The organism is Bradyrhizobium ferriligni, assembly GCF_056837965.1.
Map to the genome: position 1 here is coordinate 1 of NZ_JBXEJO010000028.1, position 57,412 is coordinate 57,412.

The window sequence follows — 57,412 nt, forward strand, 5'->3', positions numbered from 1 at the left end:
AGATGTGTATAAGGGACAGCCCCCGATCGGCGAAGATGCGCCCCCGCGAGAGCGTACGCTGCCTGCCGATGGCAAGGGCCCGTACGATCGCATGCTTCACTTCCGCATCCTCAACGTCGCGGCGTCTGGCGCACCTGTCACGATCGTCGCCTCCGCTCCGAGAGACGCGGTGCGCGGGCCATTGTGGGAAGCTATGCGTACGTTGGCGCTGTCGCTGGCGGTGCTCGGCATCGCATTGATCTTAGCGATGCTGATCCAGGTTCGACTGGGGTTGCGTCCTCTCGAACGACTTCGTCAGGCGGTCGCCGATGTCAGAGCTGGACTTCGCGACAACGTGCCCGACGCGCAGCCGGGCGAGGTGCAGCCATTGGCCACCGAACTGAATGCGCTGCTGGTTCAGAACGCCACCAACCTGGAGCGGGCGCGCAAACACGTTTCGAATCTGGCGCACGGACTGAAGACGCCGCTTGCGACGCTGGCGGTCGCGCTGCAGAACCAATCGTCAGGCTCAGAAGATCTGCACGGTCTCGTCGTCCTAATGGACCGCCGCATCCGGCATCATCTGGGCCGCGCCCGATCGGCCGCACTTGGCGGTCCAGTTCGGACGAGAACGGTGATCGCGCCACGCGTCGCGGATCTTGGTCTCGTCCTCGGCAAAGTGAACGCCGACAAGGCGATCGATTTTGTCAGTCACATACCGGTCGGCCTGGCGGTCGCCTGCGAACAGCAAGACGTCGACGAGATGCTGGGAAACGTGCTGGAAAACGCCTTCGCCTGGTGCCACAGCAAGGTTGTCGTCGAATCTCGCGAGGAGACGCGCAGTGTCATCCTTGTCATCGAGGACGACGGGCCCGGGCTCTCACCGGAGCAAATGTCACAGGCGATGCAGGCCGGCCAACGGCTCGACGAAAGCTCTCCCGGATTCGGCTTTGGCTTGTCGATCACGCGTGAACTCGCCGAGCTTTACGCCGGATCTCTCAGCTTGGACCGGTCTCCACTTGGAGGACTTCGAGTGGCGATACTTCTGCCGTCAGTGGGGCTGGAGTGAGGAAAATCCCGGATAGACCGCGGTCAATGTTCCCAATCGGCTTTTTCCAGCGAGCCGGACAGTTGGTTCAGGAGTTCGCGCAATCTCTCCTTGTCCGATGGGGTGAACTCCTTGAAAAGGCGCGCGTCGCGTTCGCGTGATACTTCCGTCAACTTGACCGCGAATTTTCGACCTTCGGCCGTCAGCTTGGCGATCGCCGCTCTGCCACGCGACCGCGTTTGTTCGACCGATACGAGCCCACGCTCTTCCAGGATCGCTAGGCTTCGGCTTGCGGCAGCCTTGTCGATATCAGCGGCGTCCGACAACTCGCTGACATTGAGCGAACTGATGCTCTTGAGCGTCATGATCAGGCGCCACTCGACCGCGCCGATGTTCCAGACCGAGCGATAATAAGCAGTCGCGCCCCTATTGAGGCGCATGCCGATGGTCGAGACCAGCACGGCCAAATGTTCGCGCGCCAGGGTTCCGGCAGTGCGCGAGCGTTCGTTCGACGGTTGCTCAACCTCGAGCTTCTTGGCCCTAGGCATTCCAGGAATCTCCCCCAGCAGATCTTCGCTCAAAGTCTCACTTTTCCTGCGCATTGATCCAGATCAAATTTATTGACAAAACATTTATTGATATATCAACATAGGGTGCAATCTCCCAACTCCAAGAAAAAAGTGGCGAGAGCAACATGGAAGGAAACGGCTTGGTCGGCGGTTTTGATCAGGCGAGGACGTACGCCGGGGCTATCGATTGCGACCTTCACCCGGCGGTGCCGGGGATGGGCGTCCTCCTGCCATATCTGAACGACTACTGGCGCGAGATGGTCTCCGTCCGTGCGCTCGATCGTCTCAATCTGAGCCTGACGAGCTATCCGCAGAACTCGCCGCTATCGTGTCGCCCCGACTGGGCTCTCGATGGCGGCGCGAAGGCGGGCTCCTCGCTCGAGGCGATGCAAGACCATGTGCTCGATCGGTTTCGACCGCGCTATGGAATTCTGAACTGCCTCTACGGTGCGCAGGTCTTTCACAGCGAGGACATGGCGGCCGCATTTTGCCGGGCGACCAACGACTGGATCACGGACCGCTGGCTCGACCGCGATGCGCGGCTCCGCGCCTCGATCGTGATTCCGTCGCACAGCGCGGAACTCGCCGTGGCGGAAATCGACCGCAGGGCCCAGGATTCCCGCTTCGTGCAGGTGCTGATGCTGGTGTCCGGTGAAATCACGCTCGGCCGGCGGCATCTCTGGCCGATCTACGAGCGAGCCGAGCGCCTGGGCCTGGTGATCGGAATTCACGGAGGCAGCGCCTATCGCTATGCGCCAACCGCCATCGGCTGGCCGTCGCACTATGTCGAGGACTATGTGGCGCAATCCGCCGCATTCGAGAGCCAGCTGCAAAGCCTGATATCGGAAGGCGTGTTCGCGAAATTTCCCCGGCTCAAGGTGGTCGCCATCGAATCCGGGCTGACCTGGCTGAGCGGGTTCATTTGGCGCGCCGACAAGACCTGGAAGGGCGTGCGGGCCGAGGTGCCCTGGGTCACGCGCACGCCGTCGGAGATCATCCGCAACAATGTGCGCTTCACCGTCCAGCCGGTCGATGCGGCGGACGACGGCGAGGCCATCATGCGGCTCGTCGATCACATCAAGTCGGATGAACTGTTCCTGTTCTCGACGGACTATCCGCACTGGCATTTCGACGGGGATGCGGTTCTCTCCGGCCGGCTCCCTGACGGGCTGTTTCGCAAGATCGCCAGTGAAAACGCGCTTGCCACTTACTCGCGATTGGCCAAGGCCGATCAGGTCATGGAGGTTGTGCCATGAGCACCGTCGAACTCGAGCGGCCGAAGGCCGCGAGCTACAAGCTGAAAGTCATCGATTGCGACATTCATCCGGCGATGACGTCGTGGACCGAGGTGCATCCCTATCTGGAAAGACGGTGGATCGAGCATTTGACGGTCTACGGCAGCCACCTGCGCCACGCCTTCTCCGAGGCGCTGTCGCATCCGCGGATGTCGCCCGACGCAGCACGGATCGATGCCTATCCGGAGGAGGGCGGGCCGCCGGGATCGAGCCTTGAACTGATGCGGAAGCAGCACCTCGATCCGAATGGGATCGAGGTCGGCATGTTGATTCCCCTGCGCTGGAATCCCGGGAGCCAGCGCAATCTCGACCTCGGCGTCGCATTGACCCGCGCGATGAACACCTGGCAGGTCGAGCGTTGGGTGAAGCAGGAGACGCGGCTCCGGGCTTCCGTGCTGGTCGCCCAAGAGGACACGGTCGCCTCCGTCGCCGAGATCGACGCCAGGGGCGGCGATCCTAACTTTACCCAAATCCTGATCCTGCCCAAGACGGATGAGCCACTGGGACGTCGGCGGTACTGGCCGATCTACGAGGCGGCGGTGCGCAACAATTTGCCGATCACGATCCACGTCGGCGGCACCAATGGCCATCCGTCGACCGGCGGTGGATGGACTTCCTACTACATGGAGGAACATCACTCGGTCGCCCAGACCATGCAGGCGGTGGTCGCCAGTCTGGTGTTCGAAGGCGTGCTGGAGCGCTTTCCCGAGCTGCGCGTCGTCATCATGGAGGGCGGCCTCGGCTGGGTGCCGTCGCTCAATGCGCGCATGGACAAGCACTGGGCGCGTCTGCGCAGCGAGGTTCCCCATGTGAAGAAGCCGCCGTCGGAATATGTGCGCGAGCAAGTCTGGTTCAGCACGCAGCCGATGGAAGAGCCAGCGACGTCGGCCGAATTGATCGACCTGTTCGACCGGATCGGCTGGGACCGGCTGCTGTTCTCGACCGACTACCCGCATTGGGATTTCGACGATCCGCGTTACGCGTTTCGTGCCAACCTCACGCAAGCTCAGCGCGAGCAGCTTCTCTATGAGAACGCCCGCAAGTTCTACAGGTTGGACTGATGGCGCGGCATGTGGTTGCGACCGTGGACCAGATCCCGCCGGGTCAGCGCCTGCTGGTCGAGGTCAATGGACGCGAGATCGGCATCTTCAATGTGGAGGGCGAGTATTTCGCCGTCGGCAATCGTTGTCCGCACGAAGGAGCGTCGCTGTGCAAGGGGCGTATCGTCGGGCTGGTCGAGGCCGCAGGTCCGGGCGACTATCGATTGAGCCGGCGTGGCGAGCTGTTGCGCTGTCCGTGGCATGGCTGGGAATTCGATCTGCGCACCGGACGGTCGTGGTGCGAGCCTGATCGCACCAAGGTGCGGAGTTACGAGTTGAAGGTCGAACCCGGCGGGGCGCTGACCGAAGGCGAGCTGTGCGCCGAAACGTTCCAGGTCACCATCGACAAGCAATATCTGGTCCTGGAGATCTGAGCACCGGCGAAGCAAATAGCGAATAAAAGATTTTGGGAGGAGTAACGTGTTGTTCAAGCGAGTGATGCCGGCGGTTGTCGCCTGTCTTGTCGGTCTGTTGAGCCCCGCGCAGGCCGAGGACGGTTCCTGGGACAAGGTCGTCGAGGCCGCCAAGAAGGAAGGCAAGGTCGTCGTCTACAACATGGCTTTGGGCGCTCCCTACTTCAAGGACGTGCTGAAGTCGTTTGAAGCAAAGTACGGAATTGCGGTCGAGAGCCTCGACCTCCGCGCCAGCGAGCTCGCCGAGCGTATCCGTACCGAGCAGGCGGCCGGCCGCTTCCTGGGTGACGCGGAAATGGTCACGACGACCATGATCGAGGAGCAGCTCAAGAACGGCGATTTCGTGCAGAAACTGCCGCCGATTCCGAACGCCGCCCATCTGCGCCCGCCGTTCAAGGCCAATGACTACAACGTCCCGGCCTTCATGCAGCCGATGGGTATTCTCATCAACACCCGGCTGGTCAAGGAGCAGGACATTCCGACGAGCTGGAACGATCTCAACGATCCCAAATGGAAGGGCAAGATCCTCTCGGACGACATGCGGCCGCTCGGCAGCGGAAACACCATGTTCGCCATCCTGGAAAAAACCATGGGCGGCGACTTCAACCAGAAACTCGCCGAGCAAAAGCCGGTGTTCAGCCGCGACATGCGAAACGACGCGCGCCGCGTCGCGCGCGGCGAGTACGCCATCTACATCCCGCAGATCTTTGCCTTCACCTCCGACCTGAAGGGTTTGCCGGTAAAGGTCGTGATTCCGAAGGAGGGCGCCCCTTACGCGGAGATGGATCTTGCGGTGCTCAAGAGCGCGCCGCATCCCAATGCCGCGCGTTTGTTCATCGACCACTTCCTCGGTGTCGAGGCGCAATTGCTCTACGCCAATGCCTGGATGCTTCCGGTGAACGCCGAGGCTGCCCAGCGCGCCAATCCGGACGCGCAGCAGTTCGTGAACGCCAAGATCATCGGTCCCGCGAAACTGGCTGAGCGTCCCTCGATGATGGACCTCGCCAAGAAGCTCTATCCCTGAGAGGGCCATGAGCATTTCAGCCGGAGAGGAAGCGAACAACCTGATCCAGCGGCGCCCGGCCACCCTGGGCGGGCTCGGGCGGTGGCTGCAGGCGACTGCGGCGGGCCGCGTCACGGCGCTCGCTGTGCTCGTCGCCATTCTCGCCTTCCTGTCCGTCTATCCGCTGTCGATGCTGCTCTACGGCAGCCTGCATTCGACGCCGCCGGGGATGGCCGGGACGTTCAATCTGGATGGCTATCACGACGTCATCACGCTGCAGAGTGCGGTGACGCTCCTCAACACCGTCGGCATTTCGCTGGCCAAGACCATTCCTTCCGTGGTCCTGGCCGTGCTGCTCGCCTGGATTCTGGCGCGTACCGACACCCCGTGCCGCGGCGCGCTGGAAGTCCTGATCACGCTTCCATTCTTCATCCCCCCGATCCTGACCGCGATGGCGTGGGGCATGCTCGGCAACCCGCAGGTCGGGTTGCTCAACCAGCTCTATCAATGGATCACGGGATCGGAGACCGCGCCGATCAACGTCTATTCATATGGCGGCGTGGTCTGGCACATGATGCAATATTCGGTGCCGTTCCTGTTTCTTCTCATCGTCGACGCGTTCCGCGCGATGGATCCGAGCCTCGAAGAGGCGGCGACGATGTGCGGCGCGTCGCGCCTGAGGACCTTTCGTACGGTCACCTTGCAGCTCATGCTGCCGGCGCTGACCGGCGCGGCCATTCTGAGTTTCATTCGCGGCATCGAGAATTTTGAGTCTCCGCTGTTCTTCGGCTCGCCGGCCGGAATCCGGGTCATCACCACCGACATCTATGACTCGATCAACCAGCGCTCGCCGCCGCAATATCAGTATGCCACCGCGGTCAGCTTCGTCATCATGGCGCTGCTGTTCCTGATCGTGCTGGTGCAGCGGCGGATGCTGCGCGGCCGCAGCTTTCAGACCATCACCGGCAAGGGCTATTCGCCTTCGGTGATGAAGCTCGGCGCATGGCGATGGGCAACCTTTGCGTTCTGCGTCCTGTTCTTCGTGGTGACGGTGGTTCTCCCGGTCGGCCAACTCATCATCGGCTCGTTCTTCAAGTTCTTCGGGTTCTATCAGTGGGACATGCTGACGCTCGAGCACTACCGGGAGGTATTCAGCAGCAGCGAATTCTGGCGCGGGTTCAGCAACACGATGTTGCTGGGTCTCGTCGGGGCCACCCTGACCATGTTGCTCGGCGCAACCGTCGCCTATGTCTCGGTCCGCACGAAATGGCGCGGCCGGCTGCTGATCGACTCGATGGCCTGGCTGCCCTGGATGATGCCCGGCATCGTCCTTGGTGTCGGCTTTCTCTGGGGATTTGCGCTCCTGCCGCACAGTATCCCGATCTACGGCACGATCTGGGCGCTGTTGCTGGCCTACATCTCGCTCGGGACGCCGCTTTCGGTGCGCGCCATGTCGAGCGCATATGCGCAGCTTTCGTTCGACCTCGAGGAATGCTCCCGGGTGCACGGCGCAAGCTGGCTGCAGACCATGCGGCGCATCGTGCTTGCGCTGGCGTGGCCGTCCTTCGCGGTCGGCTGGGTCCTCGTGTTCTTCGGCATCATGCGCGAACTGAGCGCATCCGTTCTGCTCTATTCAGTCGGCTCCGAGGTGTTGTCGGTCGTCTTGCTGAAGCTGTGGGCGAACGGCAATGCAGAGCAGGTCAGTGTCATCGGGCTCATCATGATGGTTCTCGTGATCATCTTCCGATGGGTGCAACTCAAGTTCATCAACAGCCGCATCGGTGGAATGTGACCGGGCCTGGATCATGCCATGTCGAATGTCGTTCTTGAGAAGGTGAGCCGCGTCTTCGGTGATTTCGTCGCGGTCGACGGCGTCGACCTGCGCGTCAGCGAAGGTGAATTCGTGACCCTGCTGGGGCCGTCGGGGTGCGGCAAGACCACGACATTGCGGATGGTTGCGGGCCTCGAGCAAAATACCGGCGGCCGCATCAGCATCGGCAACGAGGTGGTCAGCGATGCGGGGCGCGGCCTCTTCGTTCCCTCGGAGCGCCGCAGGCTCGGCATGGTGTTCCAATCCTACGCGATTTGGCCGCATATGACGGTTTTTGAGAATGTTGCGTACCCGCTGCGCGTGAGGCGCAAATCCGCGGCCGAGATTCGCGATCTTGTCGGCAAGGCGCTGCGCCTGGTCGAGATGGAGAGTTTTGCCGAGCGGCCGGCGCCGGCGCTGTCCGGCGGCCAGCAGCAGCGGGTGGCGATCGCGCGGGCCCTCGTCTTCGAGCCCAAGGTGCTGCTGCTCGACGAGCCGCTCAGCAATCTGGATGCAAAACTTCGCCTGCAGATGGGCGATGAGTTCCGTTCGATCCAGAAACGGCTCGGGATGACGAGCCTGTACGTGACACATGACCAGGCCGAAGCGATGGCCTTGTCCGACCGCGTGGTCGTGATGGATCGCGGCCGGATCCAGCAGATCGGAGCGCCCGAGGAGATCTACCGCTATCCCGCAAACCGGGTCGTGGCGGCCTTCTTTGGAACACCGAACCTGCTCGAGGCCAGCGTCGAGGCCTGCGCGCGGATCGACGACCGCCGTGTGCGGCTCGACGTCATCGGAAAAGGCTGGCGTGGCGCGTGCGAGTCGGCAAGCGAGATCAGGCCGGGGCAGGCCGTGACCGTCATGGTCCGTCCCGAAGACGCTCGTATCGCCGCACCCGACGCGGCCCGCAGAGACCATGAACTTCGCTGGTCCGGGCAGATCGCACACACGATCTTCCGTGGACCGACCCGGTCGGTCGTCGTGCAGACCGGCGACGGCCGTCTCAATGTCGATGCACCATCGTTCGGCGACTTCTCCGTCGGCGATAACGTGACCGTCTTCGTTCCGCAGAAATCGGCCTGGGCTGTGCCGGAGCAGGCCGCCACAGCCTCATGACCGGTCGCGCCCGGATGTCTCAGCGATAGATCTGCTGAGCCAGGGACAGCATCTCGTTCATGCGTTCGGGATCCGTGGTGCCGAGAAGCTTGGTGGTCTCGATCTGCGCCACCGCTGGATCGACGCCTGTCAGCGCGTCGGTCGTGGTCGGCAGCAGGCCGAGCTTGGCAAGGCTCTGCTGCATCGTCTTGCCGAGGTAATGCTCCATCAGCAGGCGGGCTGCGTTGGGGTGAGGCGCATTTTTCAGCAATGCGAGATCGTAGCCGACATAGGGCAGTCCCTCTCTGGGCGCGATGAACTTCACCGGCAGGCCCTTGAGTTCGAGCAGCGATGTCAGGCTGTCAGGGATGTAGAGCGGAAGCTCGCCGCGGGCCACCCGCCGCTCGTTGGCGGGTATCTCCCTGCTGAACTTCAGTTCCTGCTGGGCGAGCTTTTCGTGGAAGCCGCGGCCGTAAAGGTCCTGCAGGACGGAGAAGAGCACGCCGCCGCCGCCCAGCGTCCGCAGATCGTCGCTGAGAATCTTGCGCTTCCAGCGCGGGTCCGTCAGGTCGAGCCAGCTTTTCGGTTCGTCCGCCGGCTTGACCAGCATGGTGTTCGCCAGGATGCCGTAGACGATTGCAAAAATCGGCAGCCGCATGCCGTCGCTTGGGAAATCGGCCTTGAGACGGCCGAGGCTGGGGAGCGGGCCGTGCGGCTCGAAAACGCGCTCCTCCTTGATCTGCAGCGTGGTCGTGGTCCGCCCGTTCTCGGAGACGTCGGCTGCGTTGCGACCTGCGGCCTGCTCGATGCGGATGCGTTCCCGGACCTCGCTTGCCCGGGCTTCGAGGATGTCCACGGTGATGCCGTAAGTGGACTCGAAGTCCTTCTTGAGCTCCTTGTGCGCAGCGAGGCCGACGAAGGCGCTATAGAGCACCACCCGTCCTTCCTTCTTGGCCGCGGCGACGAGTGCGGACCATTGCTCGTCCGCTCTCGCCGGGGTCATCGTCGATGGCAGGATCGAAGAGGCCGTCAGTCCAAACACCGCAGCGCGGCGCGTGATACGAGCGCGCTCCTTCCAATCCGGCGCGGACATCGGCGCTACTCCGCCGCCTGCTGGCTCGGTGCACGCCAGCGAATGGCGGTCTTCAACTTGTCCTGATAGGCCTCGAGCCAGTCGATCTTCGCGTCCGCGTAGTACGATCCTGCGCGCGCGTTGAAGAACACCTCGGCATCATCAACGCCGGACGGCACGGTGCCGTTGTTGGCGAACGCCCGTGCCGCGTTGAGCAGGCGGCGCCTCGTCCGCGAAATCATCACGTCACTCGGCGCGAGATGTTCCTTGGTGTGGTCGACGATCGGTCCCATGCTTTCGGTGACGGCCTGGTCCTGCATCACGATGTTGCGGATGCCGGTGTAGATCTTGTTGCTACGCTGGGCCTCGCGATCGATCTCCCAGTCGTTGCCGATGTTCTGGACCGCACGCCAGCGTCCAAACCAGTCCGTGGTGTTCGGCAGATAATCGAGGCCGTCGGCTCCCGGGATGCCGCCGCCGGACTTCAGCTTGGAGGTGGAGTAAGTTGCGCCCTTGGCGCTACCGCCATAGATCGAGATCAGCATTGTGTGGGTGTCGTCCATGGGCACCCAGGCCTTGGCGACCACGTGGTCGGCAAAGTCGGCGTTCGGGGTCTGGGTCCAGAACGGCAGTGAAAAATGCGCCATGCGCCAGTGCATTTGATCGTCCGGTTCCGGCCGGAAGGCACCGTACATCGTACCCCAATCGGTGTCGGTGACCTTGTACTCCGGCGCCCGGTTGGAAACCGTGTGGCGGGCCGGGTGGCCTTCCTCGAAATCATCAGGGTTGATGTGTCCGGCGTGCAGGAAACCGAAATGCGACGTGTCGATATCGCCTTCAAGGCCCTGGAGCCAGTTGGCTTCGCGCTGGAGGATGGTGACGGTCAGATCCTGCTCCGGAACGAACAGCGCCTCGTGCATTGGCATCGGCGGCGCCTCGGCGCGCGCACCCATGTAGACCCATATCAGGCCTGCGCATTCGCGCACTCGGTAGCTTTTTGCACGGACCTTCTCCTTGAAGTCCTGGGGAGGGGGGACGTTCGGCATCTCGAGGCAACGGCCGTCAACGTCGAATTTCCAGCCGTGATAGACGCAACGAATGCCGTCGTGTTCATTGCGGCCAAGGAACAGCGAGGCGCAGCGATGAGGACATTGATGGTCCAGCACGCCAACCCGGCCGGAACTGTCACGGAAGGCGATCAGCTTTTCGCCGAGTAGCATCAAGCGCATTGGATCGCCGTCGACCGATAGCTCCGAAGAGAGCGCGGCCGGAATCCAGTATTGCCGCATCATCTCGCCCATGATCGTGCCCGGGCCAACAAGCGTCAGATCCTGCCCGTCAGTCGACTTCGACATGTTGAATCTCCCTGTCTGCTTTTTGCGTGCCAGCCCGCGCCAGCGGCCCGAGGATCACGTCATTTATTTGCATTCTGCAACTAAGTTTCCGGCGCGTCAATCGCGTTGTTGGATGGCCGCGAGCCTGGGTTGAGTACTGACTGTGCGATCGCTATTGTCGGACGCTTCAGATCACCAGAAATGCTTCGATGACGGAAAGCAAAGCCAACATTTCCCTTGAACATTGGACGGGCTATCGGTTTGGGCTGATTGCTTCGCGGTTAGGAAGTTTCATTGCTCCCATGTACGAGGACCGGCACAAGCTGACGGTACCGGCCTGGCGTAGCCTTGCGGTCATAGCCCGGTATCAGCCGCTGACCGCCGCCCAGCTCGCGACGCTAACCTCATCGGATGCTTTCAAGGTCGCGCGGGCGATTGATCTGCTGGTGCGCCGCGGGCTGATCCACCGCGACCTCGACAAGGCCGATCGGCGTCGCGCCAGCCTCAAGCTGTCCGCCGACGGCCGCAAGGTCTACAAGGATATCGAGAAGTTTGTCGTCCGCGTTGAGCGGGAGCTCATGGCGGCGCTGGATGCGCATGAAATTGAAGTGTTGCGGCGGAGCCTCGATAAGCTCGATCAACAGTTGGACGTTAGGATTAGAGCGCAAGGCCGAGAGAAATTCTTGTAGAATCCGACGTCCCTCGCGCCTCACCGCCAATGCACTGCTCGATTCAAGGAAAGCCGATCGCTCAGGTTACGAACCTGCGATGCTGCGAGAAAAACGCACACGCAGCCCCTTCGTGGCGGGATCCAAGTTCAGTGCTAACGGCCCTACATTGCAATCGCTGTGGTCGAGCCGAGCGCAATATCTCTCCAGAAGCAGTCCACCGAACAAAAGGTGCACGCGGTGCTACGGTTGGCGCGTTCGATCGGATCTGATCCGCTGGGCCATCCAATCAATCAGCCAGTCGGCGACTTCCAAATTGTTCTTGTCCTGCATAAGCATGTGAGAATTGCCGTGCAAACCGACATCCGGAAGCGATACGACTTCAGCCTGAACTCCTGCCGTCTTGGCTGCAGCGACAAAGCTCTGACAGCCCTGCAGCCTCTTCGACCACGCTTCCGACTTCTCGACGAAATCTCCAAATAGAACGAGGATTGGAATCTTTTTCAAATTGGTCATGTCGAACTCGGGAGTAGGACACGCCCCTGGCTCAAGCAAGATGATTCCAGCGATACCTTTTGGACTCATCGCAGCAGCCTGGAACGGGTAGATTCCGGATTGGGAATGACTGACCAGGACTGTGTTCTGGATGCGCTGCGACAACTCGACGAGCGCCTGGACCGAGGGTACCGGCGCAGTCATCGAATAGTTCCAGTCGGGCACCATTTGCTTCCAGAACTCCTCCTGGGCCTCGATCGGGAACTGCAGGCCGGGATAGGCGGTCGGATATTGTGGACCAAAGCGGAATAGAGACCAAGCCCCCTCACGTCCGGCGGAAATGAACGCCGGCAAATTATCGGCAGGCAGCTTACCGGCCTTGGCGGAGTTCACGGCGACAGGACTTGCAGCCGAACGGCCACGCCAGGATTGATCGACATTGTAAACCGGGAAGCCGCGGCGAACGAAGTACTCGTCCCAGCCCATCCGACCATCAGGCGTCGTTTCCCAGCTCTTGCCAGTTAAACAACAACCATGGACCAGAGTGATGGCGTATGGCTTGGGATTGAGGGGTATCTGATAGTGGACATACATCTGGTCCACGAGGATCGTGCCCTGCGCCGAGAACTGCGGGATGGTAGATAAAGCGTCACTCCTTATCTCCCGCCCGCCAACAAAAAAGCTTCCTTGCCGCGCTATGGTGAGCGGCTCACGGTCGAGTTTGTTCTCGGCTCGTACGGGAGTCGCCGCGGGCAATATAGTCATCGATTGAGAGATCATTGCTGCAAGCAGCAAGCGCCTTGACATCTGTCACCCCAGAAATTCGACCATAAAGTTAGAAGCTGAGTCGAGGTGCTTTGCTTCCGTCAGAAAAGCGGCCTCGATTCAGCGCTTCGGTACCCGGTACTCCGCGCGGGTCACAAGCCACTCCTGGATTCGCATGAGATCGGGTTCAACGCCCAATCCCGGGCGGTCGGGAAGCGGGAAAGCTCCGTTCTTTACGCGCGGGAATGGTTGGCCAAGCGCCTCGCGTAACGGATTTTCCATAACGTCGTGTTCGAGCATCCCCGAACCTCCGACGGCAGCGAGCACTTGTGCCGCCGCAAGCAACCCCACGCCGCTGCCTAGCCAGTGTGGGCAGTACGAGCGGCCCGCCAGCACCGCACGCCGTCCGACCGCGTAGGCACCGGTCACTCCGCCCCATTTCAACATGTCTGGCTGAACAATGCCGTGATAGCCGTCGCGGATCAGGCCTGCAAAACCTTCGTAACCCATTACGTTCTCACCGCCGGCCAGTGGGACAGGCGATAACACGGCCAGTTCAGCCCATTCCGATACGGGCCTGTCGGCGGCGATCGGTTCTTCGATCCAGCCAAGGCCAAAAGCGCCCAAGCGTGGCACCATGCGGCGCGCGTCGACGAGATCCCATCCCTGGTTCGCATCGACTATAAGACGTTCGCCCGTTCGAAGGTCTTTCGTCAGACCGGAAACAACTTGGGTGTCGATATCCGCGCCAAAGGCAACCTTCACCTTAAACGCCCGGAAACCGGCGTCGCGACATCGCGCAACCGTTTCTGGCGCCGTTTCAGGATTAAGACCACTTGCATAAGCAGGAACAGCATTCAGCGGCTGCTCCCTGTTCAGCAGCGCGCGGAGTGTCCTGTTCTCGCGCCGTGCCGTTAGATCCCAGAGTGCGAGATCGAGCCCGGCGATACAGGCGGCAAACGGGCCAGGCTCTGCTCCTTGCAGTGCCCAACGATGCGTCCGTGCAGTTAGGGTATGCCAGGCATCTGCCGGATCGAGGTATGTGCCCGACAGGGCTGCCGGGCAAATGACCGTCTCCAGCAAGCGCATTTTATTATCGGCGCTGAACGGTGGGAAATTACACCAAACCTCGCCCCATCCGTGCGCTCCTTCAGCATCTTCCACACGAAGCAGCAGAACACTACGACGCGGGATACTGCCAAACGATGTCTTTACGGGCTCCTTCACTTCCGCGCGAAAGAGGAAAGCCTCGATGCGAGCCAGATTGATGCTCATAAGTCGTGTTCCTTTCGGGTAGATTGGCTCAGGCTCTTTTCAATTCCGGGCTTGATTTCTGGCTCCTCGTGAAGCGAGCATTGACAACAATGGGCGTTAGCGCAGCCGCGAGGAGTGTGATGCCGGCGAGAAAATAGAGACCAGCCTCAAAACTTTGCGTTGATTCCTTGATCCAACCTATTGCGTAAGGACCTACGAAGCCGCCCAGGTTTCCGATTGAGTTGATCAGTGCGATCCCTGCTGCGGCCGCGCTGCCTGTCAGGAACGTCGTGGGAAGCGGCCAAAACGGCGGCTTTGCACCATAGATTCCTATCGCGGCGACAGCCATGACCGCAACCGCAAGGAACGAGCCGGTCAAGAGCCCGGCTGCGAGCAATCCAATTGCCGTAAGGCCGAGCGCGGCGCAGAGCGTCCATCGACGTTCGTTGTACCTGTCCGAGACGTAGCCGAATGCGAGGATGCCAAGCGTGCCAAAGACGTACGGAATGGACGTCGTGATCCCGGTCTGTATGTCAGTTAGACCGAGACCTTTCAGGATCTGCGGCAGGAAGAACGCCAAGCCCAGGTTGGCTGTCGTATTCGCAAACCATATGAATGAGAGTGCCAGGACTCGGGTATCCTTCAACGCATCTCGGATGCTGGTTCCGTGCGCAACGGCTACAGCGCGTTCTTCATCGTCAATTGCGCGTTGGAGGGCCTCGCGCTCGTCGGCGCGTAGCCATGTTGCGTCGCGCGGCCTATCCGGCATCACGAAGAGGAATACCAGGCCGAACAAGGCCGTCGGTAGCCCCTCGAGGATGAACAGCCATTGCCAACCCTTAAGGCCTGCAATTCCGTCCATGTGAAGAATAGCTGTCGAGATCGGGCCGCCTAGGGCAAGCGAGACTGGCACCGCGACAATGAATGCGGCAATGATCCGAGCCCGGTATTGCTGAGGAAACCAGAACGTCAGGTAAAGGATCACGCCGGGGAAGAAGCCGGCCTCTGCCGCTCCCAGTAAGAAGCGTACGATGATGAAACTCGTGGGCCCCTGCACGAACGCCATTGCTGCCGAAATGATGCCCCACGAAACCATGATGCGAGATATCCATTTTCGGGCGCCGAATTTCGCCAGCGCAAGATTGCTCGGGATCTCAAAAATGAAATAGCTCAGAAAGAATACGCCGGCCCCAAATCCAAAGATGTACGGCGATATGCCCAGGTCGGCATTCATTCTGAGGGCTGCAAACCCGATGTTGATACGATCGATATAGGCCAAGACGTATGAGATGAACAAAACCGGCGTTAGCCGCAGTGACACCGTCTTGATCGTCTTCTCGGACACCGTCCCGGACATACTAACTCCCTCCCAGCATCTTGGTTTGCAAGACGTTATGTCGACCGCCGACATGAGCGCCCGCTCAACTGCAGCCGCCCGCTCATTGCAGATGGACTTGCCAAGCTCGGCTCGACGTCCATTCTTCGTTTTGCCTCCACCTCGCGGGCTTCCCATTTGGCCGCCGGCGTGTAGCTACCTGACTAGAAGAAGGTAACTCCCCTGCGCGAGGTACCAGGCTGCGACCGCGGTAATCAGCCGGCTCGCCCATAGCCTGAACTGGCTGTCACTGATCGACTCCAGAACGCGTCGAGCCAACGTGGTGCCAAGCATTGATGCGGCTACGGCTGCAAGCAGCAGCTTCGTATCCAACCCAACGGCCCCTGTAGCCAAGCCGCCGAAATAGACGAGCTTGAAACCGTGCCCCAACACCTGCGCAGTAGCCTTGGTTGCGATGATGCCACGACGGTCGTTCGTCGAAGCCCCAAGGAAGAACGCGTCCAACAACGGCCCGGTTACACCCGTGAGCAACATGAGGGACATGCAGATCATGCCGTAGACTAATCCGTGCGCGCGACACTCTGGATCGGCTCGAAGATTGGCGGGCATGGCGCGAGCAAGAAATGGCGTTATTCCGAGACTAAGCAACGCTACAGGTTTGTCCGGGACGAAGAACACAAAAGACCAGATGGCCAGCGCGACGATGCAGCCTATGGAATAGAAACCCAGCTGATGCCAAACGATATGGCGTCGCCAAAGCAATGCTCGCCACCCATTGGATGCCATCTGCGTTACGGCGTGCAGCGCCATGGCCGCGGGGACCGGCATGGTGACTAGCAGCACTCCGATCAGGATTAGCCCACCCGCCATGCCGAATATGCCGGAAAGGAAAGCTGTTGCCGTCATCAAGGCGGCGAGACATAGGATTGTTAGGGCAGACATAAGAGCACGTGTTGCGCCCACGTCGGCACGAGTGCAAACAGAGAAAGTTGGGCGTCAGACCCAACTTTTTTAGGTCGGATTGAGGTCGACGGTTGCGCGGGCCGCGCTCCTGTCAAGCTGCTGCTATTTCACAACAGCGAGGATGAGCTTGCTCACTTCCGCGCCATATCTGTTGGGTGACGTCTTGCCGTCCCACGGCTCGCGTGCGATCAGCGGCGTCTTCAAAAAGTGAAGCCCGATCACGAAAGAACGATCCATGATGATCCTCCGTATCTCTGCGACTTCACCCTATGCACGAAAGGTTCGGATCGCTGTCTCTGTCTTGGGGCTTGAAGATCAAGTGCGGGTAAATCTTGCCGATACCTACGACCCAGCGGACGACATTCGAACACAGAATCCGCTGGGCAAAGTCCCTACGCTGTTGCTTGAAGACGGCAGGTCTATCTATGATTCCCTGGTCATTCTTGAATTTCTCAACGACCTGGCCGGCGCCGACGCTGTGATTCCAAGCGGCAGCAATCGAATAGACGTCCTGCTCGCGCACGCATTGGCTTCGGGGATGACAGATGCTGCGCTGCTTCAGGCCTACGAAAAGCGCTGGCGATCTGCTGAGACACAGAGTGACAAGTGGCTTGAACACCAGGCTGGTAAGGTCGATCGAGCTCTCGACACATTGGAAAGCGCGCCATTCGCATGGAATGATAGACCGCATATCGGTGCAATAGCGAAAGCCTGTGGTCTTGGCTTTCTTGATCTTCGCTTCGGTGGCCGCTGGCGCGGCGTCCACCCAAAGCTGGCCGCGTGGCTGGACGACTTTTCCCGTCGAGTGCCGGCATATGAAGCGACTGCTTTTAAAGGATAGCCGGGCACGCTGCACCGTGCAGCGGCTCAATTGACGTTGTTGATGTCTGCGGGCTCGCCAATCTCGGCTTCCAGCCAATCAGTGAAGGCCTTTAAACCAGGATCTTGCTCCTTGCCCGGGCGATGAATCAGGTAAAATGCGTCGATCTTCGGCACCGTTAGAGAGAATGGGGATGTCAGCCGTCCGATCGCGATGTCCTCCTCTACATAGGCGCGCATCGCCAGCACGGCTCCGAGACCATCTGCGGCGGCCTGAAGAGCGAGGCCATAGTAATCGAATACAGGGCCCGGCGTAAGTCGAGCCAGTGTCTCCATCGGCAGGCCGGCAGCAGCCCACCAGCGCGACCAATCATTTGGCGCATGGCGAACGCGAAGAAGGGAAATGTTGGCGAGATCAGCCGGGCGACGAAGTTGCTTAGCTCGCTCTGGTGCGCAGACCAGAACCAGATCCATCGTAAAAAGCCGCCGAGCGACGAACCCTGACCAAGGGTCTTGTCCCAGTCGTATGGCGCAGGTCCATTCCTCGTTGAAGGGGGCCACTGCGCCGCCCGTTGCAATGCGAATCTCGATATCCGGGTGAGCCGAGGCAAAGCGACCTAGCCGCGGAATCAGCCATCTCGTCGCCAAGGTCGGGCCAATACCTACGGTCAACACTTTAGTTACACGGCCGCGCACCTGTGTTTCTCGCATCAGCTGATCGACGCGCTCAAAGACACTGCGCAGTTCGGGAGCTAGCAGCGAGCCAGCCTCCGTTAAGTCCAAGCCGTTTTGTCGTCGTACGAACAGCCTCGTTCCCAAGCTGTCCTCTAGTATCCGCACGAAACGACTTATGGCTGCTTGCGAGACGCCGAGTTCATTGGCCGCCAACGTGAAACTGACATGCCTGGCCGAAGCCTCGAAGGCGCGCAGCGCGTTCATAGAAGGTAGAAAGCGCGACATGATGCACCTGCCTTGGTAGGGGCTAAAGTGCCAGTGCATAACGACTACGCGAAAAAATCCAGCGTAAATAGTGCCTCGTCGCTCTAGCCGCTATCAGAGTCTAAGATGGACGCGATCGGAAATCAGGATCGCGCGGCGGCCGTTTTGTTCAGGGCTTCGTCCGTCTGCTGAGTTTCGGTCTGGTGCCGGAGGTCATCCCGATAGGGGGCAAGGTCAATATGGATGCGCAGTAGCTTCGTTGCGGAAGGCGGAATGTTCGCTCCTCGCGCCGACCCAGGTGATCGGCACCGCTCTGCGGGAGAGGTTCTCTGATGCGCCGGGGGGCGCCCGGTTGATCAACAGTGGCGGCGAGGCAACGCACACTTTTGGCTCTGATGGTCAGGACGTTGCGGAACCGCTCGATCCGGATGCAGAAGGCCTCTTGATCGCGCAGATTGACCTGTCGAAGGTCCCTCGGCCGTCCGACCCGGATCCACACGCTCCTCTTCCCTAGTGGTGACGGCGCGATCGTCGTCTTGGCTAAGCGACAGGATCGAGGTGGAGAGCGGAGCGCGCCTCCTGTGGCGTGGCGGGGCGGGCGCCGTGACGGCCGATGGCGTCGACGGCGAGCTTGACCAGCTCTGCGTTGCTGCTTGCGAGCTTGTCCTTGGAAATCCGGATATTGTCTTCGAGCCCGGTGCGCACTCCGTCACCGCCGCGGGCCAGAACCCATTCCATGACGCGCGCCTGGTTCGCTCCGATCCCCGCTGCGGTCCAAGTGGCTTGCGGCAGGATACGGCGGGTTTCATTCAGCAGAATGTCAAGGAGCTGCTCGTCTGCTGGCATTGCGTTCAATACGCCCATCACGAATTGGACATGCGGGCGCGCGTCCATCAGTCCCTTGTCGATCAAGCGTCGTGCGCCATGGATGTGGTCAAGTCGAAGATCTCGATCTCGGGCCGGATGCCGTTGTCGCGCATTTTGGAGGCGAGGTCCTCGACCAGCATCGTGTGGTTCTCATAGATGATGGTGGGGAAGTTGACCGAGCCCGTGGACAGCGAGGCCATATCGGGTTTCAGATAAAGTGCCGAGCCGCGCGCAGCCGGGTCGCGGCCCCGTCCGCCGGTTGAGAATTGCACGATCATGCCGGGGCAATGTTTCTCAACGCCTTCCTTCACGACGGCGAACCGCGCGGCGTCGGAGGACGGGCTTTCGTCGTCGTTGCGGACGTGGATATGGACGAGCGACGCGCCCGCTTCGAACGCCTCGTGCGTCGATTCGATCTGTTCGGCGGGTGTCACCGGCAAGGCGGGATTATCGCGCTTGCGCGGCACTGAGCCGGTGATGGCGACCGCGACGACGACGGGTTTGGTTGGCATGGCTCTCGATCCTCAAGCGTCAAAGAAAACTGTCTCACGCTCGCCCTGGAGGTGAATATCGAATAAATAGACCGTCTTACCATCGCGGTGGTCGCGACGCGCCAGCAAGGTATCGCGGCGCAACGCGGGCTCGATCATGCGCAACACTGGATCTTCCGCGTTGGCAATCGGCTCGTCGGCAAAGTACATGCGCGTTGACAATCCGATATTCACGCCGCGCGCCGCCAGCCAGAAATTGACATGCGGCGCCATCAGCCCGTGCCCGCGGCGGCCGATGACGCGCCCCGGCTTGATGGTCTCGAAGGCGTAAACGCCCGTCTCGAAGTCCGTCCCGGCGCGGCCCCAGCCGCGGAACGACGGGTCGACCGGCTGATCGTCCTGTCTGTCCGCCGGATGGCTGTACCGGCCCGCCGCGTTGGCCTGCCAAATCTCCACCAGCATATCGCGCACCGGCGAGCCTGTCCCATCCAGAATGCGTCCTTCGATGCGGATGCGCTCGCCGGGCGTCTGGGGGACGAAGAGCACGTTGCCGAAATTGCTCTGGAATATGTCGAAGCCGGCCTGCTGGGGAATCAAGCCGATATGGACATAGGGACCAGCTGTCTGCGACGGCGTTTCGGGCGTATACGGCAGAACGGTCATCGCTCAGGTTCCCTCCCTCTTGTTCTCGAACAGGGTTTGACGACTTCCCCGCAGCACGATGTCAAAGCGATAGGCGAGTGTATCGAGCGGCACCGAGGCGTTGAGGTCGAGCTGTGCGATCAGGCGATCGCGCGCCTTTAGGTCGGGGATCGTCTGCAAGATGGAGTCGTGAGGGATGAGCGGATCGCCTTCGAAATACATTTGCGTGATCAGGCGCTGCGCGAATCCGGATCCGAAGATCGAGAAATGGATGTGCGCGGGCCGCCAGGAATTCACCTGGTTCCGGAATGGATACGCACCGGGCTTCACGGTGCGAAAGGCGTAGTGACCTTCCGCGTTCGTGAGCGTGCGGCCGCAGCCTCCAAAGTTGGGATCGACGGGAGCGACATAGGTGTCGTTCTTGTGCCGATACCGCCCGCTGGCGTTTGCCTGCCAGATCTCGATCAAGGTGTTGCGAACGGGCTGGCCGGCTTCGTCGCGGACGTGCCCATGAATGATGGTCCGCTCTCCGATCGGCTCGCCGGTTTGCGCATAATTGAGCAGGAGATCATTGTCGAGCGGCCCCAATTCTTCGGGCTTGAACAAAGGACCGGTTACCTCGGACAGCGAGGTTTGCAAGGACCAGAGAGCCATGCGCGGCGAACGCAACACGCTCGTCTTGTATTGCGGGGTAAACGCAGGCGGATGCAGGCGACGGTCGCGTTGAAAGAACTCTCTCTCGATCATCATGGCCGCCGCCCCTGCTTTTCACATGTATGCTTCAATGCTCGGAGCTCCACCGCATGCGAGCAGTCCATTTGTACATCCCGCCGAGCGAGCCCGGTGATCGCGGCATCGCGTCGTGGACTTCGCCGCTTCATGCCAACGGCAGCCCTACATAGTTCTCAGCAAGAGTTGTCGCGGCGGCCCGCGACGATGCCACGAACTCGAGCTCTGCGAGTTGACGCTTCAGGTCGAATTCGGTGCCTTCATGGAATCGGTGCAGCATCGACGTCATCCACCAGGAGAAGTGTTGGGCGCGCCATACCCGCCGAAGCGCAGTGGGCGAATAGGCGTCTAGAAGCTCGGTTGATCGACTGGAGTAGTACGAGGTCAGCGCTCGGGCGAGGACGTGCACATCCGCCGCCGCCAGATTCAAGCCCTTGGCGCCGGTCGGAGGGACGGAGTGCGCTGCGTCGCCCGCAAGGAACAGCCGGCCATGCTGCATCGGCTCGCAGACGAAGGAGCGGAGCGGGATGATCCCTTTCTGAAAGATCGCTCCGGTCTTGAGCTCGAACCCGTCGCCGCCCACCCGCGTCTGCAACTCGTTCCAGATCCGGTCATCGGACCAGTTGTCGATGTTGTCGGCGGGATCGCACTGGAAATACATGCGCTGCACGTCGGGGGACCGCGTCGAGATCAGCGCGAACCCGCGTTCATGATGGGCATAGATCAGCTCCTCGGACGACGGGGGTGCCTTGGCGAGGATGCCGAACCAGCCGAACGGGTAGACGCGGAAATAGTCGCGGCGGACCAAATGTTCCGGAATGGCTGCGCGACTGGTGCCGTACCCGCCGTCGCATCCGGCGACGAAGTCGCAGGATAGCTCCCGTGTCTCGCCGTCCCTGGTGGTGAAGCGGATGACGGGTTGCTCGGAAGTGAGGCCGTCGATACTGGTTGCCTTGGCCTCAAAGTGGATCTCGCCCCCCGTACGCAAGCGAAGCGCGATCAGGTCTTTCAGAACTTCATGCTGCGGGTAGACAGTGATCTTGCGACCATTTGTCAGGTCTTGAAGATCGATGCGATACCCGCGACCGGCGAAACGCAACTCAAAGCCGTCATGCACGAAGCCCTCGCGCTTCATGCGCTCTCCGGCGCCGATCTCGGTCATCAGGTCTACGGTCGACTGCTCCAGCACGCCGGCCCGGATCGTCTTCTCGATTTCTTCCCGCGACCGGCTTTCAATGATGACCGATTCGATGCCGTTCAGATGCAGTATATGAGAAAGCAGCAGCCCCGCCGGACCGGCTCCGACAATACCTACTTGTGTTCGCATTGAGTGTTCCTCTCGGGATGTCCGCGTCAGATTTCGCGTGCGGGGATGTGGCGTCGGACGACGGCGAGCGAGAGAGCGAGACCGGTCATCGCGCCGCCCAGCATCAGGAGATAGCCATCCTTGCCGCCGGCCGTGATCACGGTTGCACCGGCGAAAGCACTGAGGATCGCCCCAAGCCGACCGAAGGCGAGGGCGGAGGCGGTGCCGGTGGCCCGAACCGTGGTCGGGTAGACGTGGGCGCAGACGGCATACATGGTCGACTGCACCGCATTGGCGAAGAAGCCCTGCACACCGAACCCGATGATCAGAATGCTCGTCTGCAGCGCGATGTTCACCCTGGTCAGGTAAAACGCGGTGGCGGCACCGAGGAGGCTGCACAGCAAGAGCGGCCAGCGGGAGCCAAACCGGGTGATGGTCATGGCGCAGATCAATGCGCCGAGGACCCCGCCGAAGTTGTAGGCCGTCAGACCTGCCCCAGCGATTGCAACGTCCAGTCCTTCTGATGCAAGCATCGTCGGCAGCCACGTGAAGGCGCTGTAGACGGCCAGCAGGTTGAGAAAGAAGGCGCACCAGAGCGCGATCGTGTCGCGCGTCCTGCCCTGCTCAAACAACGCAAAGAAGCCCTCGCGTTTCTCGATCCGCTGCTCGCCTAGATCGGTAAAGACAGTGTCGGCCGCGACCGGTCGCGACATGCGTCCGACCAGCCGGCTCAACTCGGCCCAACGCGCCGGCCGGCGCACGAGAAAACGGGGCGTTTCGGGGAGAATGAAGAGCAGGATGAAGCTCAGGAGCACGGCCAGAGCGCCGCCAAGAAAGAACAGGGCCCTCCAACCGAGGCTCGGCAGGACGAGGCCGGCGAACAGGCCGGCCAGCATGCCTCCAAGCGGAACACAGACGATGGTCGCGGTAATGGCGAGCGTCCGCCGCCGTGCGGGCGTGAATTCCGCTGCAACGGTGGTGGAGCTCGGCAAGGCTCCGCCAATGCCGAGGCCGGCGATGAATCGTAGTGTACCGATCTGCCAGAGGTTGGCCGCAAAGCCGATGCAGAAGGTTGCCAGCCCGAAAACCATTACGCTGACGATCACGGCCCCGCGTCGTCCGAACCTGTCGGCGAGGAGGCCGGCGAAGGCGCTCCCTATTCCCATTCCGATCAGCCCGGCCGCAAGTGCGGGAGCAAAGTCGCCGCGGGTAACACCCCACTCCTTGATCAGAACCGGGACGGCGAAGCCGATCAGCTGTCCATCGAACCCGTCCATGATGATCGACAGGGCGGCGATGAAGACGACCATCTTCTGCATGGCGCCCCAGGGGCTGTTATCGAGCAACTCGCCGATGTCGAGGGAAGGATGCGCGCTTTCGCGGCCGCCGCTCATCCCAGCGGAAAGGCGAGTTGGATCTGGGCCGGTTGCTGCGATGTGCAGAGCGTGGCCCATGGGAGACGGCTCGTTCACGACGGATTTCCTCTCTGTTGTTTTGCGTCGTGTTGGTCGAAGTGCCGACACGATCCTTCGCTTGCCTGCATCACCGGCGCAGGATGTCCGCTATTCAGGAATTGCTGGCGATCTTCGAATCGATGTGTCGGATCAATGCCAATGCGGTTTCGGTAATTGGCGTGGAAATGCCGCGTTGCCTTGCGTGCCCCACAACGGTGCCGCAGATCGCTTCGATCTCCGTCGGCTTTCCGGCAAGCACGTCCTGCAGCATCGAAGGCTTGTGATCCGTGTGGTGATGCATCGCGGACGCCAAGGTCTGCTCGACGTGCGAATGGTTCACCGCAAAGCCGCAGGCGATAGCCGTCTTGCAGACTTCCGCAGCGATCGCGATCGCCAGCCCCCGAGCGATCGGGTCGCGACCGATCTCGCCGACCGTTGAGCGCGTCAACGCGCAAAGCGTATTCAGCGCGGCGTTGAATGCCACCTTCTCCCAGATGGCCGTTTCGACCTGCGGATCGACGGTGGCGTTTAGTCCTCCGCGCGCGAGCAGATCAGGGAGCTGTGCCAGGATCGGTGCGGCAGGCTCGGCGATCGCCGCGAGGCGAGCGACACCCGTTCCGTGCGACCCGACATGACCCGGCGCGACCAGATCGGCAGGATAGGTCGTCATGCCGATCAGGACGTTCTCGGGACGGACGAAGGCGGTCAGTGCGAGCTTGTTGTCGAGGCCATTCTGAAGGCTCAACAACACCGTCTCGGGGCCGATGCAGGTGCGGACCGCTGAGAGTGCAGCCGTCGTATGCATGGCCTTGGTGAAGACGATGATGAGGTCGAATGTCGCCGTCACTTCGTGCGGAAAGAGAGCCGGTACGCGAATGAATCGTCTGCCCGAGTCGGTGCTCAATTCGAGGCCGTGCATGCGGATCGCCTCCACATGCGGAATATTCAGATCAATCAGAGTGACGTCCGATCCGCCTTCGAAAAGGCAACCGCCGAACAATGATCCCATGGCGCCGGAGCCGAGAATGGCGATCCGATGCTGCTGTAGCTGCTGATCTGACATTCTGTGCTCCATCTGGACGAGCTTCCTCGCGCCTCCCCTGAGGGGGAGGCGACATCACTTCATTGGAGGTTGAGATCGGGTTCGCGCCTGATCAGAACGGATAGTGTCGTTCGCTGGTCTGAATCGTCATCCAACGGACGTCCGTGAACTCGGCAATTCCGGACTTGCCGCCAAATCGGCCGTATCCGCTGTCCTTCACGCCTCCGAACGGCATCTGGGCCTCGTCATGCACGGTCGGGCCGTTGATGTGGCAGATGCCGGACTGGATGCGCGCCGCGACGCGCATGCCTCGCGCCGTATCCCTGGTGAACACGGCGGACGACAGGCCGTAGGCGTTGTCGTTCGCACAGGCGATCGCGGCGTCCTCGTCCTTGACCCGAACGATCGGCTTGATCGGTCCGAACGACTCTTCGCTGTAGATTCGCATGTCCGACGTGACGCCGTCGATCAGGGTGGCGGGCATCAGCGTGGAATCGGCCTTGCCGCCGCACAGCAATTTCGCGCCTTTCGCGAGTGCGTCGTCGATCAGTTCGTTGCAGCGCTTGACGGTCGTCATGTCCACGACGGAGCCGAGAACGACGGGGCCCTTCCTCGGATCGCCGAGCGGCAGCTTGGAAGCCTTGTCGGCGAGGCGGCGTACAAGCTCGTCTGCGATGGTCTCATCGACAATGATGCGCTCGGTCGACATGCAAATCTGCCCCGAATTCGCGAAGGCACCGAACGCCGCTGCGTTCACGGCGGCGCCGATGTCGGCATCGTCCAGGATGACGAGCGGTGCCTTGCCGCCGAGTTCGAGGACGGCCGGCTTGAGGTACTTCGCGCATGTCGCGGCTATGATCTTCCCGACGCGGGTCGATCCGGTGAAGTTGACGCGGCGGACGGCGGGATGCGCGATCATCGATTCGACGACGGCGCCAGCATCCGACGGCGCGTTGGTCACGTAATTGACGACCCCCTTGGGGAAGCCGGCTTGCTTGAAAACCTCGACGATCAGCCCATGCGTCGCGGGGCACAGCTCGGAGCCCTTCAGGACGACGGTGTTGCCGCAGGCCAGCGGCAGCGCGATGGCGCGCACGCCGAGGATGACAGGTGCATTCCAGGACGCCATGCCCAGAACCACGCCGGCGGGCTGTCGCACCGCCATCGCAAAGCTGCCGGGCACGTCGGAGGGAATGATCTCGCCGCTGATCTGCGTCGTCATCGCCGCGGCTTCGAGCAGCATGCCGGCCGCGAGATGGACGTTGAAGCCTGCCCAGATCCCCGAGCCGCCGGTTTCAGCAGCGATGGACGTGGCAAATGCCGGGCCCATGGCTTCCAGCGCGTGCGCGGCCCGGGTCAGCAGGGCGCGACGTTCCGAGGGGCCCGTCGCAGACCAGCTCGGGAAGGCTGTGGCGGCTGCTTCCACGGCAGCGACCGCATCACGCGTCGTGGCGGCCGGCGCGCGCGTCGCAACCTGGCCATCGAGCGGATTGAGGCGCTCGAATGTGGCGTTACCGGTGGCCGCTTGTGGTTCGCCGCCGATCAGCATTGAAATCGAATTCATGTCTACTCCCTCGGTTCTGTTCTATTTGTGCAGGTCTCTGTCCTCGACCTCGATTTCGATCAGGGTCGGTCGCTCGGATTTGAATGCGGTGGCCAAGGCGTCGTGGAGGCCTTCGGCCTTCTCGACATGCGCTGCGGGGCAGCCGAAACCCCTTGCAATCGAGACGAAATCGAGCCCCGGAAGGTCGGTGCCCTGAACATGCTCCTGCGAGCCGAAGCCGAACACGGGCGCGAAATCCTGTAGCGCGGCGTAGCGCCGGTTCTTGAGAATGACGAAGGTAACGGGCACGCCGAGTTGCGCCGCGCTCCAGATTGCCTGGATCGAGTAGAGGCTAGAGCCATCGCCCATGAGGGCGATCACGCGGCGGCCGGGCTTGCCGAGAGCCACGCCGACAGCCGCCGGCATGCCGTAGCCGAGGCCGCCGCTATCCATCGTGTAGAACGATTCACTCTGTGTAATCGGCAGGTGCGCCTGCATCACAGCCCTGGCGCCCGGCGCTTCCTCGACGATGATGCCGTCAGCGGGCTTCGTATCAGCGATGGCCTGCATCACGTAGGCGGTCGAGAGCGGTGCCGTCGGACGCACCCGCGGCGTATCGGGGCGCGCCGGTGGGGCATCGCGTCTCGCTGGCGCCGCACGTGCGAGAAGATCCAGGAGGCCCAGCCGCACGCTGCCGATCGCGGCCATTCCCTCCGGCGTCCATGCGGCGGTCTGCGGATCGTCGGTCAGCTGGCAGAGCTCGGCCCCGGCCGGCAGATGCGGACCGAACCCCTCGACATGATAGGAGAACGCCGGCGCGCCGATCGCGAAGACGAGATCGTGTCCCTGAAGCAAATGGACGATCTTCTCGCGGATGGCCGGCAGAAACCCGGCGAACAGTCGGTGGTCTTCTGGGAAGCTGCAGCGGCCGGACATCGGCGCAGCGAAGACACGCGCATTGTGCGTTTCGGCGAGCTGCCGGACCTCGTCAAATGCGCCGTCGCGATCGACGGCCGCGCCGACCACGAACGCCGGTCGCTTCGCGCGGTCGAGGGCGTATCCGATCTGCTCGAGAATGGCGGGAGCGGGGCGGACCTGCTGGCTGACCATCCGCGCCGGCAGGTATTCGGCAGGACGATCCCAATCGTCCACCGGCACCGAGACCAGGACGGGACCGCAGGGCTGGGTCATGGCGATGTAGTAGGCCCGCGCGATGGCATGCGGCACATCCTCGGCACGCGCGGGTTCGATGCTCCATTTCACATAGGGCTTCGGAAGCTCGGTGGCTTCCCGGGAGGCGAGAAACGGATCGAACGGGAGGATGGAGCGGGCCTGCTGACCGGCCGTAATCACGAGGGGTGTCCGGTTCTTGAACGCGGTGAAGATGTTCCCCATCGCATTGCCGACGCCTGCCGCCGAATGCAGGTTGACGAAGGACGCATTGCGCGTCGCCTGCGCAAAGCCGTCAGCCATGCCGACGACGACGGCCTCCTGAAGTCCGAGAATGTAGCGGAAATCGTCGGGGAAGTTGCGGAACAACGGCAGTTCCGTCGATCCCGGGTTGGCGAAGACGGACGTCATGTCGAGACGGCGCAGCAGGTCGATGACCGCATCGCGCACGGTCGGCGCTTTCACGCGTCGTTGTTCGAACGTATCTGTCCCTGTGGCCATGTTCGCTTCTTCCCGGTTTCCGTTGTTGTCCGGACACTAGGGACGGAGCCTGTTGCAGAGAATTGAAAAAAATGGGAAAAGCCATTACACTCGGTTATGGCATTGAGCATCGAGCAACTGTCGACCTTCACGACGATCGCCAAGGCGGGAAGCCTCGGCCGGGCCGCCGCCCTGCTGAACATGACGCAGCCCGCGCTCAGCCGCGCGATCAAACGGCTGGAGCAGCAGCTCGGCGCCGAACTTTTCGAACGCCACTCCAAGGGAATGCAGCTCACCGATATCGGCAGGGCTTTCCTGCCGCACGCGACGTCGCTGCACGCCGAAGCCTCGCAGGCATTGGAAGAGATTCAGGCGTTGCGCGGCGGCGCGAAGGGAACCGTTCGGGTCGGGGCGGTGGCGAGCATCGCGAGCTCGATCCTGCCGCCCGCGATCGAGCGAACCTTGACCAGGTGGCCTGGTCTCCATTTCGAAGTATTTGAGGGCGTCTGGGATCTGTTGGCGGCGAGTTTGTCGAAACACGAGATCGATCTCGCCCTGGGCGCGGAGGCGCCGGACACGGATGAGATCGTTGCGGTTCGCGATTGCTACTGGGAGGACACGAGCTACGTGGTGGTTTCGTCAAACCATCCGCTCAGGCGTCGCCGAAAGTTGACGCTCGCCGATACGCTTCACGAGAAGTGGACGATCCCGCCGCCTGGCACCGGTCCGCATCAGCATGTCGAACGGGTGTTCGCCGAACAGGGCCTCGGCATGCCCGATGTGATCGTCAGAACGCGCTCGATCACGGTGCTCAAGAGTCTGGTTGTTGATTCTGGGTTTCTGAGTTGGATGGCGGAGCCGATGTTCGAGCCGGAGCGGCGCGCTGGCCTGATTGCTCCGCTTTCGATCGCCGGCGTCGATGGGAGCCGAAGATTGGTGGCATTTCGCCGCCGGCGGGGCCTCCTCGCCGTGCCGGCGCTCAAGCTGCTGGACGAGTTGAGGCGGCTGACCTCGGCGGGAAGCCGCAAACGCTGATCGCAAGTTCGGCCATGGCGACTGGACCGCGTCCTCTAGGAATGCATCGCCTCGCCGTTTCTATAGTCGCGCGGCGCCAATCCGAACTTGATCCGGAAGGCCTTGCTGAAGTGGCTGAGATCGTTGAACCCGTTGTCCATCGCGATCTGGGACACGCCGCGCGCGCGCAAGGCCGGATCCTTCAGTTGTTCGGCGCATCGATCGAGCCGCCTCGACCATATGTAGCGAGACAGGGATGTCCCCTCAGCTTCGAGCAACTGGTTGATATATCGCGTCGACAGCTTGAGCTCGGCCGCAATCGTGGCCGGTGTCAGTTCGGCGTCGTGAACGTTCCGCTCGACCGTCTCCTTCACCCTCATCAGGGCCAGGCTCCGATATTCGGTAAGGGAGGGTGAGCGAGAGTCGGCCAATTCCGCCAACAGGGCGAGCAGAAGGTCCTTGAAGTTCTGCGATACCTTGAGGCCAGCCGCACGGCTCGTGAGATGGGGCGCACGATCGATGAGATGCGACACGTAGCCGAAGACCATCGGCGCGAGCTCTGATCGTTCGCTCAAGTTGCAAGCCGAAAGACGATTCAGCTGCGGAATCCGGCCGACGCACTGCTCGCGGGGGACCCGAATGCACGCGATTTCAAACGGCTCGTGCGAGGAAAGCTTGTAGGGTCTCGTTGCGTCACACAGCGCGCCGTCGCCGATCTTGAGCTGCGCCGAACGCCCGTCCTGCTCGGCGACCAGCGAGCCCGACAGCACGAAATTGAAGACCAGCACAGAGCTGTCCGCGCGGGAGATCCCTGCCGTGCTTCGCTGAGCCACATGGGGTGAAGCCTTGATGCGGCCCAGGTCGAGACCATTGATCGGAGTACAGTGGAAGGACGCATCAAACTGACCTTCGCCGAGCAGCCGGTAGTCAAGGTCGACGAGATTGCGGCACACCACGTCGTGCCAAAAGTCGAAGCGCTCTCGCGGCGGAAGGCTCGCCGTCGACGCGAAGCACGGCTGCATCGAAGCAGCCTTTGTGGCTTCCAGAAGCATCTCTTGATTCCCCTCGATCCGTTACGATGGGGGTTCTTGGGTGCCCCTTCGGCGGTCGATCGCTGACCGTCATCCGCCAGCGCGAAGTTTATTGCTCAATTTTGAGCGATCAAGCACGAAATATGCCAATTTTGCGAATTTGGTCGAGGCATTCCCTGGGGGAAGGAAATTGCGTCCCGCCGTCTCAAACAAGTTTCTGTTCCGTCCGAACCAAGCCGCCTCCGGCCGAAGCTGACAAAAGTGCGCCCGCCAATTCGGTCAGCATTTTTGCATCGGAGAGAATTATGGCTTCAAAGATTAACTCCAGACTTGTCCCCGAGACCGGTATCGCCGACCCCGCGCGACGCGATTTCCTGAAGGCCGCCGCGGCATTGACGGCGGGGGCGACTCTCGGCTCGACCGGCCGCGCCTGGGCCGCCGCCGACAAGAAGATCCGCATTGGATACATCAGTCCGAAGACCGGGCCGTTCGCGCCGTTTGCCGAGGCCGACGATTTCATTCTCGATCAGGTCAGGAAATCGCTCGCCGGCGGATGGTCGGTGGGAGGCTCAAAATACGAGGTCGAGATCATCGCGCGCGACGATCAGAGCAGCCCGGATCGGCAGTCCAATCTCGCAGCAGAGCTGATCAACAAGGAGAATGTCGATCTGATGCTCGCGCAGGTCTCGATCGGTCCGGCGGTGTCGCAGCAATGCGAGCTCAACGGCGTGCCCTGCATTTCGACGATGGGCCCCTGGCAGGCCTGGATGTTCCCGATGAAGGGCGATCCGGCCAAGGGCTTCAAGAACGTGTTTCATTTCTTCTGGGGGATCGAGGACATCGCCTCCGTCTATCTCGACATCTGGAAGGACGCGGACACCAACAAGGTGGTGGGCTCCGTATTTTCGAATGACGTTCCAGGCAACGCGATGGGCGACCTGAAGCTCGGAATGCCGGGCGCCTTCGCCAAAGCCGGTTACAAGATCATCGATATCGGGCGCTTTCCGGTCGGCGCGGATGATTTCTCGACCCACATCCAGGCCTTCAAGAAGGAGGGCGTCGAGATCGTCACTGGCCTGTTCAATCCCCCTGAATGGGCGACGTTCCTCAATCAATCGGCCCAGATGGGATTCAAGCCGAAGGTGTGCACCATCGCGAAAGCGCTGCTCTTCCCGGGCGGCGTGGCGGCTCTTGGACCGCGCGCGGAGGGCATGTCGACCGAGATCTGGTGGTTGCCCAGCTACCCGTTCCGCTCCAGCCTGACCGGGCAAACCGCGGCCGAGCTCGCGGCCTCGTACCAGGAAACCACGAAGCGGGAGTGGACGCAGCCGATCGGCGTCGCGCATGCTCTGTTCGAGGCTGGCGTCCAGGCCCTGAAGGCGAGCGGCGATCCGAAATCCCCGGGCAAGGTTGTCGAAAGCCTCCGCAAGCTCAAGACCGACACGGTCATCGGAAATCTCGATTTCGGTGCAAGCGGCATCGCGAATGTCTCGAAGATCCGGGTGGTCGGCGGGCAGTGGCATGTCGAGGCTGCCGGAAAGCCGCACCTTTCCATCACGAGCAACAGCACGGCGCCGGAAATCAAGACAGAGCGCAAGCTCGAACTGCTCAAGAGCTGACGGCGATGACGGCGTTGCTCGAGCTGCGGGACGTCAGCAAGTATTATCGCGACATGGTCGTGATCCCGGGCCTGACGCTTACGGTTCGGGCTGGCGAGTTCGTCGGCGTGATCGGGCCGAATGGAGCGGGCAAGACCACTCTGTTCGGCCTGATCTCCGGCAATCTCACTTGTAATTCCGGGGCCGTTTATTTCGGAGGGGAAGACGTCACCGCGCTCGGCGCTGATGCGCGTTGCCGCGCGGGCATTGGCCGGACGTTTCAAATTCCCCAACCGTTCCAGGGCATGACCGTGTTCGAGAACGCGCTCGTTGCAGCGACCTTCGGAGCTTCGCTGCACGGCAAGAAGGCGCAGCACAAGGCGAGGGAAGCGCTCTGTAGCTGCGGCATTGAGCATCTCGGCGATACCCCCGCCGGGCGCCTTACGTTGCTCCAGCGCAAGAGGCTCGAACTGTCTCGAGCGCTTGCGACCGAGCCACGGTTGCTGCTGCTCGACGAAGTCGCGGGCGGGCTGACCGACGCCGAGGTCGGCGAACTGCTGGAACTCGTCACCTCGATCCACAAGGCCGGCGTGACCGTGATCTGGATCGAGCATCTCGTCCACGCGCTGGTCTCGTCAGCCGATCGTCTGCTCGTGCTGTCGGAGGGAAGGTTGCTCGGCGACGGTGCGCCTGGCGCGGTCATGAGCAGCCGCGAAGTTCGCGACGTGTATCTTGGATCCGATCTTGACGAGCAGGCGCATCATGCTGTGCACTGAAGCTCTCAACGCAAACTACGGCATGTTTCAGGCCTTGTTCGGCATCAACTTCTCGGTCGGGCGTGGCGAGGTGGTGTCGCTGATCGGGGCGAATGGCGTCGGGAAGTCGACGCTCCTTCGCGCCATCGTGGGGTCGGTCCAGGTCGCCGCCACGAGCGTGCTGCTTGACGGAAAACCGGTCGGCGGCTCCGTCGAGATCGACCAACTGAACCGTGGAATTGCGCTGGTGCCCGAAGGTCGCCGGCTGTTTCCCAGCCTGACCGTCGAGGAGAATCTGCTGCTCGCCGCGCGAAATGGCCGTCGTGGTCCATGGACGCCCGACCGTCTCTATCGTGAATTGCCGGTTCTCCAGAAGCTGCGGTCTCGTCCCGCCACGGCGCTTTCCGGCGGTCAGCAGCAGCTCGTGGCGGTCGGCCGGGCACTGGTCACGAATCCCGACTTCCTGCTCTGCGACGAGATATCGCTCGGGCTTTCGCCGGTCGCGGTCGAGGCGGTCTACGAGTTGCTCGCCACCGTCATCGACGAAGGCATGGCAATCGTCCTTGTCGAGCAGAATGTACGTCGCGCGCTCGCCAGGTCGTCGAGGTACTACTGCATGTTGAAGGGAAATGTCGTGCTCGAGGGAAACTCAAAGACCGCCGACTATGCGCGCGTGTCGGCCGCGTATTTTGGAGACTGATCGTGCAGATCGCCGCGGAAACGTTGCTGAACGGGTTGATGCTGGGTGCGCTCTATGCGCTGTTCGGGCTTGGCCTGAGCCTGAGCGTCGGGGTCATGCGCATGATCAACATCGCCCATGGCGATCTGATCGTCGTGGGGGCCTATCTGACCAGTGCGGTGATGAGCGGCGCGGGCGCTGGTGCTTTCACCGCGTTGCTCGTGGTGATTCCGATGATGTTCGCGCTCGGTTGGCTGCTTCAGGTTACCTTGCTCAATCGCGTCGTCGGACGCGATCCTCTCGCTCCGCTGCTTCTGACATTCGGCCTCTCGATCGTGTTGCAGAATGTCCTCCAGGAAATGTTTTCGGCCGACACCCGCAGTTTGCAGGCTGGCGATCTGGCTGGTCTCGGCTTCAGCGTTGCCGGTGTTTCCGTCGGCGTTCTTCCGCTGCTCTCCGCGCTCGCGAGCGTCGCGTTGCTTGGGGCGACGCACTGGTTGGTCGGGCACACGCATTTCGGACGCCAGGCGCGCGCAGTGTCAGACGATCCGGGCACCGCAAGGCTGGTCGGCGTGAACGATCGCCGCTTCTTTGCGATTGTAACCGGGGTCATCTTTTCGACCATCGGCGTCGCGGCCGTGCTGTACGCGCTCAGAACGCCGTTTTCGCCGACGGCCGGGCCCGAGCGGCTGCTGTATTCGTTCGAAGCGGTGGTGCTCGGCGGACTGGGCAATATCTGGGGTACGTTTTTCGGCGGGCTCGTGATCGGCGTCGCTCAACTCTTCGGCGCGAAGATCGCCTCGGGCCTCGGTCCGTTCTTCGGTCATTTCGTATTCCTCGTCGCTTTGCTCGCTCGTCCTCAAGGTCTGTTCGGAAAGGCGGCATCATGACCGCGGTCACCCTTTCGAGTACGAATTCCAAGACGACATTGGCGCGGATTTCCTTGGGGGCTGGGCTCCTTGTTGTCACCACGCTCGCAGTCTTGGTTCCCTGGTTGTCGACGTTCGCCGTGCAGCGGCTGCTCGTCGAAGTCTTCACGCTGTTTGCCGTCGCCCTCGCCTGGAATCTGCTCGCCGGCTACGGTGGTTTGGTTGCCATCGGCTTGCACGTGTTTGTCGGCGTAGGTGCCTATTCGCTGTTCACGCTATCGAACCAGCTGCAACTCAATCCGTTTCTGCTGCTGCCTGCCGCAGCCGTCTTTGCCGCCGCCTTCGCGCTCGTTTCGGCCTGGCCGATGTTTCGCCTGAGCGGCGCCTACTTTGCGGTCGGCACATGGGTTCTCGCCGAAATGATGAGGATACTGACGTTGAATTCGCCATGGCTGGGAGCCGGAGGCGGCATGCCGCTGGAGGCGATGGGCGATATCGATCGGTGGACGCGCAACGCGGGGGTGTACTGGGCAGCGTTGTTAGTCGGCGTCGGATCGCTTGTCGCGAGCCGACAGGTGCTACGCGGCGCGCTGGGGCTTGCGTTGATGAGTGTGCGTGACTCCGAACCTGCCGCGTTGGCCAGCGGCGTTCCGGTCGCCCGTGCGAAGATCGCGCTTTGGGTCCTGTGCGCCGTCATGGCGGGGCTAGCCGGCGCGGTCTCGTACATGAATACGCTTCAGGTCACGCCGGATGCCTCGTTCTCGCTGAACTGGACCGCCGCGGCGATCTTCATTGCCGTTCTCGGCGGCATCGGAACGCTGGAAGGCCCGATCGTGGGGACCCTTGTTTATTTCCTGCTGCGCGAGACCTTTGCGGGCTATGGCGCCTGGTACTTCATTGGGGTCGGGCTGCTTGCGATCTTGACCATGGTGGCAGCCCCAGGCGGCGCCGTTTCTCTCATTCCGGAAAAGTGGCGCCTTGATCCGTTCCGGATACGCCGGCGCATGGCCGAGTCCGATCCGGACCGATCCGCGTCATTCCCCACAACCTGAAACCTGGTTCGGAGATCTCGCCATGCAGGACACGAAATTCAAAGTCGCGGTCGTTCAGGCCGCACCGGTATTCATGGATGCGCCAGCTTCCGTGGCCAAGGCGATTCGTTTCATCGAGGAGGCGGGTGCAGCAGGGGCGAAGCTGCTGGCGTTCCCGGAGGTCTGGATTCCAGGCTATCCTTGGTGGCTTTGGCTCGGGACGCCGGCTTGGGGAATGCAGTTTGTACCCCGCTATCACGCCAATTCGCTGCGTGCTGATGGGCCCGAAATCCTCGATCTTTGTGCGGCAGCCGCCGAAGCGAAAATCAATGTTGTGATGGGCTTCTCCGAAATCGAGGGAGGAACGCTCTACCTCAGTCAAGTTTTCATTAGCGATGCGGGAAAGATCATCTTCAACCGCCGAAAGCTCAAGCCGACCCACGTCGAACGTACGCTATTTGGTGAAGGAGATGGGTCCGATTTCCGCGTCGTCGACAGCAGCGTCGGACGCCTCGGAGCCTTGTGCTGTGCCGAGCACATTCAGCCGTTGTCGAAATACGCCATGTACTCGATGCACGAGCAAGTTCACGTGGCGTCGTGGCCATCCTTTACGCTGTATCGCGGCAAAGCCTACGCTTTGGGCCATGAGGTCAATCTCGCCGCCAGCCAGATCTACGCGCTAGAGGGAGGTTGCTTCGTCCTGCATGCCTCGGCAATTACTGGTCAAGATATGTTCGACATGCTTTGCGATACTCCGGAAAAGGCCGATTTGCTGAACGCGGAGGGAGCGAAGCCGGGTGGAGGCTATTCGATGATCTTCGGCCCCGATGGTCAGCCGATGTGCGAGCATCTGCCGCAGGACCAGGAAGGCATGCTTTATGCTGACGCAGACTTGTCAATGATTGCAATCGCCAAAGCGGCCTACGACCCTTCGGGGCACTACGCCCGCGGTGACGTCGTCCGGCTCATGGTCAACCGCAGCCCGCGTCGCACGAGCGTCAGCTTCAGCGAAGACGAAACGGCCGCGGTCACTTTCACCGAGACTTGAACGGTCTACCCGAGCTGGTCGACGTGCGGAGTACCGTGTGGGGTTGCCTTTTATGATAGGAACGGTGTGGCTTGAGGTCTTACAGTGACTCCGATTAGCATTGACGACTATCGAAGCCTCGCTAGGCGTCGCCTTCCGCGAATGGTGTTTGACTATCTTGATGGGGGAGCCGAAAGCGAACGTGGTTTGCACCGAAATCTTAGAGCTTTTGCGGCGATCAGTTTTGCTCCTCGGCGGCTGGTCGATGTCAGCCAGCGCAGTTTGTCCGTATCTCTATTCGGACGGACGCTTCCAACGCCCTTTGTGGTCGCACCGACGGGCCTGAATGGTGCTCTGTGGCCTGACGGCGATGTTGCGTTAGCCCGGGCTGCTCGCAGTGCAGGAATCCCGTTTGTACTTTCGACCGCATCGAACGCGACAATTGAGGACGTCGCGGAACGGGCGGGCGGTGATCTTTGGTTTCAGCTTTACGTCGTGCAGCGAGGTCTGGCGCAGCAGCTTGTCGGCAGGGCCAAAGAAGCGGGTTACCGTGTGCTGGTCCTCACCGTTGATGTTGCGGTGAATGGCAAAAGGCACCGTGATCTGCGAAATGGGTTTGCGATTCCGTTTCGCCAGACTCCCCGATCGGTTCTGGACGCCGTAACTCATCCAAGGTGGGCGCTCGGGCAGATCCGCCATGGGTTGCCCCAGCTCGCAAATTTTGCCAGCCCTGACGCAACCGACGTGAACGCACAAGCCGCCTTGATGCGTCGGCAGATGGATGCCAGCTTCTGCTGGAAGGATCTTCAGGCGCTCCGCGACGTCTGGCCGGGTAAGCTTATAGTGAAGGGCATTATGACTCCGACCGACGCAAGTCGATGCCGGGAGCTTGGCATTGATGCCGTCGTTCTGTCCAATCATGGAGGACGGCAGATCGAGGACGTTCCGGCGCCCATAGATGTGTTAGCGGAAATCTCGAATCAGAATGCGATGCCGCTCCTCGTCGATGGCGGCATACGTCGCGGAGCAGATGCGGTAAAGGCGTTGGCGCTCGGTGCCAAAGCGGTGTTGTTGGGACGCGCCATCCTTTATGGTCTCGCCGCCGCGGGCGAAGAAGGGGCTAGTCACGTGGTTGAAATCCTCACTGCCGAAGTCGATACGACGCTGGCGCTTATCGGCTGTCCAGAGGCCGCACGTCTTGACAGCCAGTTCATTCAATCGTGAGGAGCCACAGACCGTCGCGCTGGCGTCAAAGCAGACGCGCCGCTGGCCGCGCGCCCAAAGCAACGCAGTCGACCTCGGCACGGTCTTCGGTGATGGCATTTCAGGCTGCCAAACGAGCAGCTTGAAGCGGGACCGACGCAGCCCAACGGCTGACTCCGGGTTTCGGCCGTAGCTCAAATGGTAGGTTTTGGCCCAGGAAAGTGAATATGCCTTTTCTATCAATGAGGATTGACTGACATTCTCTCCTCCATTTCTACGCCACGGTTCTCCCCAGTATCCGATTGCTCGAATCTACCGCAGGGCCACCGAAGAATTCCGTGATTTTGCGCTAATCACTCGCGCAAAAGCTCCCGACTGACCATTCGGAAGCGGATAGCGGAGAAGGATATCTAACACCTTTGGTGCGCGCACTAGGACGTTGACGTAGCGTGTTACGGCAGGTGTGATGGTCGATCAATTTGGGTCACCATGACAGTTGCAGAGAAAATCGTTCGCGCCGTTCGCGAACAACCAGGCCTGACAGAGCGTCAGCTAGCCGACCGTCTGTTTGGAGAGAACGCGGCGATTCAGCGCGTTAATCCTACATGCCGGAAGCTTGTCGCGCAGGGCTTGCTCTTACGCCGGGGGACCGGATGGAGGGCCGATCCGTTCAGGTATCACCCGGCGAAGCGAGAGCACTAGCCGCGAACTTCCGGGAAGACGTCCCAGCTTTCACCGGGAAATTCGGGAAGATTGTGAGTTCCGCATAGACAAATGGCTCATTGTTTGCGCGGACTAGTTTGCGGAAACTCTCTGCACGCAGCGGCACGCTACAACGCTAGCGGAACTACAACACCAGCGCCGGGTATGGGGCGCTGGTGTTTTTTCGCGATGTCGCGGCCTGTTCTACCGCGGTCTGTGCCAGCGATGGGGGCGGGCTTTTGCTTGCCCTTGACCGGGCCGCTCGCCTCTGAAACGTCAGAAAGAAACGATCCATAATCCCCGATTAACCTCGCCGTAAAGTGCCTCCGAGAGGACTGTCAACGGACATAATTGGCCCGCAATGATTGCGGAAACGGCCGTGCATGTTTGCTATGTATCTCCATCAGCGGCGGACAGTAATTGCCGCAGGGGAATTGTTGTTGAGCCTGTCGCTTTGCGGCTGTGCGACTTCCACAGGTTCATCATTGATGGACGCGCGAGATGAAATGCCCGCGCGTGCCAAGCCGGACACCTATCTTCCGGTAGAGGATTTGCCGAAGCCGCGCAAAAATCCCTCGATGACGGCCGATCAACAATCGAAGCTCCTGAATGAATTGAGCGCCACGCGCGAACGCCAGACGGCGGCTGCCAAAGCGCAAGGTGGGCCGACCGCTGATCCCGTAAAGCCATAGCCAGGTCACCGCGTCGCCCTTCACGCCTTCGAGCGCCTTGGCGACCTCGATGTGCGAATGGCTGATGATCTTGCCGTTGCGGCTGAAGAGTGTGACCTTGCCGTCGCGGATCTCTGAAACCGTCCGGAAGCCATCGTACTTGTCCTCGAACACCCAATTGGAATCGTCGAACGGGCCTCGGTCAGCGTCGCCAGCATTGGTTGCAAACGCTTCGGCAGCATGGACTTGCGGCTCATCGCCGGAGACACCGTCGGTCGTGAAATGGCTCGGCGGCCGCAGGTGCGCGCCTCCATGAGGATGATACGGTCGGCCTCCGAAGGCTGAACGAGTAACAGGCAACGATCGTCGCCGTGCCGGTTATCCAGTGGCCCTTTCCCGCGATAGCCACCGTAGCGAGCTTCAGCGGCTCCACGGTGGCGGTTGGCACCGCCAACAGGAACAGCGATGGGTATGGTCCAAGAGCTTCGACCGTCCGTCTCAGCTTCATGCGAGCAGGTCTCCGCCGGCGATTTGCCTCCGCTTGCCGTAACAGCCTGCCCGACGCAGGTCTGCTTGCTGCGGTACGATCAAATTAATGAGACGTTGGGCAGAGCGCGCCCTGCAGGATCCTGCCGGTGGAGGACCGATTGCAACGCCGTTGTCGCTGACGGGGGCGGTCTCAGGATTGTCGGCCGAAATCGCGACTGCAAATCTCGCTAACGACCGCCCTGGGTGATCCACGTGCGCTGCACGGTTCATTCCGATCGAACAGGGAAATTGGAAGCGGTGGTGGATACTCAAATGATGGCCAAGGTCTCGTCTGCCGTCGCCAGTGAAACCGAGCGAAGGTTTCATTCACGATTTGGAATTTCCAGCTTCGAAGATGACTCTTGGTCCCTGAGATCCTCGCGGACGTTTTGCGTTTCGGCGACCGGATCGTCATGCAAAAAATGCTCTTGTGGGGAAATCGCTCGTGAAGAAGACTCTCATTTCGGCAGCGTCAATTGTCGCCTTAACAACTGCAGGCCATGCAAGCGAACTTTCCGACATTCAAGCGCAATCCCAACAGTTGCGCGAGCAGAATCTCGCGCTGATCAAGCGGCTCGCCAAGCTCGAGAAGCGACAGCGCGAGCTGGAGGCTGGACAGGCAAAACAGTCTGCAGGCGCGGAGCGGCCGACCGATCCGATAAAGGTCGGTCAGGCTGCCTACAAGGCAGTCAGCAAGAAGGCGTCACCGTTCAATAGTGGCCTGACCTGGAACGGAATTACGCTATATGGCGCCGTGGATCTCAGCCTGAGTTACCTGGACCACGCTCAACCATTGAGTTCAACCTACGGGGCAGGCGTGAATTACCTGATCTCCAGGAACAGCAACGGTCGATACTTTGGTGTTACCGGGAATGCGCTTAGCTCCTCATTCGTAGGTCTCAAGGGAGATGTCGAACTGACGGAGGGGCTGTCGGGGGTATTCAACCTTCAATCAGGATTTAACCCCTGGTCCGGCAAACTTTCCGATGGACTCGGATCCATTGCACAGAACAATGGGTTGCCGGTCAGTGCGCAGACCTCATTTGGAGACTCTGCAAAAGATGGTCAGGTATTCAATATTGCCGCCTATGCCGGTCTAAAGTCCTCGACCTTTGGAACCCTGACCTATGGCCGACAGAGCTCGCTGACGTCGGACGGCGTCGCCAACTATGACCCCATGGGCAATTCGGGTGCGTTTTCCGTAATCGGCTTCCAGGGAGCCACCGGTGGTGCTGGAGACACCGAGGATCGGATCTACGACAATTCCTTCAAATATCTGGTGAATATTGGCGTCATCCGCGCGGCCGTCGAAACCCGGGTCCGATCTGGTTTCGGTGGCGCCACAGGCAATGCTATTCAGGGGCAAATCGGAGGGGACTATGCCGGCCTGTCCTTGGATGCGATCTTCAGCCAGACTGAGGACGCTATCTCGGCAGCGCCGCTGCCGGTAGGCACAATACTCCCGACATCTCTCACGAATCCGGGAAGCGGATTTGTTGCGGGAACGATCTCCGATAACACCAGCGTTATGCTTCTTGCCAAGTATGCCATCGGGCCTGTGAAGCTTTACGGCGGCTACGAGCACATCCAATTCGCCAACCCGAATAACCCTCTGGCCGTGGGCCAATCCATCCTAGGGGGCTACACGCTTGCCAGCGTCAACAACACCGCCTTCACGACCGATAGGGTCCTCCAGGTATTTTGGACCGGCGCAAGATATGCGGTTAGGCCTGACCTTGACCTGAACGTAGCGTACTATCATGAAGAGCAGAACAGTTTTCAGGGTGGAACACCCGCTACTTTGAATACGCGTCGTTGTACCGACGCGAGCCTGTCGCAGTGCAGCGGACAACTGGATGCGGTTTCCTTCCTCGCCGACTACAGATTCGCGAAGCAGTTCGATGCCTATGCGGGCATCATGTGGTCACAAGTGTCGAACGGTCTCGCAAGCGGTTTCCTGCATAGGTCCGCGTTCGATCCTACCGTCGGCTTGCGTTTCCAATTTTGAGAACTAATTGCCGGGCGATCAGGAGACATCGCCAAGAGAATCTGGAGCGATCGTATCTACGGCCCTAGGTTTTGGGCGATCCGCGCTTGAAGGTCTGCTTTCCACAAGCTACTAGCAAGGAATGGGATGTCCGAATATCGCGGGAATAACGAGGCTATCTTTCTTTGTTCGCTTGGTGCCGCGATCCAGAACATCAAGCTCGGGGTTTCAGCGGAGAGGCTAACATCCGCGTGGTTGACCGTCGGCGGCGAGGATCTGACCTACCGCGAGCTTGCCGAAGTTCTAGGTTACCCCGGCTGGAGGAAGGCTTACGGCACGCTTTCAATCGGCTACCCCACCGTTGATCAAGACCGTCGACACCGTCGGCCCCTTGACAAATTAGTACACTGGAACGGCTATCAGCCAAGCCAGTATCGACGACAAGCACAGGTCGACTTCTACGAGAATACGCTGCGTCCTTTCGCGATGTACCGCGGCGAAGAGTCCATGAACGCTTGGCCTGACCGCGACGAGATGCTCGGAAGGTGGAAAGATGGCTTTACAGGCAACGTAACCAATCCCGACGGCATGCTGGAGCAAGAGTCGGACCTCTCCAAGCCAAGGGTCGTTGGTCAGGCGACAACGCGGCGCAAAAGATCGGATACAAAAATCGTGTGACCAGGCCTTCCAAAATTCTTCTTTGCAACTTGGCCAACAACCGTGCCATCCGGACGTGACCGGCTGGGGTAGCAAAAAGAGTCGCATTGAAACAGAGAGATCTCTAGCCAGTGCGCCGCAAGTTCACGAGGAATACACCTGCACCGGGAGCCGTTCGAAACTGTGCAGGACGTTATTGAAGTGGCGCTTGGGCTCAGTGGCGGGGCCTCAAACCCAGCCAGCATCTTGAATCATGTTCGTCCTATCCGGAATTCCCCTCGATTCAATTGATCTGTAAACCGTTCTGGCGCGCGGGCGCCCGACCGCACGGAAATTTGCATCTGTGGTCGGCGCAGACGCAGGCGCCCTCTAACGGCCTCCACGCGCGCCGGCAAACCTCGGCATATTTGTCGAAACGATCGATAGATACCCGCTTTGAGATAACACCGGCAACGACACCGTTGCATCTTCGTTTCGCCATCTCCGCTTTACGCAACAGCGCAGCGCCTCCATTCGATTGGTTACCCCGCGACTGCGCATGAGATCGAACTGATCTTTGACGCCGACCGTTGCACCATGCGCCGCCGGCCGACGGCGCATGCAACTCGCCATGTCCGAGAGGCCCGCGAGAGCCCATGTTCGGCCATTTTGGAAGATCCATCTTCAACCCAAGTGAGGAACTCAACTAGCTCGCGATCGTATTCTCGGCGTGCAGGCCTGGTCGAACTGTCGAAGTGCGGCGAACTCGTCGCGCGAGCAGCACGCCTCTGCGGTTGGCCCGCCCTTTCGGGCGGGGCGACCATGATGGTCGCTGTGACGAGAAGCGAGCTTAGTTCAGCTCTCCAAGCCCGCCCCGACCCGGAAACGATCTGGAGGACTTGGCGCGCGTCCGAGACGTCAAGTGGGGCATGACGAGCGACGAGTCTACGGACGCTCGGGCGTCCCCGACATACGGTACCGGCCCGGCGCCGGGACAGCCGTAGGGATACTGGGCTGCGTGCGCGGCGGGCTCTTGGGTCTGCCACTGGGCAAATGCCGGCGCCACTGCTATCGCCGATAGCACGATGGCAACGCCAAACAAACTGGACTTCATCGTGATCTTCCTTCTTCACAACCGGCGCAACCATGCGCGACCGCTCACGAGAGCAAGAGTCGTGTTCTCGACCTTTCATTCCCCCGCGACGACGACGATATGCCGACGATCAGGCTATCCGCACCAACAGCCTATCCGCACTAACAATCCAGACGAAATCTCTCGGGCCTTCGGCGGCAGCGTTGTCATTCGGTTCTGTTTGAATCGCCGGGCTCGCGGATCGTGCGATCATGCACATTATTTTCCGAGGTTGGAGGGCAACGACTGCGGCAGGCGAAGCAAGATCACCAGTGCAGGTTTTACTATGCAGGATCTCGATGTCGGTGCGGCAACCTGCAATTCGCGGGCGGCGTGTGGCGTTCGACCCTGGCAAAATGTTCACCGGAGTGATTGGCCTCGATGTTTGCACTAGACGACCACGAGAACAGCAGACGCCGTGCTGTAGACGACTGTCTACCGAGCATGCGACCGACTCACTCCAACCTCTCCAAATGCTGGCGCCATGCGGCCTGGAAATGCGCGCGTGCCCGCGCCAGGCGGGACATCACTGTGCCAATTGGCAGCGCCGCCATGTCCGCGATCTCGCGGTAGGACAATCCTTCTAGCTCGCGCAACACCAGCATTTCCCGCATGGCACGAGGCATGTCATTGAGCACGACCTGCACCGCCATCGACTCCGCGTGACGCAACAGCGTCACTTCCGGCGTATCGGCATCTGACGCGACATTCTCAACCCAATCTTCGTCGGATGACGAGCTACTTGTCCCCTCAACCTCCAATCGCATTTTACGTCGCCGCTGCCTCAACCATTTGCGATAACAGTTGCGTACGATCGCAAAGATCCAGGCGCGGGGATCGCCGCCCTGATAGCCTTGAAAGCCGCGATAAGCTTGAAGGAACGCCTCCTGAACGATGTCCTCCGCGACGTCGGCGTCACGGCTGAGAAGGCGCGCCAAGCCTTGCGCGGCGCCGCGGTGAAGCATGATGTCTCGCTGGAAGCGTTCCCGACCCGTGGCGTCCGGGAAGTCCACGGAGACGCCGCTGAACTCGGCTCGTGGCTCGTGGGCAACTACGCCATCAGAGTAGGAGAAGCTGTTCGACTGCTCGCTGAGGTTTGACGGAGCTACGGCATCTACGGCCGTCGCGGTGCACGATACCGTAGCAGTTGAAGATTGATCACTCATGCAAAGTGGTGCCTTCACGAGCCCAACTGAACCGGGGCTCACTACGACGCCAGATTTGCTTCGCGGCTTAAGCCAGCCTTAAGGCCACCATTTTATCTTCGAGAAGCATTGATGGTCGGGTTTCCTGGCAACCGATTGGGCTGGATCGCTTCACCTCCAGGTTCCACACTTGTCGTCAATGTCGTCGCAAAGCGGCCGCTTCCGGCGCCGGCCTGCGTGATCGGTCGGGGAAACATAGCGGCTATCGTCAAGCGTCTCGCGATCTAGCCGCTCCTTGAGTTCCTCCATAACATCCGCTTCGAGTCGGGAACGCCCTCTGCCGAGTCGACGGCATGGAAAGGCGGCGTCCTGTCCAGGTCGGAATGGGTTGGACATAGCGGGCGCGGGGCTTGGCGTCAGGTCCGTGAAGAGGCAGACTTCGCTGTCTGCAGCGAAAGGCGCGATGAATGGAATTCGGGCTGACATCGGATGAGAACGAACGGTGACGGACACCGATGTACGCGGAAGAGCCAATTTAAGGGGGCTTCTGAGTACTGCGGGGACGTCCGCGATCGCTTTTCGATCGGCACGATCAGTCTGGTTGGTGCCCCGTATGTAGTGGCCGCAATCGCGGTTACCAGGTGCTGCCGAGAAGCCAGCGCGATTAGCGTTAAAGGAAGAGGTACTAGCAGTTCGTCCGGGGGCGATGACTACTGTGCGGGCCAAAGAACCCTAAGTTGAGATACCCGGTCCGGGACGGCTCGAGCCATCGGCGATCTCCGACCAGGATTTTCCTCGTTGCCGGAGCCCTTCGATCGAAGGGCCCGCGGGGTCGCCGTATTCGGCCACCGTTCGTTCGACAATCCGGGAGCGAAGAGGCTCGGGCGTTAATGCCTTGAAGGCAAGGGCGAGGCGCCGGCGCTCGTGGTGCGCGAGGCGGGCTATTCCTCGTCCAAGCCTTGTTGGCGCAGCATTGCCACGCGATAGGCGATTGATCGCACGGCCTCTTCGTATTCCGACCTGAGTTGCTGAATCGTCTTGCTCGGCTCAGACAAGCGAATTGGTCCCGAGAGGTGAATGTCAGGCCACCGTCATACCGCCGTCGACGACAAGGTCAATGCCCGCGATAAAGGCGCTTTCGTCGGAGGTGAGGAACAATGCGGCGGCTGCAAGTTCTTCGGGCTTGCCCAACCGCGCCATCGGTATTGCCGCCGCGAAGATTGCCCAAAAGTGGGAGCAGTTGGTTGACAAGGAAATAGATCCCCCGGAACATTGGTTCCGAACACTTCGTCAAAGCTCTCCTCGGTCGACTCGGCAAGTAGCTGCGGATCGACCATTCCCGAATTGGCGACGAGGACATCAGTACGACGTTGATCACGGCGAATGGAATCGAAGAGCCGTTCGACATCCGCTTCGCTCTGCACATCGCCTTGAATCGCTGTTATTTTCGATCCAGTGAACGCCACGGCCTTGTCGAGCTCGGTTTGCCGTCCTTCCGTGATGTAACGTAGGCGCCTTCATCTACAATGCGCTTTGCCGTTGCGCGGCCAAGGCCGCTGCTGCCACCGGTGATAAGCGCAACTTTTCCTGATAGCTTGTCAGACATGGAATATCCTCTTGTTAGTACGCGTGGATGCTTAAACGGAGCACATACCGCCGTCGACGAGGAGTTCGGAGCCGGTAACGAAACTGCTGTCATCGGATGCTAGGAAGAGCATTGCGTTCGCAATTTTCCGGGCGGGCCATGCGGCCCATTGGAATGTTCGCCGCATGCTTCGCGCGCACGGCCGCGGCCTCCTCGGGCGAGTTGACTTGCGCGTCGATGAGCGGCGTGTCGGTCGGGCCTGGTGTGATGACATTCACACGAATACCGCGGTCCTTCAGCTCCATGGTCCAAGTTCGCGCATACGACCGTAGCGCCGCCTTCGAGGCGGCATAGGCGGTGCGGCCGGGAAAGCCACGCAGCGAGGCGATGGTGCTCGTCAGGATGATCGAGGCGTTATTGTTGAGGTGCGGAAGGGACTTCTGTACTGTGAAGAGGACGCCGCGAGTGTTGACTTCGAAATTGTGATTAAAGCTATCGACGGTCACGTCGGCGATCTTGACGCTGTCGACGGCGCCGACGTTGGCGACAACGACATCGACTCTTCGCCCATCGCGCGCGGTAGCCGCGTAGAAGCCTTCCAAATCTTCCGGTCTACGAACATCGCCGGCAAAAGCGTAAGACTGCCCGCCGAGCAACTGTTTTGTTTCGTCCAGCCTGCTTTGGTCGCGCGCCAAAATGTAAACGTGCGCTCCTTCTGCAACGAAACGTTTGGCGGTCGCAAGACCGATACCACTGGTGCCGCCCGTAATAGCGGCGACTTTATTCTCCAAGCGCATGAGACGATGTCCGTAGATCGCGACCGATTGATTTCGGTGTCGGACGCTAGATACGACCTAGGCTTGGATAGCTGAAGCGCCTAATTGACCATAGGTTTTATTCCGACATGGAATATGCTGCCTTCGGAGGAAGCTGAAAGGTCTGAACGCTTCTATTTGTCGAGGAGAGCGCGGCTATTCTATTCTGGCATAAAGAAAATGCCGCCGCTTGAGCTACAGCGGATGACGCCATCGCCTTAGCTTCGTTGTTGCTGATGGGCTGGACAACCACCTTCAGCGAATCATCAAGCAATGGAGATCGTTCATGAGCCTTCAGGCCAAACTCGACGTATTCAAAGCGGATTTCGAAGCCGGCAAGCCGCCTTACCGAGTCCCGCGCTCCGTCATCGAGACCATGCATAAAGCAACAGCCGAACTGAAAGCCTCCGGCCAAGCCGAACGCGCGAAGCGGGTTGGAGACAAGGCCCCGATGTTCGTCCTGAAGGGCCCCGATGGTAACGATGTTTCCTCGGTTGAGCTTCTCGAGACAGGACCGTTGGTCGTGACCTTCTATCGGGGAGTCTGGTGTCCTTATTGCAATATGGAGCTGCAAGCCCTGCAAGCGGCGCTGCCCGAGTTCGAAAAACTTGGCGCTAGCTTGGTCGCGATTTCACCGCAGACGGCCCCCAATAGCCGCAAATCGACCCGGGACAACAAACTGACCTATCCGATCCTTTCGGACGTGAAGGGCGGCGTCGGTGAGGCGTTCGGCCTCAAGTTCAAGCTGCCTTCCTATCTCGTCGACCTCTACAAAACCCTGAAGAACGATCTGCCGACGTTCAATGACGATCCCGAATGGACGCTGCCAATGCCTGCTCGCTATGTCATTGGTCGGGACGGCGTGATCATTTATGCGGAAATCAACCCTGACTACACACGCCGCCCAGAGCCGGAAGATCTATTGCCGGCGCTTCGGAAGGTATCGCACGCGGCCGCTTGATTCCAGGCAGGCCCTGGAAAGAACTCTAGGGCCTGCTTTCCGTCATCTACAACAAAATGGTTCTCCTCTGTGCCGAACTCTTCACGCCCGTATCCGTCGGTTCCTATCGGTTGGCTCAACGAGCAGGGGCACCTTACCGTTAGGTTGATAGCCAAGTAGGAAGGAAAGGCTGTTTTCCGTTCGCCCATCCGGACATTCACAGCCTCAATCTCATAGGATTCACCGACGCCTCGAGGACAGTCGGTGTCGCCTTTGTCCGCCAATTCAGCGAAGACATGGAAGACCGAACACCGCCATATCAATCATTCTACAGCAGAATAACCAGCGCGGGTCAGCATCGCGTTCGCTACTTCTTTGCGGCGCGCCGCGGTGTGCGTGAGAAGTCCGACGCGGTATTGAGTGTGGTGAGTTCGGTCTCAACAAAAGAAGCGAATGCGCGTGCCTTGGCGCTCGTGCGTCGGCCCGTCGGCGTGATCGCCCAGAGGTCGATCGTCGGTAAGTGCCATTGCGGCAAGAGAACTGAGACCTTCCCCGATTTGATCTCGGGGCTGAACATCCATTCGGATGAAATAGTCAAGCCCAGGCCAGCGAACACGGCTTCGCGGACTCCCTCGGCGGCCGTGACATGTACGCGCCCCTTGAGGTCGACAATTTCCCGCGCGGCGCCTCGTGTAAATGTCCAACGCGATCCGCCGCCGCGCAAATCATAAATAACGGCTCGATGGCGTAACAAATCATTGGGTGTCTTCGGCTCGCCAGCGGCGCTGACATAGGCTGTGGACGCCAGAACGACCCGCCGTCCCTCGGCGAGGCGCCGGGCGGTCAAGTTTGAATCCGAAAGGTCTCCCAAACGAAGGGCGAGATCGATCCCAGCCTCGATGAGGTCGACGTTTCGATCATCAAGGACGATTTCAGTATCGAGGGCGGGATGAGCATCGAGAAAACGGGCCAGCTTCGGAATGATGTGAAGTCTTGCGAACGTTACAGCGGCGCTAATACGAAGTTTGCCGGATAGCGCAGCGCTGGCGCCACGGGCAGCCGCGTCGGCTTCTTCCGCTTCCTCAATCGCACGACGTGCATGCTCGTAGAAGCGTTGTCCAGCCTCCGTTGCCGAAAGCCCATGGGTGGAGCGTATCAAGAGCTGGACACCCGCGCGTTCCTCAAGCTGCGCGATGGCTTTGGAAATCGCCGGTTGTCCGATGCGCATCTGGCGCGCCGCACCGGAAAACGATCCAGTGTCGATCACCCGAACAAAGGCCTCCATGGCGGCCAAACGATTCATAAGCGCTCCAAGCAGGCTCTTCTTCTCAGCTTCGCGCTGTTGCGGGTGGCAGGTCAAGACCAGCCGGCGGCCAGCATTTCCTTGGATTATGACCTCCGGAAAAGGACCTCAGACCAGAGGCCGCCAAAATGAGCCGCGAGCCATCGTTTTGTGTCGCAATTCTATCTCCTGCAACTTTGCGATTGATGCTGAGAAGCGGTGGATCACGACGTTGCGACACGCACTTGATTGATCCGACAAGCCGATACTCTACGCGCTTCCCTCACGGACGAAGAGCGGAACATCTAGGACGAAAACGCGCACAAACCCCGATTTGGCGAAGCAAATCTTTAACATAATGTCTGCGGATCTCTCCTGGACCGGGCAGGATTACAAGGGAGCGGCGTTGACGATCGCGCGCACGACGCTTCCACTCCGTTTCTCCACAACGCCCTTACTAGCCATGCCGGCTTCAAGCACATTCTTTGGCCGCCAGAGCCCTGCTGGGCTTCGCGCCCCATACACAGTTCTCGTTCTAAATCCCACCACCGTCGCCATGCTCAATTTTGGCGATTTCTATGGTGTGTTCATGAACATTGACGCCGGGACGGGTGTCGCCAAAGGCCTCGGCCGATACTTCGTTGGCCAGTTTTGGAGGTTCGATGCGGTTCGGCATCTCATCACCGGGTGTAACGACCTAGCGTCAGACATGGCGTGGGCCGAGTATGCCCTTGAACGGATACGCCTACAAAACGCATCTTTCGTCAATCGGCCGCGCCAGGAAACTGATTCACGCGCGAGACTGCCGACCGTGAACCTCAAGACGGATTACCGAGATGCTCTGCGGAACCCACGGTGCGAAGCGCGATCAGCAAATCTTCGGGCGCAAGGCGCCGTCGATAGTCGATCTCGATAAATGAGAAAGCCACGCGGCCGTCGGTCCCGACGATGAAAGTGGCCGGCACCGGAAGTTCCCAACTATCATCACCGTTAAGCGCGGGAAGCGCTTTCCCGTTTGACCGCAGTGCTTCTCGCAATTCCTCGGGTAGTGCATAAACGAGCCCAAAAGCCGCCGCGACCGAATTTCCGACGTCGCTAAGGACAGGAAAACGGAGTGCGTTCTTTTCCGCTGTCGAAAGCGAATTGTCCGGCAGTTCCGGGGAGATTGCAATCAAGGTCGCGCCGTACGCCTCGATCTCGGGTAGGATCTTCTGATAGGCACACAGTTGAAGATTACAGTATGGGCACCAGCCCCCGCGATAGAAGGTCAGGACTGCCGGCCCCCGGGCCAGCAAGTCGGTAAGCGATGTTCTAGATCCATGGCTGTTGGCCAACGAAAAGTCGGGTGCGGGCGATCCAACCTGACGTACGCCCTGCAGCGGAAATTGCGCCCGCAGTTCGTCTACCTTCTTATCGTATAGAGCAGCGCGTCCAGGCGGGGCCGTCCGCTCAAATTGCGCCTTGAAGTCGGCCAGCTCTTGCTCAAGACCCATTGTTGTCGTCCTCCCCGCGAAGTCCCAATTTTAGATCGAGTGAACTAAAATGGCAACGCGCGCAGGGCCACGCACCCTGCATCCGTGGTGAGATGACGGTTATTTGATCGCCCAATGTCGGTAGGCGTCGCGCGGCGAATGAGCGAGCAAATGCCGGTCATGCGCGCGATGGGATGATGGACGAAGCGCCGTACCGCGGCCAGCACGGGCTCGACAGGCTGCTGGGGCGCTGCCGTGGAAATGCGGCTTGTAAGTTCCGCTCCGGCGTCCTCCCCTAGGCGGCGTGTCGCAGCCACGAGCGATCCAAGTTCGCCCGATTGGTGAAGCGGCACAAGGAGCGTCCTGATTAACGCGAGATAGGTCGGCCAATGCGCCAAGTGCCGATACATGCTAGCCGTCAATGCGGGGTCTGTATCCTCGCCAAACCCATTCAATTCGTGGATGAGATTGGCAAGGGCCTCCGGCATCTCGACCAGGGGAATGAGCTGGGGCAGGGTTGCGCGTCCTGGCGGCATGTAAGAGCTTATCGTGTTAGAGAGCGCCGGCGTCGTTGGCTCAGGTCGGGCCGTGTTCCGATCGAACCGTGCCAGGAACGCTGAAAAGCAAACAAGCGCCAAGGCGTTGGTGTGTTGGTAACTATCCAGGATGGCGCCAATGGCGGTGAGAGCCGCAGCATCAATACCGGCCGCATGCAACGTATCTTGCGAAATAGCCGGGACGCGGGGGAGCGGCGCGTGTGAGCGTATATGGGCTGCTGGCGCGATTGCGGCATCTTGATACAGGGGCTTCAACGATGTCCATACCCACTCAAGACCGCCGGGCATCGTTGCGAGGTGCCGCCAGATGAGGTTCACGACTTCGACATCCAGCGTCTGGCGGATGTCGGCAAAGATCTCGGCCGTGGGACCGGTCGCCCCTTGTTCGGTGACGGCCGCGACGGGGTCGCTAGAAGGATTGACCATCGCGCTCTGTTCCCGCGTTACGTTGGAAGACGTGTAGGACGATCGCCGTCAGGCAGGCAAGGGCTGCGAAGCCGAGGTCGATGTGTAGATCGGCGATCTCTCCGGTGCAGGAGAGGCAGGCGGTTGCGTCTTGGCGCCTGTCGCGCCGGCAACTATAGGACCAGTCGCGCCCTTCGATCGACAGAAAACAGGATATGCGGGAGCGCGGCGGCGCGGACGTCGGGATCGGCGGCGGTCATCCCGATCTGCGTTTGCGTGCAGAGACCCGTGACGGCGTGCGGAGTTCGTGCGCGGCGATGCCATCATATCCCTTTCGGGTCGTAACGCGTTTTCGACGACCCGCCGTCATCCCGCCTCCCGGACAGTCAAAAAGCAGTAGAGTGTCACATTTTTGATCGAATGATCTAGATCCAACGCGATTTGACCCCGGCGATGCGGTTTGCGCGTTAAGCGTCCGCATTGGCACGCAATTTGCTGCGCCGATGCTAGGGAGAGTAAGCAAATGAAAGCGCGTTTGCCCACGACATGGAAGATGGTAGGGGCTCCGGATGACAGGCACGCCGGCCACTTTGGAGCCATGCTAATTCCTGCCGAAAGGGCTCGAGTTGGTGGACCGACACCCCTCTTCCAAGGCCTTACCGAATCCGAAATCGAGAGGGTGATCAGTTCGGGTAAGCGAAAGGTGCTTTACCGCGGTACGCCGCTTTTCAGTCAAGGGAGCCCGCAAGATGGCATTTATCTTGTCGAAACAGGGCGCATTAAAGTTTTCTATGTCGGTCCCTCTGGGCGCGAAATCACGCTGGCGTACTGGCACCCGGGAAATTTCGTAGGTGGGCCGGACGTCTTTAACAAAGGAGTCTACGTGTGGTCAGGTGTAGCCGCCGTTAACAGTAGCGTGCTTCATCTCCCGGGCCATGTCCTAAAGGCAATGGTAACAAAAATGCCGGTCTTGGCCATTAATGTCATCGAAGGGCTCAGCTTCAAAGGACGTTGTTATTCTGCGCTCGCTCAGATGCTCGGCGCGCATTCTCCAACCGAGCGGCTCGCCCATCTTCTTCTTCATTTGATGGATCTCTATGGCGTGGAAGAGCCCCAGGGCGTGCTGATCGCGGCGTCATTCACTCATGCTGATCTCGCCCATATGATCGGGGTCACGCGACAATGGGTGACAACGACTCTCAAGCGCTACGCCGAGTTGGGTATCGCCCATCCGCACGGCACGAATATCGTTGTCAGTGATGCGGAGGGATTGAAGCGATTGCGGGAAGAGAAGCCCTCTAAAGGAAGCCTTGCGAGCGAAGGCTAAATTGCCGAGACGCGATCCCTGACCATAAAGTGGGCAGAACGCCCAAGACGCGATCAGTATTCATGCGCGAGCTGCCCAATTATTGGGTTGTCAGGGTTTCTGGGCAAGGATTTGCCCGAATAGTCCGTTCGCTGTTTCTCGAACATACCGCTGCGTCCAATCTATCGCCAGCGAAACAAGGTTGCGAAGGCGATGTCGGATTTGAGTCACTTTCACAAGCCGCTACGGTTTGAAAGGTGTGCCTATGGGCCAAACACGGCTGCCCTTCGAGAGGGCAACGCCAAGCCGGATGGCCTCGCCGCGCCGATCGGCTGCGGCACTTGGCAATGCTCGCGCTTCCTGTCGGACCGGACGCTTAAAGAGGATTCATGATGAGAATTTCCTGTTCGCTTTCACGGCTGATGCTGACCCTCATCGCAACGACATTCTTCGCACCCATAACGGCCCGCGCCGAGACCATCGAAATCGGCATCGGCACACAGAACACGACGACCAATACGGTCAGCGGTGGCGTTGTCATCAAGGAGCTTGGTCTCCTCGAAAAGAACCTGCCGAAGACCGGCAAGTATAAGGACTTCGAGTACAAGCTGTCCTGGCAGAATGCCACCTCGGGCCCGCCGATTACCAACGGCATGATGGCCAACAACATCCAGATCGGGATGATGGGCGACTATCCGTTGATGGTGAACGGTGCGACGGGGCAGGCGACCAACAATCCGACCCAGCTGATCGCCATCATCGCCTACAACGCCGTCGGCGGCGGCAATGGCATCGTGGTCCACAAGGACTCGCCTTACTACGAACTCGCCGATCTCAAGGGCAAGAACGTTTCCGTGCCGTTCGGCTCGGCCGCGCACGGCATGATGTTGACCTCGCTGCAGAAGAAAGGCCTTCCGCCGGACTTCTGGAATCTGGTTTCGCAATCGCCCGAAGTCGGCAGCACCAATCTCCAGGAAAAACGCATCGACGCGCATGGTGACTTCGTACCGTTCGCCGAATTGCTGCCGTTCAAGGGATTCGCGCGCAAGATCTACGACGGCGCGGAGACCAAGGTCCCGACCTTTCACGGCGTGGTCGTGCGCAAGGATTTTGCGGAAAAGTATCCGGAAATCGTGATCGCATACCTTAAGTCGCTGATCGAGGCGAACGACTGGATGCGCAAGGATCCGAAGATTGCCGCCGAGAAAATCGAGGAATGGACCAAGATCAACAAGGAAGTGGTCTACATCTTCCTCGGCCCTGGCGGCGTGCACACGCTCGATCCCACCATCAAGCCGCTGCTGGTCGACGCGGTAGGCGCGAACTACGCAATTCTGCAGAAACTGAACATGATCAAGCCGCTCGATATCAAGGCCTGGATCAACGACAGCTACATCCGCCGGACCTACAAGGAGCTCGGCCTCGACTACGACAAGCAGCTCGCGAGTTTCGATACCTACAACATCGCGGGCTCTGATCCGGTCTGCAACGCGCCGGTCAACGATCCCAAGCTTGCCGGCGAAGTGTGGATCCAAGGTGGCGACATCGTGCCGTTCTCCTCGCCGGTCTGCACGCTGCTGGGCGTGAAGAAGTACACGTCCGAGGGCAAGAAGATCAATGCAGTCTATCTCGTCGATCATGAGCTTGGCATCAAGGTCTTCGCCGATGCCGCCTTTTACGCCGTGAAGCCGGACGCGAAGAGCCCCGTCGTCGTGCCGTTCCTGCTGAAGAAGGACGCGGAGACCTACGCTGCAAGCAACGGCGGCAAGCTCGCCACCTACACCGAGGCGCTCTCCGCCATCAATGTCGGGCAATAGGCGTCGGCGATGGGCAGCATGACGAAAGCGAAGGTTGCAGCGATTCCGATCGAAACGACAGAAATCGATCCACGACGGATCGTCGAGAGTATCATGACGTCGACCCCCGAACAGCCCGAGGCGACAACGAGGGAAGGGCAGCCGGCGCCCGAGCCAGTCGCGACCGAAACGGTTACGGCTGAGCCCGAAATCGTGCAAGGGGTCACGCTGCAGGACATGACCCGCTGGTTGTCCCGGCGCATCACCCGCGACCGCATCATTACCTTCGCTCTCGGCTGTATCTCGATCGGTGCGCTGTTCCTGGTCTGGTATCTCGGAACGAAATATCGTTTCGAGTTCTATATCCGCTTCAAGAACGTGCCGACGCCTGCCGAGGTCTTCCACCAACTCACTCAGGTCGGGCTGTCGAACAAATATCTCGTCAACATCGCCATCAGCGTGCGGCGCATCCTGACCGGCTTCCTCATTGCGATCGCTATCGGCGTACCGATGGGGCTTGCGATCGGCAAGTATGAGCGCGTGCGCGACCTGTTTCTGCCCTGCGTGGAAATATTGCGGCCGATCCCCGCGATTGCCTGGGTGCCGATGTCGATCATGCTGTGGCCGAATAACGAGGCGGCGATCGTCTTCATTACCTTCATCGGCGCGTTCTTCCCGATCTTGCTCAACACCATCCACGGCGTGCACTCGCTGGACGGCGTGCTGATCCGTGCCGGCCGCTGCCTCGGCGCCAACGAGGCGAAACTTTTCTGGAACGTGATCTTGCCCGGCTCACTGCCGCATATCTTCACAGGCCTCGCGGTCGGCATGGGCGTGGCGTGGGTATCGCTGATCGCCGCCGAGATGATCTCCGGCCAGTTCGGCGTGGGCTACTTCACGTGGGAAGCCTATTCGCTGGTCGACTATCCCTCGATCATGCTCGGCATGATCACGATCGGCGTTCTTGGACTGGCCTGCAGCGGCATCATCCGGATGGTCGGTTTCCTCCTGATGCCGTGGCTTGCCTTTGCACCCGGAGGCCGGAAATGAGCGTCACCGATAGCCATGCCGAGATCGCAAAGGGCTTAATCGACGTCCGTAGTATGGGCGTGACTTTCGGAGCCGACGAGAGCGAGATCATCGCGGTCAAGGACGTCTCGCTAAACGTGCAGCCCGGCGAGTTCGTCTCGCTGATCGGGCCGTCCGGCTGTGGGAAGTCCACTTTGCTGAGCATCGTCGCCGGCTTCGTCAAGCCGACCAAGGGCGAGGCGCTGCTCGACGGCAAGAAAATCACCAAGCCCGGTTCGGACCGCGGCGTCGTGTTTCAACAGTATTCGCTGTTTCCCTGGTTGTCCGTACGTAAGAACGTTGAGTTCGGCCTGAAGATGGCCGGCATCGATCAGAGCAAGCGCCTCACCACGGCGCGCTCACTGCTGGATCTCGCAGGGCTCCTGTCGTTCGAAAACCATTATCCCGATCAGCTCTCGGGCGGCATGAAGCAGCGCATCGGCATCGTCCGCGCGCTGGCGACGAGCCCGCAGGTGCTGCTGATGGATGAGCCGTTCGGCGCGCTCGACACCCAGACGCGCGTGGTGATGCAGGAGATCCTGACCAATATCTGGCAGCAGTTCCGCATCTCCGTGCTGTTCATCACCCATGACATCGAGGAATCGATCTTCCTGTCCGACCGCATCTACGTGATGACTGCGCGGCCCGGTCGCATTAAGGCGGAAATTAAGGTGCCGCTGCCGCGGCCACGGACAGCCGACATGACCGACACTCCCGAATTCATGAACCTGGTTCAGGAGCTAAAAGGGCTGATCCGCGAAGAGTCGCTTGCTGCGATGGCTCCGGAAATCAAGGACCGCGGGCTGTCGGGCTTTGGAATGAAAGTGGGACCGAAAGGAGTGGGCGAACTTTACTGACATACAATTTCTGCTGCCGGACAGGGAGCGAAAACAACGTCACAAGGAAAATGGCGCGTGACCCGCGCGGTTAAGGGGTTGGTGCGTCCTCGCACCAGTCCATCGGAGCGATCGATGGCAAGGAAACGTAGCAACCTTCATGCCGGCAATGGCGGCATGGTCGAACTCGGCGCACTGCTCGCAGCAGGGTGGCGCCGGCTCGCAGCACTCTTTGGCCGCAGATACCGGCCGGAACAGCACTACATGCGCCGTTCCGGTCCGAAATGGCAAGAGCGTCACTCCGTGAAGTAAGCGCAATCAACGATCGAAGACCTGGCGTGAGCAACGCCATCAATCGGAGCTATATATGGCAAAGAAACCAAACATTCTGTTCTTTCACGTCGACAATCTCGGCATGGGGGAGCTCGGCTGCTACGGCGGCGGCATCCTGCGCGGCGCAGACACCAAGCGGATGGACACGTTCGCCAAGGAAGGCATGAAGCTGACCCACTATGTGGTCGAACCGCAGTGCACGCCGACCCGCTCGGCGCTGATGACTGGACGCTTTCCGATCCGCTCGGGCAATCACACGATTGCGCTGGGTGGCAATGGCGGCGGTATCGTCACGTGGGAGCGGACCATCGCCTCGATCCTGGCCGAAGTCGGCTACACCTCGTCGATCTATGGCAAGTGGCATATCGGCGCCGAGGACGGCCGTTTCCCGACAGATCACGGCTTTGATGAATGGTACGGACCCTTGCGCACCTACGACGAATGCATGTGGCTGGAAGATCCGCATTACGTCGCTGAGCGCGACGGCTACTCGCACATGCATGAGGGGATGAAGGGTAAGGGCGCCTGGCCGCTGAAGGACCAGCAGCTCACCATGAAGACCAAGGAGACGTGCGACCTCGAGTACCAGAAGCGCGCCATCAAATTCATGGAGAAGGCGGTCAAGGACGACAAGCCTTTCTACTGCTACTTCAACCATTCGCTCATGCACTTCCCGATGAGCCCGCGCGACGAGTTCAAGGGCAAGAGCACCAACGGCGACTGGGGCGATTGCCTATTGATGCTGGATCACGATTTTGGCGTACTGCTCGATACGCTCGACCGGCTCGGCGTGCGCGACAACACCATCGTCGTGATGTGCGGCGACAACGGCGCCGAGGATCATCTGGCCGGCCGCGGCACTGGTGGCTTCTTCGACGGTTCCTACTTTTCCTCCGCCGAGGGCGGCATCCGCACGCCGCTGTTGATCCGCTGGCCCGGCCACGTTCCAGCGGGCGTCGAGAGCAACGAGATGGTGCATGTCACCGACATGTTCACCACGCTGCTGAAGTTTGTCGGCTGCGAGGCACCGAAGGACCGCCTGATCGACGGCAAGGACCAGACCGCATTCTTCCTGGGCGAACAGACGGACTCCAACCGCGAATCCTGCATCGTCTGGCTCAAGGACGAACTGCATGCCGTGAAGTGGAAGGACTTCAAGATCAACTTCAAGCGGCAGCAGCACTTCCACGATCCGGAGCTGCCGCTCGGCTTCGCCCGTATCACACATCTGCAGGAAGACCCGAAGGAGCGTGAGGCCGTCAACCAGCGCTATGTACGCTGGTGGGTGATGCAGCACGCGCACCGCATCGTCCGCGACTTCGAGG

At 60.5% G+C, this 57,412-nt stretch carries 50 protein-coding genes and 4 pseudogenes (1 of these 54 cut by a window edge); 26 read left to right on the forward strand and 28 right to left on the reverse strand.

Going from position 1 to position 57,412, the window contains the following annotated elements:
• On the forward strand, positions 1-1,048 hold a 1,048-nt coding region (locus tag AC1VNY_RS18050), incomplete at its 5' end, for a sensor histidine kinase (protein WP_482406175.1).
• Positions 1,049-1,071: 23 nt separating this feature from the next.
• Here the strand turns inward: AC1VNY_RS18050 and AC1VNY_RS18055 are convergent.
• The gene (locus tag AC1VNY_RS18055; protein ID WP_482406176.1) at positions 1,072-1,608 is read right to left on the reverse strand and encodes a MarR family winged helix-turn-helix transcriptional regulator; all 537 of its coding nucleotides are present in this window, start codon (positions 1,606-1,608) and stop codon (positions 1,072-1,074) included.
• Between the two features lie 113 nt (positions 1,609-1,721).
• On the opposite strand from AC1VNY_RS18055, the gene AC1VNY_RS18060 reads away from it, so the two are divergent.
• The 6 genes from AC1VNY_RS18060 to AC1VNY_RS18085 are packed head-to-tail and all read left to right on the forward strand — an operon-like array spanning position 1,722 to position 8,336.
• Positions 1,722-2,852 (forward strand): amidohydrolase family protein, encoded by a 1,131-nt coding sequence (locus tag AC1VNY_RS18060; RefSeq protein WP_482406177.1) that lies wholly within the window; start codon positions 1,722-1,724, stop codon positions 2,850-2,852.
• Entirely contained in the window at positions 2,849-3,952 is a 1,104-nt protein-coding gene (locus AC1VNY_RS18065) for an amidohydrolase family protein (protein ID WP_482406178.1), read from the forward strand. The genes AC1VNY_RS18060 and AC1VNY_RS18065 overlap by 4 nt, the downstream gene beginning before the upstream one ends.
• Entirely contained in the window at positions 3,952-4,365 is a 414-nt protein-coding gene (locus AC1VNY_RS18070; RefSeq protein WP_482406179.1) for a Rieske (2Fe-2S) protein, read from the forward strand. Before AC1VNY_RS18065 ends, AC1VNY_RS18070 begins: the two co-directional genes overlap by 1 nt.
• 46 nt (positions 4,366-4,411) lie before the next feature.
• Positions 4,412-5,428 carry an ABC transporter substrate-binding protein gene (locus tag AC1VNY_RS18075; RefSeq protein ID WP_482406180.1) on the forward strand — a complete coding sequence of 339 codons (1,017 nt, stop codon included), beginning with the start codon at positions 4,412-4,414 and terminating at the stop codon, positions 5,426-5,428.
• 7 nt (positions 5,429-5,435) lie between these two features.
• Entirely contained in the window at positions 5,436-7,199 is a 1,764-nt protein-coding gene (locus AC1VNY_RS18080; RefSeq protein ID WP_482406181.1) for an ABC transporter permease, read from the forward strand.
• Positions 7,200-7,217: 18 nt separating this feature from the next.
• Positions 7,218-8,336 carry an ABC transporter ATP-binding protein gene (locus AC1VNY_RS18085; protein ID WP_482406182.1) on the forward strand — a complete coding sequence of 373 codons (1,119 nt, stop codon included), beginning with the start codon at positions 7,218-7,220 and terminating at the stop codon, positions 8,334-8,336.
• 19 nt (positions 8,337-8,355) lie between these two features.
• On the opposite strand, the gene AC1VNY_RS18090 is transcribed toward AC1VNY_RS18085, so the two are convergent.
• Together AC1VNY_RS18090 and AC1VNY_RS18095 are read right to left on the reverse strand one after the other, a co-directional pair.
• Positions 8,356-9,408, reverse strand: coding sequence for an ABC transporter substrate-binding protein (locus AC1VNY_RS18090; protein ID WP_482406183.1), 1,053 nt, complete (start codon positions 9,406-9,408; stop codon positions 8,356-8,358).
• A gap of 5 nt (positions 9,409-9,413) precedes the next feature.
• Entirely contained in the window at positions 9,414-10,742 is a 1,329-nt protein-coding gene (locus AC1VNY_RS18095; RefSeq protein WP_482406184.1) for a Rieske 2Fe-2S domain-containing protein, read from the reverse strand.
• Positions 10,743-10,930: 188 nt separating this feature from the next.
• Here AC1VNY_RS18095 and AC1VNY_RS18100 point away from each other — a divergent pair, with 188 nt between their 5' ends.
• Positions 10,931-11,410: a MarR family winged helix-turn-helix transcriptional regulator gene (locus tag AC1VNY_RS18100; protein WP_482406185.1), complete on the forward strand. Its 480-nt coding sequence runs from the start codon at positions 10,931-10,933 to the stop codon at positions 11,408-11,410.
• Positions 11,411-11,632: 222 nt separating this feature from the next.
• Here AC1VNY_RS18100 and AC1VNY_RS18105 read toward each other — a convergent pair whose 3' ends face one another.
• The 5 genes from AC1VNY_RS18105 to AC1VNY_RS18125 form a co-directional block, all read right to left on the reverse strand.
• Entirely contained in the window at positions 11,633-12,691 is a 1,059-nt protein-coding gene (locus AC1VNY_RS18105; protein WP_482406186.1) for an esterase, read from the reverse strand.
• A 78-nt stretch (positions 12,692-12,769) separates the two neighbouring features.
• Complete coding sequence (locus tag AC1VNY_RS18110; RefSeq protein WP_482406187.1) at positions 12,770-13,924, reverse strand: mandelate racemase/muconate lactonizing enzyme family protein; 1,155 nt, start codon at positions 13,922-13,924, stop codon at positions 12,770-12,772.
• 28 nt (positions 13,925-13,952) lie between these two features.
• The gene (locus tag AC1VNY_RS18115; protein WP_482406188.1) at positions 13,953-15,260 is read right to left on the reverse strand and encodes an MFS transporter; all 1,308 of its coding nucleotides are present in this window, start codon (positions 15,258-15,260) and stop codon (positions 13,953-13,955) included.
• A 174-nt stretch (positions 15,261-15,434) separates the two neighbouring features.
• Entirely contained in the window at positions 15,435-16,181 is a 747-nt protein-coding gene (locus AC1VNY_RS18120) for a TSUP family transporter (RefSeq protein ID WP_482406189.1), read from the reverse strand.
• A 123-nt stretch (positions 16,182-16,304) separates the two neighbouring features.
• Complete coding sequence (locus tag AC1VNY_RS18125) at positions 16,305-16,439, reverse strand: hypothetical protein (protein WP_482406190.1); 135 nt, start codon at positions 16,437-16,439, stop codon at positions 16,305-16,307.
• On the opposite strand from AC1VNY_RS18125, the gene AC1VNY_RS18130 reads away from it, so the two are divergent.
• Positions 16,438-17,043, forward strand: a complete 606-nt coding sequence (locus AC1VNY_RS18130; protein ID WP_482406191.1) for a glutathione S-transferase family protein — start codon at positions 16,438-16,440, stop codon at positions 17,041-17,043. The two genes, AC1VNY_RS18125 and AC1VNY_RS18130, sit on opposite strands and share 2 nt — an antisense overlap.
• Before the next feature lie 26 nt (positions 17,044-17,069).
• Here the strand turns inward: AC1VNY_RS18130 and AC1VNY_RS18135 are convergent, their stop codons facing one another.
• From AC1VNY_RS18135 to mdlC, 9 genes and pseudogenes are all read right to left on the reverse strand, one after another.
• On the reverse strand, positions 17,070-17,981 hold the full coding sequence (locus tag AC1VNY_RS18135; protein WP_482406192.1) for a LysR substrate-binding domain-containing protein: 912 nt from the start codon (positions 17,979-17,981) through the stop codon (positions 17,070-17,072).
• Positions 17,982-18,500: 519 nt separating this feature from the next.
• Positions 18,501-19,339: pseudogene (locus tag AC1VNY_RS18140) on the reverse strand (3-oxoadipate:acetyl-CoA acetyltransferase).
• A 12-nt stretch (positions 19,340-19,351) separates the two neighbouring features.
• On the reverse strand, positions 19,352-19,981 hold the full coding sequence (gene pcaG, locus AC1VNY_RS18145; protein ID WP_482406193.1) for a protocatechuate 3,4-dioxygenase subunit alpha: 630 nt from the start codon (positions 19,979-19,981) through the stop codon (positions 19,352-19,354).
• A gap of 3 nt (positions 19,982-19,984) precedes the next feature.
• Positions 19,985-20,710: a protocatechuate 3,4-dioxygenase subunit beta gene (gene pcaH / locus AC1VNY_RS18150; RefSeq protein WP_482406194.1), complete on the reverse strand. Its 726-nt coding sequence runs from the start codon at positions 20,708-20,710 to the stop codon at positions 19,985-19,987.
• Positions 20,711-20,837: 127 nt separating this feature from the next.
• Complete coding sequence (locus AC1VNY_RS18155; protein WP_482406195.1) at positions 20,838-22,016, reverse strand: 4-hydroxybenzoate 3-monooxygenase; 1,179 nt, start codon at positions 22,014-22,016, stop codon at positions 20,838-20,840.
• A gap of 26 nt (positions 22,017-22,042) precedes the next feature.
• On the reverse strand, positions 22,043-23,467 hold the full coding sequence (locus AC1VNY_RS18160) for an MFS transporter (RefSeq protein ID WP_482406196.1): 1,425 nt from the start codon (positions 23,465-23,467) through the stop codon (positions 22,043-22,045).
• A gap of 94 nt (positions 23,468-23,561) precedes the next feature.
• Positions 23,562-24,512, reverse strand: a complete 951-nt coding sequence (locus AC1VNY_RS18165; RefSeq protein ID WP_482406197.1) for a ketopantoate reductase family protein — start codon at positions 24,510-24,512, stop codon at positions 23,562-23,564.
• A gap of 91 nt (positions 24,513-24,603) precedes the next feature.
• On the reverse strand, positions 24,604-26,055 hold the full coding sequence (locus tag AC1VNY_RS18170; RefSeq protein WP_482406198.1) for an aldehyde dehydrogenase: 1,452 nt from the start codon (positions 26,053-26,055) through the stop codon (positions 24,604-24,606).
• Between the two features lie 21 nt (positions 26,056-26,076).
• A complete protein-coding gene (gene mdlC / locus AC1VNY_RS18175) occupies positions 26,077-27,705 on the reverse strand; it encodes a benzoylformate decarboxylase (protein WP_482406199.1) in 1,629 nt (542 codons plus the stop codon).
• A 96-nt stretch (positions 27,706-27,801) separates the two neighbouring features.
• On the opposite strand from mdlC, the gene AC1VNY_RS18180 reads away from it, so the two are divergent.
• Entirely contained in the window at positions 27,802-28,719 is a 918-nt protein-coding gene (locus AC1VNY_RS18180; RefSeq protein ID WP_482406200.1) for a LysR family transcriptional regulator, read from the forward strand.
• A 35-nt stretch (positions 28,720-28,754) separates the two neighbouring features.
• On the opposite strand, the gene AC1VNY_RS18185 is transcribed toward AC1VNY_RS18180, so the two are convergent.
• The gene (locus AC1VNY_RS18185) at positions 28,755-29,750 is read right to left on the reverse strand and encodes an AraC-like ligand-binding domain-containing protein (RefSeq protein ID WP_482406201.1); all 996 of its coding nucleotides are present in this window, start codon (positions 29,748-29,750) and stop codon (positions 28,755-28,757) included.
• A gap of 284 nt (positions 29,751-30,034) precedes the next feature.
• On the opposite strand from AC1VNY_RS18185, the gene AC1VNY_RS18190 reads away from it, so the two are divergent.
• The 7 genes from AC1VNY_RS18190 (at position 30,035) to AC1VNY_RS18220 (ending at position 36,912) form a co-directional block, all read left to right on the forward strand.
• Entirely contained in the window at positions 30,035-31,348 is a 1,314-nt protein-coding gene (locus tag AC1VNY_RS18190; protein WP_482406202.1) for an ABC transporter substrate-binding protein, read from the forward strand.
• Between the two features lie 5 nt (positions 31,349-31,353).
• The gene (locus AC1VNY_RS18195) at positions 31,354-32,103 is read left to right on the forward strand and encodes an ABC transporter ATP-binding protein (RefSeq protein ID WP_482406203.1); all 750 of its coding nucleotides are present in this window, start codon (positions 31,354-31,356) and stop codon (positions 32,101-32,103) included.
• The gene (locus AC1VNY_RS18200; RefSeq protein WP_482406204.1) at positions 32,090-32,782 is read left to right on the forward strand and encodes a branched-chain amino acid ABC transporter ATP-binding protein; all 693 of its coding nucleotides are present in this window, start codon (positions 32,090-32,092) and stop codon (positions 32,780-32,782) included. The genes AC1VNY_RS18195 and AC1VNY_RS18200 overlap by 14 nt, the downstream gene beginning before the upstream one ends.
• A gap of 2 nt (positions 32,783-32,784) precedes the next feature.
• Positions 32,785-33,651, forward strand: a complete 867-nt coding sequence (locus AC1VNY_RS18205) for a branched-chain amino acid ABC transporter permease (protein ID WP_482406205.1) — start codon at positions 32,785-32,787, stop codon at positions 33,649-33,651.
• Complete coding sequence (locus AC1VNY_RS18210; protein WP_482406206.1) at positions 33,648-34,682, forward strand: branched-chain amino acid ABC transporter permease; 1,035 nt, start codon at positions 33,648-33,650, stop codon at positions 34,680-34,682. The genes AC1VNY_RS18205 and AC1VNY_RS18210 overlap by 4 nt, the downstream gene beginning before the upstream one ends.
• 22 nt (positions 34,683-34,704) lie before the next feature.
• Positions 34,705-35,709 (forward strand): nitrilase, encoded by a 1,005-nt coding sequence (locus AC1VNY_RS18215; RefSeq protein ID WP_482406207.1) that lies wholly within the window; start codon positions 34,705-34,707, stop codon positions 35,707-35,709.
• Positions 35,710-35,793: 84 nt separating this feature from the next.
• Entirely contained in the window at positions 35,794-36,912 is a 1,119-nt protein-coding gene (locus AC1VNY_RS18220) for an alpha-hydroxy-acid oxidizing protein (RefSeq protein WP_482406208.1), read from the forward strand.
• A gap of 1,379 nt (positions 36,913-38,291) precedes the next feature.
• Here AC1VNY_RS18220 and AC1VNY_RS18225 read toward each other — a convergent pair.
• Positions 38,292-38,521, reverse strand: a pseudogene (locus AC1VNY_RS18225) (ATP-dependent DNA ligase); the annotation flags it as partial.
• Between the two features lie 716 nt (positions 38,522-39,237).
• Between AC1VNY_RS18225 and AC1VNY_RS18230 the strand changes: the two are divergent.
• Positions 39,238-40,800 (forward strand): porin, encoded by a 1,563-nt coding sequence (locus AC1VNY_RS18230; protein ID WP_482406209.1) that lies wholly within the window; start codon positions 39,238-39,240, stop codon positions 40,798-40,800.
• Between the two features lie 126 nt (positions 40,801-40,926).
• Positions 40,927-41,457, forward strand: a complete 531-nt coding sequence (locus tag AC1VNY_RS18235; protein WP_482406210.1) for a hypothetical protein — start codon at positions 40,927-40,929, stop codon at positions 41,455-41,457.
• Positions 41,458-43,002: 1,545 nt separating this feature from the next.
• On the opposite strand, the gene AC1VNY_RS18240 is transcribed toward AC1VNY_RS18235, so the two are convergent.
• The 5 genes and pseudogenes from AC1VNY_RS18240 to AC1VNY_RS18260 all read right to left on the reverse strand — a co-directional run bounded on the left by AC1VNY_RS18240 (position 43,003) and on the right by AC1VNY_RS18260 (position 46,074).
• Entirely contained in the window at positions 43,003-43,713 is a 711-nt protein-coding gene (locus tag AC1VNY_RS18240) for a sigma-70 family RNA polymerase sigma factor (RefSeq protein WP_482406211.1), read from the reverse strand.
• A 1,059-nt stretch (positions 43,714-44,772) separates the two neighbouring features.
• Positions 44,773-44,943, reverse strand: coding sequence for an SDR family oxidoreductase (locus tag AC1VNY_RS18245; RefSeq protein ID WP_482406212.1), 171 nt, complete (start codon positions 44,941-44,943; stop codon positions 44,773-44,775).
• 35 nt (positions 44,944-44,978) lie between these two features.
• A pseudogene (locus AC1VNY_RS18250) lies at positions 44,979-45,158 on the reverse strand (SDR family oxidoreductase); the annotation flags it as partial.
• A complete protein-coding gene (locus AC1VNY_RS18255; protein WP_482406213.1) occupies positions 45,134-45,391 on the reverse strand; it encodes an SDR family NAD(P)-dependent oxidoreductase in 258 nt (85 codons plus the stop codon). The gene AC1VNY_RS18255 and the pseudogene AC1VNY_RS18250, both read right to left, overlap by 25 nt.
• A pseudogene (locus AC1VNY_RS18260) lies at positions 45,330-46,074 on the reverse strand (SDR family NAD(P)-dependent oxidoreductase). The gene AC1VNY_RS18255 and the pseudogene AC1VNY_RS18260 overlap by 62 nt, the downstream one beginning before the upstream one ends.
• A 304-nt stretch (positions 46,075-46,378) precedes the next feature.
• Here AC1VNY_RS18260 and AC1VNY_RS18265 point away from each other — a divergent pair.
• Positions 46,379-47,053: a peroxiredoxin-like family protein gene (locus AC1VNY_RS18265; RefSeq protein ID WP_482406214.1), complete on the forward strand. Its 675-nt coding sequence runs from the start codon at positions 46,379-46,381 to the stop codon at positions 47,051-47,053.
• 346 nt (positions 47,054-47,399) lie between these two features.
• Here AC1VNY_RS18265 and AC1VNY_RS18270 read toward each other — a convergent pair whose 3' ends face one another.
• The 4 genes from AC1VNY_RS18270 to AC1VNY_RS18285 all read right to left on the reverse strand — a co-directional run bounded on the left by AC1VNY_RS18270 (position 47,400) and on the right by AC1VNY_RS18285 (position 50,769).
• A complete protein-coding gene (locus AC1VNY_RS18270; RefSeq protein ID WP_482406215.1) occupies positions 47,400-48,335 on the reverse strand; it encodes a LysR family transcriptional regulator in 936 nt (311 codons plus the stop codon).
• Positions 48,336-48,849: 514 nt separating this feature from the next.
• Complete coding sequence (locus AC1VNY_RS18275) at positions 48,850-48,990, reverse strand: hypothetical protein (protein ID WP_482406216.1); 141 nt, start codon at positions 48,988-48,990, stop codon at positions 48,850-48,852.
• A gap of 142 nt (positions 48,991-49,132) precedes the next feature.
• Positions 49,133-49,807 carry a peroxiredoxin-like family protein gene (locus tag AC1VNY_RS18280; protein WP_482406217.1) on the reverse strand — a complete coding sequence of 225 codons (675 nt, stop codon included), beginning with the start codon at positions 49,805-49,807 and terminating at the stop codon, positions 49,133-49,135.
• A gap of 44 nt (positions 49,808-49,851) precedes the next feature.
• Positions 49,852-50,769, reverse strand: coding sequence for a hypothetical protein (locus AC1VNY_RS18285; protein ID WP_482406218.1), 918 nt, complete (start codon positions 50,767-50,769; stop codon positions 49,852-49,854).
• 502 nt (positions 50,770-51,271) lie between these two features.
• On the opposite strand from AC1VNY_RS18285, the gene AC1VNY_RS18290 reads away from it, so the two are divergent.
• From AC1VNY_RS18290 to AC1VNY_RS18315, 6 genes are all read left to right on the forward strand, one after another.
• On the forward strand, positions 51,272-52,075 hold the full coding sequence (locus AC1VNY_RS18290) for a Crp/Fnr family transcriptional regulator (RefSeq protein ID WP_482406219.1): 804 nt from the start codon (positions 51,272-51,274) through the stop codon (positions 52,073-52,075).
• A gap of 401 nt (positions 52,076-52,476) precedes the next feature.
• The gene (locus tag AC1VNY_RS18295; protein WP_482406269.1) at positions 52,477-53,871 is read left to right on the forward strand and encodes an ABC transporter substrate-binding protein; all 1,395 of its coding nucleotides are present in this window, start codon (positions 52,477-52,479) and stop codon (positions 53,869-53,871) included.
• A gap of 93 nt (positions 53,872-53,964) precedes the next feature.
• Complete coding sequence (locus AC1VNY_RS18300; RefSeq protein WP_482406220.1) at positions 53,965-54,900, forward strand: ABC transporter permease; 936 nt, start codon at positions 53,965-53,967, stop codon at positions 54,898-54,900.
• On the forward strand, positions 54,897-55,775 hold the full coding sequence (locus AC1VNY_RS18305; protein WP_482406221.1) for an ABC transporter ATP-binding protein: 879 nt from the start codon (positions 54,897-54,899) through the stop codon (positions 55,773-55,775). The genes AC1VNY_RS18300 and AC1VNY_RS18305 overlap by 4 nt, the downstream gene beginning before the upstream one ends.
• A gap of 114 nt (positions 55,776-55,889) precedes the next feature.
• A complete protein-coding gene (locus AC1VNY_RS18310) occupies positions 55,890-56,066 on the forward strand; it encodes a hypothetical protein (protein ID WP_482406222.1) in 177 nt (58 codons plus the stop codon).
• A gap of 55 nt (positions 56,067-56,121) precedes the next feature.
• On the forward strand, positions 56,122-57,412 hold the 5' portion of the coding sequence (locus tag AC1VNY_RS18315) for an arylsulfatase (RefSeq protein ID WP_482406223.1). Its footprint extends 74 nt past the window's final position; the window shows 1,291 of its 1,365 coding nt (coding positions 1-1,291); the start codon lies at positions 56,122-56,124; the stop codon falls past the right edge of the window.

Coding starts and splice junctions, on each gene's coding strand:
- AC1VNY_RS18285 (WP_482406218.1), bottom strand. CDS start 50,769: ATGGTCAATCCTTCTAGCGACCCCGTCGCGGCCGTCACCGAACAAGGG.
- AC1VNY_RS18310 (WP_482406222.1), top strand. CDS start 55,890: ATGGCAAGGAAACGTAGCAACCTTCATGCCGGCAATGGCGGCATGGTC.
- AC1VNY_RS18300 (WP_482406220.1), top strand. CDS start 53,965: ATGACGTCGACCCCCGAACAGCCCGAGGCGACAACGAGGGAAGGGCAG.
- AC1VNY_RS18125 (WP_482406190.1), bottom strand. CDS start 16,439: ATGGATCGTTCTTTCGTGATCGGGCTTCACTTTTTGAAGACGCCGCTG.
- AC1VNY_RS18215 (WP_482406207.1), top strand. CDS start 34,705: ATGCAGGACACGAAATTCAAAGTCGCGGTCGTTCAGGCCGCACCGGTA.
- pcaG (WP_482406193.1), bottom strand. CDS start 19,981: ATGACCGTTCTGCCGTATACGCCCGAAACGCCGTCGCAGACAGCTGGT.
- AC1VNY_RS18280 (WP_482406217.1), bottom strand. CDS start 49,807: ATGGGTCTTGAGCAAGAGCTGGCCGACTTCAAGGCGCAATTTGAGCGG.
- AC1VNY_RS18135 (WP_482406192.1), bottom strand. CDS start 17,981: ATGTCGCGCTTTCTACCTTCTATGAACGCGCTGCGCGCCTTCGAGGCT.
- AC1VNY_RS18095 (WP_482406184.1), bottom strand. CDS start 10,742: ATGTCGAAGTCGACTGACGGGCAGGATCTGACGCTTGTTGGCCCGGGC.
- AC1VNY_RS18105 (WP_482406186.1), bottom strand. CDS start 12,691: ATGTCAAGGCGCTTGCTGCTTGCAGCAATGATCTCTCAATCGATGACT.
- AC1VNY_RS18110 (WP_482406187.1), bottom strand. CDS start 13,924: ATGAGCATCAATCTGGCTCGCATCGAGGCTTTCCTCTTTCGCGCGGAA.
- AC1VNY_RS18120 (WP_482406189.1), bottom strand. CDS start 16,181: ATGTCTGCCCTAACAATCCTATGTCTCGCCGCCTTGATGACGGCAACA.
- AC1VNY_RS18305 (WP_482406221.1), top strand. CDS start 54,897: ATGAGCGTCACCGATAGCCATGCCGAGATCGCAAAGGGCTTAATCGAC.
- AC1VNY_RS18180 (WP_482406200.1), top strand. CDS start 27,802: ATGGCATTGAGCATCGAGCAACTGTCGACCTTCACGACGATCGCCAAG.
- AC1VNY_RS18275 (WP_482406216.1), bottom strand. CDS start 48,990: ATGCCGAACCGCATCGAACCTCCAAAACTGGCCAACGAAGTATCGGCC.
- AC1VNY_RS18065 (WP_482406178.1), top strand. CDS start 2,849: ATGAGCACCGTCGAACTCGAGCGGCCGAAGGCCGCGAGCTACAAGCTG.
- AC1VNY_RS18235 (WP_482406210.1), top strand. CDS start 40,927: ATGTCCGAATATCGCGGGAATAACGAGGCTATCTTTCTTTGTTCGCTT.
- AC1VNY_RS18085 (WP_482406182.1), top strand. CDS start 7,218: ATGTCGAATGTCGTTCTTGAGAAGGTGAGCCGCGTCTTCGGTGATTTC.
- AC1VNY_RS18070 (WP_482406179.1), top strand. CDS start 3,952: ATGGCGCGGCATGTGGTTGCGACCGTGGACCAGATCCCGCCGGGTCAG.
- AC1VNY_RS18195 (WP_482406203.1), top strand. CDS start 31,354: ATGACGGCGTTGCTCGAGCTGCGGGACGTCAGCAAGTATTATCGCGAC.
- mdlC (WP_482406199.1), bottom strand. CDS start 27,705: ATGGCCACAGGGACAGATACGTTCGAACAACGACGCGTGAAAGCGCCG.
- AC1VNY_RS18190 (WP_482406202.1), top strand. CDS start 30,035: ATGGCTTCAAAGATTAACTCCAGACTTGTCCCCGAGACCGGTATCGCC.
- AC1VNY_RS18200 (WP_482406204.1), top strand. CDS start 32,090: ATGCTGTGCACTGAAGCTCTCAACGCAAACTACGGCATGTTTCAGGCC.
- AC1VNY_RS18090 (WP_482406183.1), bottom strand. CDS start 9,408: ATGTCCGCGCCGGATTGGAAGGAGCGCGCTCGTATCACGCGCCGCGCT.
- AC1VNY_RS18270 (WP_482406215.1), bottom strand. CDS start 48,335: ATGAATCGTTTGGCCGCCATGGAGGCCTTTGTTCGGGTGATCGACACT.
- AC1VNY_RS18060 (WP_482406177.1), top strand. CDS start 1,722: ATGGAAGGAAACGGCTTGGTCGGCGGTTTTGATCAGGCGAGGACGTAC.
- AC1VNY_RS18240 (WP_482406211.1), bottom strand. CDS start 43,713: ATGAGTGATCAATCTTCAACTGCTACGGTATCGTGCACCGCGACGGCC.
- AC1VNY_RS18115 (WP_482406188.1), bottom strand. CDS start 15,260: ATGTCCGGGACGGTGTCCGAGAAGACGATCAAGACGGTGTCACTGCGG.
- AC1VNY_RS18265 (WP_482406214.1), top strand. CDS start 46,379: ATGAGCCTTCAGGCCAAACTCGACGTATTCAAAGCGGATTTCGAAGCC.
- AC1VNY_RS18170 (WP_482406198.1), bottom strand. CDS start 26,055: ATGAATTCGATTTCAATGCTGATCGGCGGCGAACCACAAGCGGCCACC.
- AC1VNY_RS18295 (WP_482406269.1), top strand. CDS start 52,477: ATGCTGACCCTCATCGCAACGACATTCTTCGCACCCATAACGGCCCGC.
- AC1VNY_RS18210 (WP_482406206.1), top strand. CDS start 33,648: ATGACCGCGGTCACCCTTTCGAGTACGAATTCCAAGACGACATTGGCG.
- AC1VNY_RS18130 (WP_482406191.1), top strand. CDS start 16,438: ATGATGATCCTCCGTATCTCTGCGACTTCACCCTATGCACGAAAGGTT.
- AC1VNY_RS18155 (WP_482406195.1), bottom strand. CDS start 22,016: ATGCGAACACAAGTAGGTATTGTCGGAGCCGGTCCGGCGGGGCTGCTG.
- AC1VNY_RS18185 (WP_482406201.1), bottom strand. CDS start 29,750: ATGCTTCTGGAAGCCACAAAGGCTGCTTCGATGCAGCCGTGCTTCGCG.
- pcaH (WP_482406194.1), bottom strand. CDS start 20,710: ATGATGATCGAGAGAGAGTTCTTTCAACGCGACCGTCGCCTGCATCCG.
- AC1VNY_RS18100 (WP_482406185.1), top strand. CDS start 10,931: ATGACGGAAAGCAAAGCCAACATTTCCCTTGAACATTGGACGGGCTAT.
- AC1VNY_RS18290 (WP_482406219.1), top strand. CDS start 51,272: ATGAAAGCGCGTTTGCCCACGACATGGAAGATGGTAGGGGCTCCGGAT.
- AC1VNY_RS18165 (WP_482406197.1), bottom strand. CDS start 24,512: ATGTCAGATCAGCAGCTACAGCAGCATCGGATCGCCATTCTCGGCTCC.
- AC1VNY_RS18080 (WP_482406181.1), top strand. CDS start 5,436: ATGAGCATTTCAGCCGGAGAGGAAGCGAACAACCTGATCCAGCGGCGC.
- AC1VNY_RS18255 (WP_482406213.1), bottom strand. CDS start 45,391: ATGACAGCAGTTTCGTTACCGGCTCCGAACTCCTCGTCGACGGCGGTA.